39 protein-coding genes and 1 tRNA gene (2 of these 40 only partly in view) are annotated in these 57,671 nt (G+C 68.6%); 19 read left to right on the forward strand and 21 right to left on the reverse strand.

The window, feature by feature from the left end:
- The 3 genes in view from AC07YH_RS03645 to cobA are tightly spaced (at most 3 nt apart) and all read right to left on the reverse strand, a layout consistent with a single transcriptional unit that may run on beyond the window.
- Positions 1–1,394, reverse strand: the 5' portion of a protein-coding gene (locus AC07YH_RS03645) for a nitrite/sulfite reductase (RefSeq protein ID WP_494745651.1). It extends 265 nt beyond the left edge of the window; the window shows 1,394 of its 1,659 coding nt (coding positions 1–1,394); it begins with the start codon at positions 1,392–1,394; the stop codon falls past the left edge of the window.
- A gap of 3 nt (positions 1,395–1,397) precedes the next feature.
- Entirely contained in the window at positions 1,398–1,763 is a 366-nt protein-coding gene (locus AC07YH_RS03650) for a DUF2849 domain-containing protein (protein WP_494745652.1), read from the reverse strand.
- On the reverse strand, positions 1,760–2,602 hold the full coding sequence (gene cobA / locus AC07YH_RS03655) for a uroporphyrinogen-III C-methyltransferase (protein ID WP_494745653.1): 843 nt from the start codon (positions 2,600–2,602) through the stop codon (positions 1,760–1,762). The genes AC07YH_RS03650 and cobA overlap by 4 nt, the downstream gene beginning before the upstream one ends.
- A 186-nt stretch (positions 2,603–2,788) precedes the next feature.
- Here cobA and gcvA point away from each other — a divergent pair, with 186 nt between their 5' ends.
- Together gcvA and AC07YH_RS03665 are read left to right on the forward strand one after the other, a co-directional pair.
- Positions 2,789–3,745 carry a transcriptional regulator GcvA gene (gcvA, locus tag AC07YH_RS03660; protein WP_494745654.1) on the forward strand — a complete coding sequence of 319 codons (957 nt, stop codon included), beginning with the start codon at positions 2,789–2,791 and terminating at the stop codon, positions 3,743–3,745.
- A 48-nt stretch (positions 3,746–3,793) separates the two neighbouring features.
- Positions 3,794–4,123: a chorismate mutase gene (locus AC07YH_RS03665; protein WP_494745655.1), complete on the forward strand. Its 330-nt coding sequence runs from the start codon at positions 3,794–3,796 to the stop codon at positions 4,121–4,123.
- A gap of 34 nt (positions 4,124–4,157) precedes the next feature.
- Here the strand turns inward: AC07YH_RS03665 and AC07YH_RS03670 are convergent, their stop codons facing one another.
- The gene (locus AC07YH_RS03670; RefSeq protein WP_494745656.1) at positions 4,158–4,985 is read right to left on the reverse strand and encodes a TIGR00266 family protein; all 828 of its coding nucleotides are present in this window, start codon (positions 4,983–4,985) and stop codon (positions 4,158–4,160) included.
- 466 nt (positions 4,986–5,451) lie between these two features.
- Here AC07YH_RS03670 and AC07YH_RS03675 point away from each other — a divergent pair, with 466 nt between their 5' ends.
- Positions 5,452–8,547 (forward strand): TonB-dependent receptor, encoded by a 3,096-nt coding sequence (locus AC07YH_RS03675; protein WP_494745657.1) that lies wholly within the window; start codon positions 5,452–5,454, stop codon positions 8,545–8,547.
- 63 nt (positions 8,548–8,610) lie between these two features.
- On the opposite strand, the gene AC07YH_RS03680 is transcribed toward AC07YH_RS03675, so the two are convergent.
- Positions 8,611–8,949: an Hpt domain-containing protein gene (locus AC07YH_RS03680; RefSeq protein ID WP_494621661.1), complete on the reverse strand. Its 339-nt coding sequence runs from the start codon at positions 8,947–8,949 to the stop codon at positions 8,611–8,613.
- Between the two features lie 84 nt (positions 8,950–9,033).
- Between AC07YH_RS03680 and AC07YH_RS03685 the strand changes: the two genes are divergently transcribed.
- A tRNA-Lys gene (locus AC07YH_RS03685) sits at positions 9,034–9,109 on the forward strand.
- A gap of 157 nt (positions 9,110–9,266) precedes the next feature.
- Here the strand turns inward: AC07YH_RS03685 and AC07YH_RS03690 are convergent.
- The 4 genes from AC07YH_RS03690 to AC07YH_RS03705 form a co-directional block, all read right to left on the reverse strand.
- Positions 9,267–9,680 (reverse strand): putative quinol monooxygenase, encoded by a 414-nt coding sequence (locus AC07YH_RS03690; protein WP_494745658.1) that lies wholly within the window; start codon positions 9,678–9,680, stop codon positions 9,267–9,269.
- 23 nt (positions 9,681–9,703) lie between these two features.
- Positions 9,704–10,531, reverse strand: a complete 828-nt coding sequence (locus AC07YH_RS03695; protein ID WP_494745659.1) for a VOC family protein — start codon at positions 10,529–10,531, stop codon at positions 9,704–9,706.
- A 136-nt stretch (positions 10,532–10,667) separates the two neighbouring features.
- Positions 10,668–12,155 carry an ATP-binding protein gene (locus AC07YH_RS03700; RefSeq protein WP_494745660.1) on the reverse strand — a complete coding sequence of 496 codons (1,488 nt, stop codon included), beginning with the start codon at positions 12,153–12,155 and terminating at the stop codon, positions 10,668–10,670.
- Between the two features lie 101 nt (positions 12,156–12,256).
- The gene (locus tag AC07YH_RS03705; protein ID WP_494745661.1) at positions 12,257–12,595 is read right to left on the reverse strand and encodes a hypothetical protein; all 339 of its coding nucleotides are present in this window, start codon (positions 12,593–12,595) and stop codon (positions 12,257–12,259) included.
- A 131-nt stretch (positions 12,596–12,726) separates the two neighbouring features.
- Here AC07YH_RS03705 and AC07YH_RS03710 point away from each other — a divergent pair, with 131 nt between their 5' ends.
- From AC07YH_RS03710 to AC07YH_RS03755, 10 genes are all read left to right on the forward strand, one after another.
- On the forward strand, positions 12,727–15,756 hold the full coding sequence (locus AC07YH_RS03710; protein WP_494745662.1) for a sensor histidine kinase: 3,030 nt from the start codon (positions 12,727–12,729) through the stop codon (positions 15,754–15,756).
- The gene (locus AC07YH_RS03715) at positions 15,753–16,379 is read left to right on the forward strand and encodes a response regulator (protein ID WP_494745663.1); all 627 of its coding nucleotides are present in this window, start codon (positions 15,753–15,755) and stop codon (positions 16,377–16,379) included. The genes AC07YH_RS03710 and AC07YH_RS03715 overlap by 4 nt, the downstream gene beginning before the upstream one ends.
- 78 nt (positions 16,380–16,457) lie before the next feature.
- Complete coding sequence (locus tag AC07YH_RS03720; protein ID WP_494745664.1) at positions 16,458–17,705, forward strand: M24 family metallopeptidase; 1,248 nt, start codon at positions 16,458–16,460, stop codon at positions 17,703–17,705.
- A 212-nt stretch (positions 17,706–17,917) separates the two neighbouring features.
- The gene (locus tag AC07YH_RS03725) at positions 17,918–19,189 is read left to right on the forward strand and encodes an MdtA/MuxA family multidrug efflux RND transporter periplasmic adaptor subunit (protein ID WP_494745665.1); all 1,272 of its coding nucleotides are present in this window, start codon (positions 17,918–17,920) and stop codon (positions 19,187–19,189) included.
- A 14-nt stretch (positions 19,190–19,203) separates the two neighbouring features.
- Positions 19,204–22,335, forward strand: a complete 3,132-nt coding sequence (locus tag AC07YH_RS03730) for a multidrug efflux RND transporter permease subunit (protein ID WP_494745666.1) — start codon at positions 19,204–19,206, stop codon at positions 22,333–22,335.
- Positions 22,332–25,520 (forward strand): efflux RND transporter permease subunit, encoded by a 3,189-nt coding sequence (locus AC07YH_RS03735; protein WP_494745667.1) that lies wholly within the window; start codon positions 22,332–22,334, stop codon positions 25,518–25,520. The genes AC07YH_RS03730 and AC07YH_RS03735 overlap by 4 nt, the downstream gene beginning before the upstream one ends.
- Complete coding sequence (locus AC07YH_RS03740; protein ID WP_494745668.1) at positions 25,517–26,941, forward strand: efflux transporter outer membrane subunit; 1,425 nt, start codon at positions 25,517–25,519, stop codon at positions 26,939–26,941. The genes AC07YH_RS03735 and AC07YH_RS03740 overlap by 4 nt, the downstream gene beginning before the upstream one ends.
- A gap of 68 nt (positions 26,942–27,009) precedes the next feature.
- Complete coding sequence (pcaF, locus tag AC07YH_RS03745; RefSeq protein ID WP_494745669.1) at positions 27,010–28,209, forward strand: 3-oxoadipyl-CoA thiolase; 1,200 nt, start codon at positions 27,010–27,012, stop codon at positions 28,207–28,209.
- Positions 28,209–29,366 (forward strand): acyl-CoA dehydrogenase family protein, encoded by a 1,158-nt coding sequence (locus AC07YH_RS03750; protein WP_494745670.1) that lies wholly within the window; start codon positions 28,209–28,211, stop codon positions 29,364–29,366. Before pcaF ends, AC07YH_RS03750 begins: the two co-directional genes overlap by 1 nt.
- Positions 29,366–30,133 carry an HTD2 family dehydratase gene (locus AC07YH_RS03755; protein WP_494745671.1) on the forward strand — a complete coding sequence of 256 codons (768 nt, stop codon included), beginning with the start codon at positions 29,366–29,368 and terminating at the stop codon, positions 30,131–30,133. The genes AC07YH_RS03750 and AC07YH_RS03755 overlap by 1 nt, the downstream gene beginning before the upstream one ends.
- 6 nt (positions 30,134–30,139) lie before the next feature.
- Here AC07YH_RS03755 and AC07YH_RS03760 read toward each other — a convergent pair whose 3' ends face one another.
- From AC07YH_RS03760 to AC07YH_RS03785, 6 genes are all read right to left on the reverse strand, one after another.
- Positions 30,140–31,981, reverse strand: coding sequence for an FkbM family methyltransferase (locus AC07YH_RS03760; RefSeq protein WP_494745672.1), 1,842 nt, complete (start codon positions 31,979–31,981; stop codon positions 30,140–30,142).
- Positions 31,978–33,993 carry an O-linked N-acetylglucosamine transferase, SPINDLY family protein gene (locus AC07YH_RS03765; RefSeq protein WP_494745673.1) on the reverse strand — a complete coding sequence of 672 codons (2,016 nt, stop codon included), beginning with the start codon at positions 33,991–33,993 and terminating at the stop codon, positions 31,978–31,980. The genes AC07YH_RS03760 and AC07YH_RS03765 overlap by 4 nt, the downstream gene beginning before the upstream one ends.
- 172 nt (positions 33,994–34,165) lie before the next feature.
- Complete coding sequence (locus AC07YH_RS03770; protein WP_494745674.1) at positions 34,166–41,572, reverse strand: ice nucleation protein; 7,407 nt, start codon at positions 41,570–41,572, stop codon at positions 34,166–34,168.
- A gap of 375 nt (positions 41,573–41,947) precedes the next feature.
- Complete coding sequence (gene bglX, locus AC07YH_RS03775; RefSeq protein WP_494745675.1) at positions 41,948–44,251, reverse strand: beta-glucosidase BglX; 2,304 nt, start codon at positions 44,249–44,251, stop codon at positions 41,948–41,950.
- Between the two features lie 71 nt (positions 44,252–44,322).
- Positions 44,323–45,666: a dicarboxylate/amino acid:cation symporter gene (locus AC07YH_RS03780; RefSeq protein ID WP_494745676.1), complete on the reverse strand. Its 1,344-nt coding sequence runs from the start codon at positions 45,664–45,666 to the stop codon at positions 44,323–44,325.
- 96 nt (positions 45,667–45,762) lie between these two features.
- Complete coding sequence (locus AC07YH_RS03785) at positions 45,763–46,557, reverse strand: DUF2306 domain-containing protein (RefSeq protein WP_494745677.1); 795 nt, start codon at positions 46,555–46,557, stop codon at positions 45,763–45,765.
- Between the two features lie 118 nt (positions 46,558–46,675).
- Here AC07YH_RS03785 and AC07YH_RS03790 point away from each other — a divergent pair, with 118 nt between their 5' ends.
- Complete coding sequence (locus tag AC07YH_RS03790) at positions 46,676–47,686, forward strand: AraC family transcriptional regulator (protein WP_494745678.1); 1,011 nt, start codon at positions 46,676–46,678, stop codon at positions 47,684–47,686.
- Here the strand turns inward: AC07YH_RS03790 and AC07YH_RS03795 are convergent.
- Together AC07YH_RS03795 and AC07YH_RS03800 are read right to left on the reverse strand one after the other, a co-directional pair.
- Positions 47,683–48,813 (reverse strand): HlyD family secretion protein, encoded by a 1,131-nt coding sequence (locus AC07YH_RS03795; protein ID WP_494745679.1) that lies wholly within the window; start codon positions 48,811–48,813, stop codon positions 47,683–47,685. The genes AC07YH_RS03790 and AC07YH_RS03795 overlap by 4 nt on opposite strands.
- On the reverse strand, positions 48,810–49,403 hold the full coding sequence (locus AC07YH_RS03800; RefSeq protein WP_494745680.1) for a TetR/AcrR family transcriptional regulator: 594 nt from the start codon (positions 49,401–49,403) through the stop codon (positions 48,810–48,812). Before AC07YH_RS03800 ends, AC07YH_RS03795 begins: the two co-directional genes overlap by 4 nt.
- 64 nt (positions 49,404–49,467) lie before the next feature.
- Here AC07YH_RS03800 and AC07YH_RS03805 point away from each other — a divergent pair, with 64 nt between their 5' ends.
- Entirely contained in the window at positions 49,468–51,057 is a 1,590-nt protein-coding gene (locus tag AC07YH_RS03805) for a DHA2 family efflux MFS transporter permease subunit (protein WP_494745681.1), read from the forward strand.
- Positions 51,058–51,139: 82 nt separating this feature from the next.
- Here the strand turns inward: AC07YH_RS03805 and AC07YH_RS03810 are convergent, their stop codons facing one another.
- Positions 51,140–52,471 (reverse strand): sugar MFS transporter, encoded by a 1,332-nt coding sequence (locus AC07YH_RS03810; RefSeq protein ID WP_494745682.1) that lies wholly within the window; start codon positions 52,469–52,471, stop codon positions 51,140–51,142.
- Positions 52,472–52,647: 176 nt separating this feature from the next.
- Here AC07YH_RS03810 and AC07YH_RS03815 point away from each other — a divergent pair, with 176 nt between their 5' ends.
- Positions 52,648–52,806, forward strand: a complete 159-nt coding sequence (locus AC07YH_RS03815) for a hypothetical protein (protein ID WP_494745683.1) — start codon at positions 52,648–52,650, stop codon at positions 52,804–52,806.
- Here the strand turns inward: AC07YH_RS03815 and AC07YH_RS03820 are convergent.
- Genes AC07YH_RS03820 through AC07YH_RS03830 form a run of 3 tightly spaced genes read right to left on the reverse strand, consistent with a single transcriptional unit; the run spans position 52,776 to position 56,586 of the window.
- Positions 52,776–54,653 carry a hypothetical protein gene (locus tag AC07YH_RS03820; RefSeq protein ID WP_494745684.1) on the reverse strand — a complete coding sequence of 626 codons (1,878 nt, stop codon included), beginning with the start codon at positions 54,651–54,653 and terminating at the stop codon, positions 52,776–52,778. The genes AC07YH_RS03815 and AC07YH_RS03820 overlap by 31 nt on opposite strands.
- Positions 54,650–55,084, reverse strand: coding sequence for a GtrA family protein (locus AC07YH_RS03825; protein ID WP_494745685.1), 435 nt, complete (start codon positions 55,082–55,084; stop codon positions 54,650–54,652). Before AC07YH_RS03825 ends, AC07YH_RS03820 begins: the two co-directional genes overlap by 4 nt.
- Before the next feature lie 2 nt (positions 55,085–55,086).
- Positions 55,087–56,586: an NAD(P)/FAD-dependent oxidoreductase gene (locus AC07YH_RS03830; RefSeq protein WP_494745686.1), complete on the reverse strand. Its 1,500-nt coding sequence runs from the start codon at positions 56,584–56,586 to the stop codon at positions 55,087–55,089.
- Positions 56,587–56,749: 163 nt separating this feature from the next.
- Here AC07YH_RS03830 and AC07YH_RS03835 point away from each other — a divergent pair, with 163 nt between their 5' ends.
- On the forward strand, positions 56,750–56,833 hold the full coding sequence (locus AC07YH_RS03835; protein ID WP_106907040.1) for a hypothetical protein: 84 nt from the start codon (positions 56,750–56,752) through the stop codon (positions 56,831–56,833).
- 98 nt (positions 56,834–56,931) lie between these two features.
- Positions 56,932–57,671, forward strand: partial view of a 3-deoxy-7-phosphoheptulonate synthase gene (locus AC07YH_RS03840; protein ID WP_494745687.1) — the 5' portion only. 352 nt of this gene lie beyond the right edge of the window; the window shows 740 of its 1,092 coding nt (coding positions 1–740); its start codon is at positions 56,932–56,934; its stop codon lies beyond the right edge, outside the window.

Genomic DNA, 57,671 nt, shown 5'->3' on the forward strand with positions numbered 1-57,671 from the left:
TGGTGGCCGCAGGCGTTGATGCAGCCGCTGATCTTGATCTTCAGCTCGCCGACGTTCTCGGCGCGGTCGGGATCGGCGAACTGTCGGGCGATGTCCTGGGCGATCGGGATGGCGCGCGCATTCGCAAGAGCGCAGTAGTCCAGGCCCGGGCAGGCGATGATGTCGCTGATCAGGTCGATGTTCGGCGTGGCCAGGCCCGCCGCTTCCAGCACCGCGAACACGGTCGGCAGGTCGTCCTGCTTGATGTGCGGCAGGACGAGGTTCTGCACGTGTGTGACGCGCAGGTCGTTCTGGCCATAGCGCTCGGCCAGGTCGGCGACGACCTCCAGCTGGTGGGCCGAAGCGTCGCCCGGCGTCTGGTCGGCGGCCTTCAGCGAGACCTCGACGATCGCATAGCCCGGCTGCTTGTGGGCGCGGACGTTGTTGCGCACGAAACGGGCGAAGGCGCTGTCATTGGCCTTGGCGATCTCGAAGGCTTCGGAGCGGGCCGGCAGGGTCTCGAACGTGGTGGTGGCGAAGGCGGCGCGGATGCGGGCGTACTCGGCGGCGGGCAGGTCGGCGCGCTCGGCGTCGATCTTCTCCCACTCCTCCTCCACCTGGCGCGCGAACTCTTCGGTCCCCAACGCGGCGACCAGGATCTTGATGCGGGCCTTGTAGATATTGTCGCGGCGGCCGTGGCGATTGTAGACGCGCAGCACCGCTTCCAGATAGCTCAGCAGCCGGTCGGTCGGCAGGAACTGCTTGATGGTCGGGCCGACATAGGGCGTGCGCCCCTGGCCGCCGCCGACGATCACCTCGAAGCCCAGCTGGCCGTCACGGCCCTGGCGCATCAGCAAGCCGATGTCGTGCACCTTGGCCGCCGTGCGGTCCTTGGCGGCGGCGGTGATGGCGATCTTGAACTTGCGCGGCAGGTACGAGAATTCCGGGTGCAGGGTCGACCACTGGCGGATCACCTCGGCCCAGACGCGCGGGTCGTCGATCTCCTCGGCCGTGGCCCCGGCATAGGGGTCGGACGTGGTGTTGCGGATGCAGTTGCCGCTGGTCTGGATGGCGTGGAGGTCAACCTCGGCCAGCTTGTCCAGGATTTCCGGCGCGTCCTTCAGCTTGATCCAGTTGAACTGGATGTTCTGGCGCGTGGTGAAGTGGCCATAGCCCTTGTCGTAGTCGCGCGCGATCTCGGCCAGGCGGCGAGCCTGGGTCGGGTTCAGCGAACCGTACGGGATGGCGACCCGCAGCATGTAGGCGTGCAGTTGCAGATAGAGGCCGTTCATCAGCCGCAGCGGCTTGAACTGGTCCTCGGTCAGCTCGCCGGACAGGCGGCGGGCGACCTGGCCCCGGAACTCGGCCGAGCGGTCGGCCAGGAATTCCTTATCGATGAGGTCGTACTGGTACATGCCCTACTTCCTGCGGATCAGGTCGACGCGGCCGGTCGAGCGCGCCGCGCCCGAGGCGTGACGCAGGGCCTCGACGACGTCGCCGCCCTCGGCCTGCTTGCCATGCGTGGGTTCGTTGGTGGGCCCGAGCGCCCGGATGCGTTCGCGATAGCTGACCGGGGCCCAGTGGCCTTCGGACGGCGCCAAGTCGATCGGATAGACGTCCACGACCACGGTCGGCTGGCCCTTGCCCGTGGCGACGGCGGCTTCGAGATCGGCCTCGGCGGCCTCGTCGAACAGCTGGGCGTCCCCGAAGTTCTCGACCCACTGGCCGGACTTCCAGAACACGACATCGCCCTCGAGCAGGCGGTTGGCGACGATGGCTTTCATGAACGCGAGCTCCGCTCGAACAGGGCGGGTTGGGAAATCGGATCGATCATCGGGGCGACGTCGGCCATGGCCATCGACTCGCCGACCATCAGCAGCGCCGGGCCTTTGACGCCCTGGGCGGCTTCGGCCAGGCCCGACAGCGTGGTGAGCACGCGACGCTCGTCGGCGCGGCTGGCGTTCTCGACGATCAGGGCGGGGGTCGAACCCTCGCGCCCGGCGGAGGTCAGGCGCTCGGCGATCAGGCCGGCGGTCGTGACGCCCATATAGATGACGACGGTCTGGTTCGGTCGGGCCAGCGAAGCCCAGTCGAGATCCGGCTCGCCATGGGCCGCATGACCCGTGACGAAGGTGACCGCCTGGGCCGCGCCGCGATGGGTCAGGGGCGCGCCGGCGCCGGCCGAGGCGGCCAGGGCGGCGGTGACGCCGGGCACCACATGGCAGTCGACGCCGGCCTCGCGGCAGGCCAGCAGTTCCTCGCCGCCACGGCCGAACAGGAACGGGTCGCCGCCCTTCAGGCGCACCACGTTCAGCCCGTCCAGGGCCAAGGCCACGATCAGCTGGTTGATATCGTCCTGCGGCAGGGTGTGGCGCGACTTGCGCTTGGCGACGTTGATCCGGCGAGCGCGACGCGGCGCCAGGTCCAGGATCTCGTCGGACACCAGGCCGTCATGCACCACCACGTCGGCGGCGCGCAGGGCGTTGAAGGCGCGGAAGGTCAGGAGGTCCGGATCGCCGGGACCGGCGCCGACCAGCCACACCGCGCCGAGCGCGCGATTGGCCCGCGTGCCGCCAACGACGACGAGGCCGGGCTTGCTGTTTCGGGCCGGCTGGCGAGCCATGGGCTTTAGAACCTCTATCAGGCCGCTTGGAATAAAACTCTGGAACGCAAGGCGGGGTCGCCCCTAAGGACAACCCCGCGAGTGCGCGCCGCCGAAAAGGGCCAATCCGGCAGCGAACGCTTGCAAACTCGTCGCGAAGGGCTCAATTCGCAAACAAGGACTTCTGCCGGGGCGTTCAGTAAAACTATGGAAAGACCCAACGAGCGCCGCCGTCTGCCGCCGCTGAACGCGCTGCGCGCCTTCGAGGCCGCCGCTCGCCACCTGAACTTCAGCCGCGCCGCCGACGAGCTGTCGGTGACGCCCGGCGCCGTCAGCCAGCAGATCCAGAACCTCGAGGACTATGTCGGCGCGGCCCTGTTCAAGCGCACGCCCAAGGGCCTGCTGCTGACCGACGCGGCCCAGACCGCCCTGCCCGCCCTGCGCGAGGCCTTCGACCGCCTGGCCGAAGCCGCCTCCCTGCTGACCGCCGCCGTCGACGGCCGCCGCCTGACCCTGACCGCCGCCCCCTCGTTCGCCGCCAAGTGGCTGGTGCCGCGCCTGGGCAAGTTCGAGCAGGCCCACCCGCAGGTCGATGTCTGGCTGTCTGCCGGCATGGAGGTCGTGGACTTCGCCACCGGCGAGGTCGACATGGCCATCCGCTACGGCTCGGGCCGCTATCCCGGCCTGGAGGTCATCCGGCTGATGCACGAGACCGTGGTGCCGGTCGCCAGCCCAGAATTGCTGGAAGCCAACGCCCTGGAACGTCCCGAGGACCTGGCCCACCACATCCTGCTGCATGACGGTTCGCCCGACGCCGACGACAGCTGCCCCGACTGGGCGATGTGGCTGGCGGCGCGCGGCATCCGCGGCGTCGATGGCGCGCGCGGCCCGCGCTTCAACCAGTCCAGCATGGTCATCGAGGCCGCCGCCAACGGTCGCGGCGTGGCCCTGGCCAAGCGCACCCTGGCCCAGGCCGACCTCGACTCCGGCCGCCTGGTCATCCCGTTCGAGGCCTCCACGGCCGTCGACTTCGCCTATTACGTCGTCCACCCCAAGGCCAAGGGCCGCCTGCCGCAGGTGAAGGCCTTCGTGAACTGGCTGACGAGCGAGGCCCAGGCGCACGAGGCGGCGCTGCAAACCCTGGACAACGGCTCGGGGATTTAAGCCCTTACGGTACTGGTTTCCGGCGTCGGAAACGGCTTAAAGGGGCCCATGAAAATCACGACTCTCAACGTCGACGAGCACCTCGCTCCCGCCGACTGTCAGACCATGGCCGACGTGCGCCAGGGCGTGGACGCCCTGGACCGGGCCCTAGTCCAGCTCCTGACCGAACGTCAGGGTTTCATGGACGCCGCGGCCCGCATCAAGGCCGACCGCACCAAGGTGTTCGACCGCGCGCGGATCGAGGACGTGGTCGACAAGGTCAAGGCCGCCGCCCGCGAGTCCGGCCTGTCGGAAGCCATCGCCGAACCCGTCTGGCGCACGCTGATCGACCGCTGCATCGCCTACGAATACGACAGCTGGGACAAGACCAAGGGCTGACGGTCAGCGCCCCCTCGCGGGGGCGCTTCCGCTCTTAGTTCCCGTCGATCATCCGACCCAGGCCGCCCAGGATCGAACCCTCGCCCTGGTTGCCGCCCTGGAATTGCGCCGCCTGCAGCATCCGGCCTGCCAGGCGCGCGAACGGCAGCGACTGGATCCAGACCTTCCCCGGACCGCGCAGGCGGGCGAAGAACAGGCCCTCGCCGCCGAACAGCACGCTCTTCACGCCGCCGGCCATGACGAGATCGAAGTCGACGCCCGGCGTGTAGGCCGCCAGGCAGCCCGTATCGACGTGCAACTCCTCGCCGGCCTTGAGCTCGCGCTCGACCAGCGTGCCGCCCATCTGCACGAACACCCAGCCGTCGCCTTCGAGGCGCTGCATGATGAAGCCTTCACCGCCGAACAGCCCGGTCATCACCCGCTTCTGGAAGTGCAGGCCGATCGACACCCCGCGCGCGGCGGCCAGGAAGCTGTCCTTCTGGCAGATCAGCGTGCCGCCCAGCTGACCCAGATTCAGCGGCAGGATGGTGCCCGGCGTCGGCGAGGCGAAGGCCACCCGGGCCTTGCCCTGGCCCTGATGGGTGAAGACGGTGGTGAACAGGCTCTCGCCGGTGACCAGGCGCTTACCCGCGCCCAGCAGCTTGCCCATGATGCCGCCGCCCTGGTCGGCCGAGCCGTCGCCGAACACGGTGGTCATCTGGACGCTGGCGTCCTTCCAGACGAAGGCGCCGGCCTCGGCCACGGCGCTCTCGCCGGGATCCAGCTCGATCTCGACGAACTGCAGGTCCTCGCCCTTGATCTCGAAGTCGATGTCGTCGGCGACGCTGGCGTTGCGGGTGTGGCTCCAGGGGCTGGGGGGCATGGAAAGAGACTCCTCATCTTGGGGAACACCGTTCTAGCGAGGCCTCGGCCGCCGCGCCAATGAAGCATCCTTCACATGGAAACCACCGGTAGAGCCCGCCGACCGGAATTGGCCAGACGGTAGCGTTGCCTTTTAGCCGCACCTCGACGACTTCGGTTGACGTTCGGTCAAGTCAGAGGTCGTCAGTTGGCCTTACCATTCATCCGATAATTGGTGACCACGCCGGCCGATAGAGCACTCAAATCGGGTTTATTCGGCAATTTTCCCTGATAATTCAATACACAGATCAGCTCTACCCCTGATCGCAAGATCCGCCCTAAGCGACCTATCCGCAGCCTCAGGTTTGGCCTGACCAAGTGGTCGCCACCTTTGCGTAAGTGGCATTACCAATTATTGACATCGCCCAGAACTGGTCGGATAAGTCGTCACAAGGGCGCCATGTCAGTGCGCCGGGGGAGGCAATCTCATGAACCATGCTCGCAACACGTTCGTTTTCCGCGCCGCGCTGCTGGCGTCGTGCGCCGCTCTGGCGGTGGGCTCGACCGCCTACGCTCAAGACGCCGCCGGCGAGAAGAAGGCCGAAGCCGACACCGTTGACGCTGTCGTTGTCACCGGTTTCCGTCAGGCTTACGCCAACGCCATCTCGACCAAGCGCGAGACCCTGGAAATCTCGGACGGCATCTCGTCGGACGGCCTGGGTCGCTTCCCCGACCTGAACGTCGGTGAAGCCATCCAGCGTATCCCGGGCGTGCAGATCAACCGCGAAGCCGACAGCCGTAACGCCACCATCTCGCTGCGTGGCCTGCCCGGCACCTTCGCCCGCACCACCCTGAACGGCGGCGCGTTCGCCGATCCGATCCTGAACGGCTCGACCCCGCTGGGCGCCTTCAACTCGGACATCTTCACCGCCATCAACGTCATCAAGTCGCCGTCGGCGTCCAACCTGGCCGGCGGCCTGTCGGGCAATGTCGACCTGCGCATCAACCCGGCCCTGTCGCGCAAGGACGGCGGCTTCGCCAAGGTCTCGTACGAGTACAACGACCTGGGCAACCTCGGCAGCCCGCTGGCCTCGCTGGGCTACAACAAGCACCTGACCGACGACTTCGCCGTGTTCGGCGTGGTGGCGTGGAAGTCCGAGAAGTTCCGCCGCGACTCGATCACCGTGAACTCGTGGGCCAATCGCCTGGGCGCCATCCAGGTCGGCAACCAGGCCGCCGCTGGCTCCAACCCGGTCTATGACGCCCTGATCACGGCCAATCCGGGCGGCGTCTACTATCCCAGCCAGACCCGTCAGCTGGTGAAGTTCAACCGCGGCACGACCCTGTCGTCGGCCGGCGGCTTCGAATGGCGCATCAACGACGAATGGAAGTTCGGCGCCAACGCCTTCATCACCAAGCGCAAGCTGGATGAGGCGACCAACAACCTGCTCTATATCGACGCCGGTGGCGGCCAAGGCACCAACACGGCTCTCGCCGCGACCTCGGCCGTGGCCAAGATCAGCGACATCGGCACGCCCTATGTCGTGCAGACGCCGAACGGTCCGCGCGCCTACATCAACAAGTTCAAGGCCGAGAACATCAACACGTTCGACTCGATCCGTTCCGAGCCGGCCGAGAACCAGACCTGGGCCATCAACCCGACCCTGGAGTTCAAGAACGACCAGTGGAAGGCCACGGCCAACCTGACCGTGTCGAAGGCCAAGGCTTATGCCAACCAGATCGAGTTCGACGTCGTCCAGAACCCCTATCGCAACCTGGGCTCGGCGGGCCTGAACGGCATCGTCACCACGGTCGATCTGGGCGGCTCGGACCTGTCGAACTACCACGCGACCCTGGTCACGCCGCACGCCACCCACCTGCCGACCACGGGCTTCGTGATCCCCGCGACCAACACCGCCCCGACCCAGGCCGGCGCGCAGATGCCGGGCCAGGCCGCCGGCGTCGCCGCCGACCGCTTCGGCATCACCGGCACCAACGGCGACGCCGACAACGTGCTGAACTCGTTCCAGCTCGACTTCGACCGTTCGCTGGACAGCTCGATCTTCACGAACCTGACGTTCGGCGGCCGCGCCGAGCACAACAAGTTCACCTCGAGCGGCTCGCGCAACACCGCCCTGGGCGCCCAGACCCAGAACATCACGCCGGACATGGCGGCCCAGCTGTCCTATGCCCGCGACTTCTTCGGCAACAAGGCCGACGGCGCGACGACCAACTGGATGAATGTCGACGTCAACAAGATCCTGTCGGCCATCACCCCGGTCAACACGGGACTGCGCACCACGGCCAATCCGAACGGCCTGCCCGACCAGTTCCTGCTCGGCGCGCCGGGCGTGTTCCTGACCCCGTACGGCGTGGTCAACAACTACACCGACGGCAACTACTGGAACAACAATTTCAGCAACGAAAACAACGTCTACTCGGCCTACGTCGCGGCCAAGTTCAAGACCGACCTGTTCAGCATCCCGGTCCGCGGCACGATCGGCACGCGCTACGAGTACACCGAGCAGACGATCAACGCGCTGAACTGTAAGAACTGCACCACGGCCCTGTCGAACCAGGCCGGCGCGATCAACCACTCGCTGTCGACCAAGACCAGCAAGAACCACTTCGACTACTGGCTGCCGTCGGCGATCATCGTGGCCGACCTGCGCGACGACCTGGTGTTCCGCGCCGCCGCCTACCGCACCTACGTCCGTCCGCAACCGCGCGACAACGTGCCGACCACCTTCGTGCAGGTCCCGGTCGACGTGAACCCGCCGACCGACCCGGTCTACACGGTCACGCTGGGCGCCACGGACATCAAGCCCTACACCTCCGACTCGTATGATGCGTCGCTGGAATGGTACAACCGTCCGGGCGGCCTGATCTCGATCGCGGCCTACCGCAAGGAGATCAAGGGCTACATCGGCCCGATCCTCGACCAGGCGGTCCTGTGCCCGACCAGCGGCAAGATCGACGGCATCGACGTCGACCTGGGCACGCTGCGCGTCGACACCTCGGCCGGCTCCCCGCGCTGCCTGAGCTCGAACACCTTCATCGGCGCCGGCGGCGTCGTGAAGAACGCCGAGGTGCGCATCAGCGGCAAGACCAACCAGTCGCCGATGACCGTCACCGGCTTCGAGTTCAACATCCAGCAGAACCTCGACTTCCTGCCGGGCTTCTGGAAGAACTTCGGTGGCGCGTTCAACTACTCGTATACGAAGATCGACGGCAAGGACACGGCGGGCAACAAGATCACCCTGCCCAGCGTCTCGAAGAACAACCTGAACCTGATCGGCTACTACGAGTCGACCAAGTTCGGCGTCCGCCTGGTCTACAACTGGCGTGACAAGTACGACCTGGCCGCCGGCAACTCGTTCGTCGGCGACGCCCGTACCGTCAAGGCGCGCAGCCAGCTGGACGCCTCGGCTTCGTACAACCTGACCGAGGACCTGACGGTCTCGGTCGACGCCTTCAACCTGACCGACGCCACGCGTTCGGAATACGAGAACGACCCGATGCTGCCCCGCCGCATCGACTACGACGGCCGCACCTACCAGGTGACCATGCGCGCCAAGTTCTAGAGCCTACGAACGACCCTCTCTCCTGCGTGGGGCCGAAGCGACGCTTCGGCCCCTTTTTCTTTGTCAGCCCTTCAGCGACCGCAGGGCCTGTTCGTGGGCGTAGGCGGCGATGTCCATCAGGGCGACGTCCAGGGCCGTCCTGACCGCCTCCAGGCTGTCCTGGCCGGCCTCACAGCGTTCGCAGACCTCGCCCAGCTGGAAGGCCCCTACCCCGCGCGCCGCGCCCTTGACGGTGTGGACCGCGTCCTGCCAGCCGGGATGGGTCGGATCCAGCATCGGAGTCCACAGCGCGGCCTGCTCGCGGAACAGCGCCAGCACCTCGTCGACGACCCCGGAATCCCCCGCCGCGAACCCTTCCAGGTAAGCGAAATCAACGGCTCCGCTAATATCTCGTCTGGCCATGAAAAAAGCGCTTGCGCTCCCAAAATCATTGCGTATGTTCCGCGCCTCGCCGCCGGGGCTCGCAAGTGCTTCGGACCGTCGAATGGGTGTATAGCTCAGTTGGTAGAGCAGCTGACTCTTAATCAGCGGGTCGTAGGTTCGAATCCTACTACACCCACCATTCTCCTAAAATTTGAACGGCTTAGAAGCTTCCCCTCCGGGGACCCACGGCTTCGCGCGCGCTGAAAACAGCGCAGCGGCGACCGATGGCCGCCGCTGGAAAAAGCATCCGAATTGTCCGGGTCGCCCCGGTTTGGCGGCGCCCCGAAAGGCCAGCCTCAGGGGCGGCTTCCGAGGATTTCCATCCGGGTCACCTGCACACCGCCGTCGGCCAACTCGGGCAATCTGGCGAACCAGGCCTGGACGTGGGGCGTGGCGTTGTGGGCCTCGAAATCGGCCTGGCTGGCGAAGATTTCGTAGAAGATGAAATGGCCCGGCCTCTCGCGGTCTTCCTGCAGGAAGTAGACGAGGTTGTGCGGCTCGGCGCGGACCTTGGCGATCAGGGGCAGCGTCGCTTCGCGCAGCGCCTGCTCCTTGCCGGGCTTGGCCTGGACGCGGGCGACCACCGCATAGGCCCCGCCGGGAATCTCGGCGTAGTGGACGCCGGTAGAGTTCGGCGCGGCGATAGCGGGGACGACGCTGGCGGAAAGAAGCATGGCGAACAACAACCCCTTGGCTGAGAGCAGGCGCATCACAAATCTCCTGAGATTGGCGGTTACGTCGTGGCGGCGCGGCGGGCGGCCAGGGCGTCGTCGAAGGTCTTCTTGACCGGCCCCAGGGCCTGGACGAACTCCAACTGCTCGCCTTCCGGACCCCGGCAGTAGATCAGCCGCCAGCCGTTGGACTTGCCCTCGGTGATCAGGTTGGAGTTGGCGTCCAGCGGGGCGGCCTTGCGTTCGGCTTCCGTGCCGACGGTCACCACCCGATTGGCGCGGACCTGGGTCATGCCCCGGCGCGCGGCCTCGGCCTCCAGGTCGCGGATGAAGATGTTGAAGTCGGCGTCGTCGCGGATGTGGAAACAGATGTGCATCATCCGCGGGAAGGCCGGGCTCATATGGTCCAGCGGCTCGGCGAAGGCGTTGGGACCGCCCATCGGCTGGTCGGCGTCGCGGTATTGCAGCAGCTCGATCACGACGTTGTCGAACTGGACGAAGCGGACGTCCAGGCGCTGGGCCCCGCCGCGCAGGTCGGGCACGCCCCGGGCGCGCGGGTTCACGTGCCGGTCGCGGGCGTCGATCTCCTCGGCGGTCAACAGGGTGTTGTGAATCCGCTCGCCCTGGAAGTCGCCGTCGCGCAGCACCTCCGTACCGCCCAGCACCTCGGTGTAGAAGGTGAAGGCGCGCTCCATGTTCTGGACCGTCAGCCCGAAATGCTGGACGCCCTGCAGACGCGCGCCCAGCGCGCCGTCGACGATCCGCTTGGCGTGGACGCGGGTCCCGTCCTGGGCGGCCGCCGACGTGGCGGCCCCGCCGAGGGCTACCGCGCCCGCGACGCGGAGGACGTCCCGGCGCTCCAGGCCGGCGGGGTCTTGTTGATCGCTCATCCTAGGCTCCTTTGTCCTGGGTCGCCGGAGGAACCAGCGACGTCGGGAGCCTGCGACTCGGACGGAGACCTGACGAGTTAAGCGAGGTAAAGGCCGGCCTTTACCGGGCTTTACCCAGACGCTGGCGAGGCCTTTCTTAGACCCGCGCCTCGCCCGCATGGCGTAGGCGCCTGGCGGCGTAGTGCCGCTCGGCGTTCAGCATGACATAGGCCAGCCGGCCAGCCACGAAGCGCGTCTGGAGCAGCGACTTGCTGGCCAGGTTGCCGACGCAGCGCGCGATGTCCTCCGGCGACAGGCCCGCATCGCCGGCGGCCACGATCGCCTCCTCGCAGGTGAAGGCGCGGGGGAACACCGAGACCAGCCGGAACACGGCGGCTTCGGCGTCCGAGAGCAGGCGATAGCTCCATTCGATGGCCGTCATCAGTCCTTGCTGTCGCAGCGGCGCGGATCGGGGTCCGTAGGCCAGGACATCGAAGTCCTGAGCCAGACGGGCCAGGATGACCGCCGGCGGGTGCAGGGCCACGTGCAGCGCCGCCAGCTCGATGGCCAGGGCGACGCCGTCCACGCGCCGGCAGACGCCCGCGATGAACGGGATGTCGGCCTCGTCCAGTTCATAGCCCGACGCGGCCCGCGCCCGGTCGACGAACAGCGCGATCGACGGACTGGCCATCGCCGCGTCGAGGTCGATCAGGTTGTCCTCGGGATAGGCCAGGGTCCCCAGGCGGCGAAGATTCTCGGCGCGGTAGCCGAGGGGTTCGCGCGCCGTGCACAGGACCGCGACACCTGGCAGGTGTATGCGGATCTGATCGACGACCAGGCCGATCGCGCTGGACAGGTGCTCGCAATTGTCGAGGACCAGCAGCCGGCCGCCGTGGCTCAGACCCTCCAGGATCGCCGACAGCGGATCGGGCGCGCCGCCGCTCAGGCCGAGGGCGGCGGCGATCAGGGGCGCGACCAGGCGCGGATCGGCCGTCGCGGTGAAGTCGATGAGGGTCGCGCCGTGCTCGTAGCGCCAGGCCAGGCCGCGTGCGACCTCGACGGCCAGGGCGGTCTTCCCTACCCCCGCCGGGCCGGTCAAGGTCAGGGCTCCCGTCGTGACGAGGTCCTGGGTCAGGCTGGTCAGTTCAGCGCTCCGACCGAACAGCCGCCGGGGCGGCGGCAAACCTTGCGTCTTCCGCGCCGGAACCGCCTCGCCGCTCATCGCGTCGGCGTCCGCCTCCCTGCGGACCTTGGCGACGAACCGATAGCCGCGTCCCGGGATCGTGGCGATGTAGGCGGTCGCAGCCTGGTCGCAGCCCAGCACCCCGCGCAGGGCGCTGATGTTGACCTTCAGATTGCTCTCATCGACGAAGGTGTTGGGCCAAGCGAAGCGGATCATCTGCTCCTTGCTGACCATCTCGCCCGCGTGCTCGACCAGGATCAGGAGCAGGTCCAGCGCCCGCGACCCCAGGCGGACCTGCTCGTCGCCGCGCAGCAGCTGCTGACGGCCCGGCACCAGCCGGAAGTCTCCGAAGCGATAGGCCTTGGCGGGCCGGATCGCGGGGCCGTCCTCCGAGCTACGCCGCCGCGCGCCGGACAGCCCGCCAAGGGTCGAGACGCCGCTCATGACTTCCAGTCCGTTCATCGCACCCCTCCAAGCTGTAGGTTCATGATGACGCCCCCCGCCGGCGTGGAAATTTCGGATGGGGCATTCCACGATCCCCCAATCGAGCGGTCGGTCTTCGGCTATCGCGAGGATCGCGACCGGACGTGGACACGTCCCCACACCCGCGCATCGATGGAAAAGGCCCCCGGCCCCGCCAGGGCGACGGCGATCAGGCCGCCGATGATCGGGACCATGGGCGGCCCAAGAACGATCAGCGCCACCGCGCCGACAAGCGCGCTCCATCGCGCCCCGGCTCCCAGGGCCAAGGAAACGCAAAGCACCGCCAGCAGCCATTGGACAAGGCCGCCAGGGCCCAAGGGATGACCGAGGGACAGTGTCGCCCCAACCATCGACAAACGCAGCACCGCCAGGCCCGCGCCGAGCAGTCCGCCAGGATAAACCGGAACCGTCATGTTCATTCGACGGTCTTGGCCCGCCGGCTTTCCCGGGGGAACACCCGATCGAGGGATTCCGCCGTACCCTGATCGGGGATGCCTTTCGCCCCCTCTCAGAACAGTGTTTCATCAATAGAACGACCACGGGGGTGGGCATGGCGTTAGCGCATATTCGAATTTGGCGAGGACTGCTGGCGGCGCTGCTGTGCCTGGCCGGCGCCTTCGAGGTCGCCGCCCAGCCCTACCCTTTGTCCATGGGCCAGCTGAAGCACGAGACCTGGACGCGCGACGACGGCGCGCCCTCGGTGCCGCACGCCATGGCCGAGACCGCCAACGGCATGTTGTGGATCGCCAGCCGCGAGGGCCTGTTCCGCTTCGACGGCCTGTCGTTCGAGCCCATGGACGCGGGCGTCGACCGCGAAAAGTACGGCCAGCCCCGCAAGCTCCAGGTCGGACGCGATGGGACCGTCTGGGCCTGGTACTCCAAGGGCTGGCTGGGCGTGTACCGCCAGGGCCGCCTCCAGTTCGTCGAGGCGCCGGACTACACCGGCGAGGTCATCACCTTCACCCTGACCCGCGACGGCGCGCTGTGGATCGGCATCGCGCAGATCGGCCAGCCGTTCCTGCGGTACCAGAACGGGCAGTGGGATCGGCCCTCGCCGAACCCCGAACGCCAGATGCTGTTCTATACCCTGGAGTCCGCCGACGGGGCGTTCTGGATCAGCTACAACAAGTCGGTGCTGCGCCGGGCGCCCAACGGCGTGAAGTTCGAGCGTGTCGATGTCCCGATCGGCGGCGGCGGCGCGCTGGCCACCGATGCGACCGGCAGCGTCTGGGTGGTCCGCCCGACTGGCGGCGCCCGCCTCACGGGACCTGGCGGTCGCTGGCCCGCGCCCCCTTCCCGGCCATTCCTCTGGAAGAGCGACGACCCCGCCTGGATCGGCGCGGCGTTCGACCGGAACGGCGACCTCTGGACCAAGGGTCGGGATTTCGGGCGGGTCGCGGGACTCGTCCAGGCCGAGCGCGCCGGTGCGCCCGCCCCCTTCTACGAAAGGGGTTCCAGGACCCTGATGTCCTCGCCGCGCCCCTCGCTGATCTTCGTCGATAGACGCGGAACCCTGTGGTACGGCGGCCCGCGCAGCATCGATCACTTCACCACGCCCAGCATTGTCGTCGAGCCGGAGATGACCGCGACCGCCCGCTATGGCGACCAGCTGCTCACCGCCTCCTCCGGGGCCGTCTATATCGCCCAGAGCGACGCGCTCTACCGGGTCGATCCGGGCAAGCCTCCGGTGCGCCTCTTCGCGATCACCGACCCGAAGGCGATCTGCGAGGACCGCGACCAGTCGATCTGGGTCGCGTCCCTGGACAAGATCATCCGGGTCAAAGGCGACCAGAAGACCGAGTTCCCGGCCCCGCTCAGCGAGACCAGCTTCTACGACTGCGGGCCCGATTCCACGGGGCGGTTCTGGCTGCCCGCCTCCACCAACGGCCTCTACTGGCGCGACGGCGCGACCTGGCGCTCGATCCCGATCAAGGACATTTCGGCGGACGCTGACCCGGCCCTGCTGGTCAAGGACCCTCAGGGCCAACTCTGGACGATGACCGATGCCTCGACCCTGACCCGGCTGGACGGCCGGCTCGCCGAGGCGAAATCGCTCGATCCCATCCTGAAGACGACAGACGGGATCACCGCGATGCTCCCGACCGCGCGGGGCATCTTCCTGTCCGGTCGGGACGGCGCCGCGCTGGTGTCCTCCAGCGGAATGGCGAAGACGTCGGCCAAGGCGCTGCGTTATGTGAGCGGGCTGGCCCAGACGCCCGAAGGCGACACCTGGCTGTTCGGCTCGGGCGGACTTTCGCGGATCAGGACCACCGATCTGGACAAGGCCTTCGCCGACCCCGCCTTCGTGATCCCGCAGCGGGCCTTCAGCTACGAGGACGGCCTCCCCAACGGGCCCAACGCCCAGAACTATCGGACCATGACCCGGGGCGGCGACGGTCGCCTGTGGCTGGCCACGATCGACGCGATCGCCTGGATCGATCCCGCCCACCTGCCGTCCAATCCGACCCCGCCCGGCGTGGCGATCACTTCGCTGGTCAGCGGGACGACCACGATCAAGGACCCTGTGAAGGTTGAGCTGAAGGCCGGGTCGGCGGACATCGCCATCGGCTTCTCGGCGATCAACCTGACCATGCCCCGGCGGACCAAGGTGCAGTACCGGCTGGAGGGCCACGACACGCAGTGGGTCGATCCAGGCGCGCGCCGGCAGGCCTTCTATACGAACCTGGCGCCGGGGACCTATCGCTTCCACGTCATCGCGGCCAACGAGGACGGGGTCTGGAACAAGACGGGCGCCGACCTCGAGGTGACGATCCCGCCGACCTTCCTGCAGTCGCTGTGGTTCAAGCTGCTGATCCTGGTGGCGTTGGCGCTGCTGGCCTGGGGGCTCTACAGCCTGCGCCTGCGCCAGGTGGCGGCCGCGCTGGAGACCCGCTTCCAGGTCCGGACCGCCGAACGCGAACGCATCGCGCGAGAGCTGCACGACACCCTGCTGCAGGGCTTCCAGGGCCTGATGCTGCGGTTCCAGGCCGTGTCCAACCGCCTGGCCAGCGACGACCCGTTGCGCAAGGATATCGACCAGGCCCTGGACCGCGCCGACGGCGTCCTGGCCGAAGGCCGGTCCCGGGTTCGCGACCTGCGGAGCGAGGCGGCGCGCGCGGACCTCTCCGAGGGCCTCGTCGACCTCGTCGGCGATTTCGGCGACGGGCCGCCCGTCGACCTAGTCATCGAAGGCAACGCGCGGGCGACTGTTCCGCTGGTCAGCGAGGAGATGCTGCGGATCACCGAGGAGGCGCTCCGCAACGCCGTCGCCCACGCTCAGGCCTCGCGGATTTCCGTCCGGCTGACCTTCGGCCGCGGAAGCCTGGCGCTGTCCATCGCCGACGACGGCGTCGGCTTGCCGGCCAGCGTGCGCGACGCGGGCGAGCGCGAGGGCCACTTCGGCCTCAAGGGAATGCGCGAACGCGCCGAGCGCGCCGGCGGGCGGCTGACCATCGCGACTCGCCCTAAGGGAGGCACCGAGATCGAGATCCAGACGCCGGCCAGCGCGGCCTATGTCGACGGCGCGCGGGCGTGGGGCTGGCTGCGCGATCTTGGCGTCTGGAGTTCGAGGCCCCGATGAGCGACCGCCCTATCCGCGTCCTGTCCGTGGACGACCACGCCGTACTCCGTGAGGGGATCGCGGCCCTGGTCGGACCGCAGGACGACATGATCATCGTCGGCGAGTGCGAGAACGGCGAGCAGGCCGTGGACGCTTTCCGGCGGCTGCGCCCGGACGTGACCCTGATGGACCTGCAGATGCCCGTCATGAGCGGGCTGGACGCCATCGTCGCCATCCGCGAGCTGGCGCCCGAGGCCCGCATCGTCGTGCTGACCACCTACCAAGGCGACGTGCAGGCCGTGCGCGCCCTCAAGGCCGGAGCCAGCGGCTATCTGCTGAAGTCATCCCTGCGGCACGAGCTGCTCGAAACCATCCGCGTGGTCCACTCAGGGCGCCGCTACATCCTGCCGGAGGTGGCGCAGGAGATCGCGGTTCACGCCGCCGAGGAAGCGCTCAGCGCCCGCGAGATCGCGGTGCTTGAATGCATCGCCGCCGGCGGGGCCAACAAGATCATCGCCCACCGATTGTCCCTGTCCGAGGAGACGGTGAAGGCGCACATCCGCAGCATCTTCTCCAAGCTGGACGTCACCGACCGCACCCAGGCCGTGACCACCGCCCTGCGCCGGGGCATCATCGCGCTGTAGCGGATCGAGACCTTGCCAGGCCAAGCTCGGCTGGCCCAAGTAGGGGCCTTTCCGGCTTACAGGGCTTCGAGGAACGACATGACCGCATTTCAGAACCTCGGCCGACGCGGCTTCCTGGCCGGCGCCGCTGCCGGCGCGGCCGCCCTGGGCGCTCCGGCGTGGGCGCAACCGGCCAAGAAGATGACCGACGGCGTCGCCCTGATCGGTCCGGCCGAGCGCCAGTCGAGGCTGGAACGCGCCCAGGCGCTGATGGTGAAGCTGGGCCTGTCGGCGATCGTCACCGAGCCGGGCTCGTCGCTGGACTACTTCACCGGCGTGCAGTGGAGCCGTAGCGAACGCCCCTGCCTGGCGATCATCCCGCGCGAGGGCCAGATCGGCATGGTGGTGCCGAAGTTCGAGGAGCCCTCGATCCGCCAGAGCCTTGGCGTCCCGGCCGAGGTCCGCCCCTGGGAAGAGGACGAGAGCCCCTACGCCATCGCCGCCGGCCTGCTGGCCGACCGCAAGCTGGCCTCGGGCAAGATCGGCACGGAAGAGACGATCCGCACCTTCATCGTCGAGGGCCTGGGCGCCGCCCTGCCCTCGGCCCAGGTCGTGTCGGGCGCGGCGGTGTTCCGCGGTTGCCGGATGATCAAGACGCCGGCCGAGCTGGCCTTGATGCAGGTCGCCGCCGACATCACCGTGGCCGCCCTGCGCCACACCCACGCCAATGTGAAGGCCGGCATGGGGCCCAAGGACATCGGCGCCCTGATGGCCGAATTCACGACCAAGCAAGGCGCGCGGGTCAGCTTCAACCTGATCCTGATCGGCGAAGCGTCGGCCTATCCACACGGCTCGCGCCAACCCCAGGTGCTGGGCGAAGGCCAGGTCGTCTTGATGGACTGCGGCTGCAATGTCGGCGGCTATGAGTCGGACATCTCGCGCACCTTCGTGTTCGGCGAGCCCACCGCCCGCCAGCGCAAGGTCTGGAACGACGTCGCCAAGGGCCAGCAGGTAGCGTTCGAGGCCGCCCAGATCGGCGTGGAGGCTGGCTCGGTCGATCGCGCCGTCCGCGCCTATTACGAGACCCAGGGCTGGGGTCCGCGCTACAAGCTGCCGGGCCTGTCGCACCGCACCGGCCACGGCATCGGCATGGACGGCCACGAGCCGGTGAACTTCGTGATGTCGGAGACCACCAAGCTGGCGGCGGGCATGTGCTTCTCGGACGAGCCGGGCATCTACATCCCCGGCGAATTCGGCGTGCGGCTGGAAGACTGCATCCACATGACCCCGCAGGGGCCGCAGTGGTTCAGCAAGCCGCCGACCTCGCTCGACAAGCCGATGGGCTGATCAGGGCCTCGACGCTCCGCAAATTGTGGCGACAATCCGACGCATAAGCGGAGCCATATCGAGGCTCGATCATTTCAGACCTGCAAACCGGCGCACATGTTCGGCCTCTAGGGGACTCTAGGTCCGTCTGTTCACGACGGCGCGTTCCCTATGGGCGGCCAGTCGCGCCGCCCGCTCACGCCGCGCCGCGCGCGGCCGTTCGAAGGCTGACGATGACTGACTTTCACGCCCCGCGTACGCCCCCGCGCCGCCGGACGCTGATCCTTGGCGGACTGATCGCGATCCTGGCCCTGGCCGGCGTGGTCTGGCTGGCCTGGACTCTCCTGCACGGCGACAAGGGCGAAGGCGGCGGCGCGGGTGGTCCCGGCGGCGGCTTCGGCGGCGGCGGCGGTCGGCGCGGTCCGGCCAGCACGGTGGCGGTGGCCACGGCCAGCGCCACGGACCTGCCGATCGTCATCGAAGCCCTCGGCACCGTGAAGCCCGCCGCGACCGTGACGGTGCGCCCGCAGGTCGGCGGCACGATCACCCAGGTGATGTTCCGTGAAGGCCAGACGGTCCAGCGCGGCCAGGCCCTCGTCCAGATCGATCCCCGCCCCTACCAGATGTCGCTGCTGCAGGCGCAGGGCAACCTGACCCGCGACCAGGCCCAGCTGACCACCGCCAAGCTGACCCTGACCCGCTACCAGACCCTGCTGGCCCAGGACTCGATCGCCCGCCAGGAGGTCGACAACCAGGCCGCCACGGTCAAGCAGCTGGAAGGCACCGTCATGGCCGACCAGGCCGCCGTCGGCACCGCCAAGCTGAACCTGGGCTTCGCCCGCATCGTCGCGCCGGTCTCGGGCCGCGTGGGCCTGCGCATCACCGACGTCGGCAACTATATCGGCGCGGGCGACGCGATGGGCGTGGCGGTGATCACCACCGTCTCGCCGATCGATGTCGAGTTCACCGTCCCGCAGGACGACGTGCCGCGCATCGCCGCTCGCCAGGGCCGCGCCAACGTTCCCGTCACCGCCCTGGACCGCACCCGCAGTCAAACCCTGGACCGCGGGACCTTCTCGACGCTGGACAACCTCGTGGACACCGGCACCGGCACGGTGAAGGCCAAGGCCCGTTTCCCCAACAGCGGCAACACCCTGTTCCCCAGCCAGTTCGTCAATGTCCGCATGGAGCTGGACACCATCAAGGGCGCGATCGTCGTGCCGGCCACGGCCGTGCGCCAGGGCAGCGACGGCTCGTTCGTCTGGCTGCTCAACGACGACCAGACCGTCACCAAGACCACCGTGAAGACCGGCCAGGCTACGGGCGTCCAGGTGCAGATCACGCAAGGCCTGAAGGCCGGCGACAAGGTCATCACCGAGGGCGGCGACCGCCTGCGCGACGGCGGCAAGGTCCAGCTGCCGGGCGCCCGTCCGCAAGGCCAGGGCGCGGGTAAAGGCAAGGGCGACGGCAAGGGTCGTCGCCAGCACAAGCAGCGTCCGGAATAGCCGGACCCGCCCCGATGAACCCCTCGCGTCCCTTCATCCAGCGGCCGGTCGCCACGGCCCTGTTCATGGCGGCCATCGTCCTGGCCGGCCTGGTCGGCTTCCGGCTGCTGCCGCTGTCGGCCCTGCCCCAGGTCGATTACCCCACCATCCAGGTCCAGACCCTCTATCCCGGGGCCAGCCCCGAGGTGATGAGCCAGACCGTCACCGCCCCGCTGGAACGCCAGCTGGGCGAGATGTCGGGGCTGTCGCGGATGAGCTCGGTCAGCACGGCCGGCGCGTCGGTCATCACCCTGCAGTTCACCCTGGGCGAGACGCTGGACGTCGCCGAGCAGGAAGTGCAGGCCGCCATCAACGCCAGCGGCTCGCTGCTGCCGGCCGACCTGCCCGCCCCGCCGGTCTACGCCAAGGTCAATCCGGCCGACGCGCCGGTCCTGACCCTGGCCATCACGTCGGACACCCTGCCGCTGACCGAGGTGCAGAACCTGGTCAACACCCGCCTGGCCCAGAAGATCAGCCAGGTCTCGGGCGTGGGTCTCGTGTCGCTGTCGGGCGGCCAGCGTCCCGCCATGCGCATCCAGGCCGACACGCAAGCCATGGCCAGCTACGGCCTGACCCTGTCGGACGTGCAGACCGCGATCAGCGCCGCCAACGCCAACAGCGCCAAGGGCAGCTTCGACGGCCCGACCCGCAGCTACACGATCAACGCCAACGACCAGCTGCTCAGCGTCGACGACTATCGCTCGCTGATCGTCAGCTACAAGGACGGCGCGCCGATCCGCCTCTCCGACATCGCCCAAGTCGTCGAGAGCGCCGAGAACACCCGCCTGGGCGCCTGGGCCGGCAAGACCCCGGCCATCATCGTCAACGTCCAGCGCCAGCCCGGCGCCAACGTCATCAAGACCGTCGACGCCATCAAGGCCAAGCTGCCGGAGCTGCAAGCCGGCCTGCCCGCCACCCTGGACGTCCAGGTGCTAGCCGACCGCACCACCGGCATCCGCGCCTCGGTGCACCATGTCGAGATGGAGCTGCTGCTGGCCGTGGCGCTGGTGGTGCTGGTGATCTTCTTCTTCCTGCACAGCCTGCGCGCGACGGTGATCGCCAGCCTGGCCGTGCCGATCTCGCTGATCGGCTCGTGCGGGGTGATGTACCTGATGGGCTTCTCGCTCAACAACCTCAGCCTGATGGCCCTGACCATCGCCACCGGCTTCGTCGTCGACGACGCCATCGTGATGATCGAGAACATCACCCGTCACCTCGAGAAGGGTGAGAAGCCCATGGCGGCGGCGCTGAAGGGCGCGCGCGAGATCGGCTTCACGATCATCTCGCTGACCATCTCGCTGATCGCGGTGCTGATCCCGCTGCTGTTCATGGGCGACGTGGTCGGCCGCCTGTTCCGCGAGTTCGCCATCAGCCTGGCCATCACCATCCTGATCTCGGCCGTGGTCTCGCTGACCCTCACCCCCATGCTGTCGGCCCGATGGCTGAAGCCGCACGAGGGCGCGGACGCCAAGGGGCTCAGCAAGAAGGCCCAGGAGCTCTTCGAAAAGGTCGAGGCCCGCTACGAGAAGGCCCTGGAGTGGGTGCTGCGCCACCAGCCCCTGACCCTGCTGGTCGCCGTCGGCACCCTGGTCCTGACAGGCCTGCTCTACATGGTCATCCCCAAGGGCCTGTTCCCGACCCAGGACACCGGCCAGCTGCAAGCCCGCACCGAGATGGCCCAGTCGGTCAGCTACGACCGCATGGCGGCCCTGCAGCAGCAGGCGGCCGAAGCGATCCTGGACGACCCGGCCGTGGAGAACGTCGCCTCGTTCATCGGGGTCGACGGCGCCAACAACGCCATGCTCCACACCGGCCAGATGCAGATCAACCTGAAGGCCGATCGCTCGGGCTCGCAGGAGAAGATCATGCAGCGGCTGCGCGAGCGCGTGGCCAATGTCGCCGGCGTGACGCTGTACCTCCAGCCCACCCAGGACCTGACCATCGACGCCGAGACCGGGCCAACCCAGTATCGCCTGTCGCTGGAAGGCGCCGACACCGCCACGATCAAGGAATGGGCCGGCAAGCTGACCGCAGAACTGGCCAAGGTCAAAGCCGTCCGGAATGTCTATTCCGACGCCTCGGCCACCGGCCAGGCGGCCTATGTCGACATCGACCGCGACACCGCCGCGCGCCTTTCCATCACCGCTTCGGATGTCGACGACGCGCTCTACAGCGCCTTCGGCCAGCGGATCGTCTCGACCATCTTCACCGAGACCAACCAGTACCGCGTGATCCTGGAGGCCAAGCCCGGCGTCCTGACCGACCCGACCACCCTGGGCAATCTGAACCTCAAGACCGGCGGCGGCTCCCCCGCCCCGCTGGCCGCGTTCTCGACGATCAAGACCCAGCAGTCGCCTCTGCAGGTCACCCACGTCGCCCAGTTCCCGGCCACGACCATCGGCTTCGACACCGCCCCAGGCGTATCGCTGGGCCACGCGGTCGACCAGATCCGCAAGGCGATGAAGACGGTCGGCATGCCCGCCTCGGTGACCACCACCTTCCTGGGCGCGGCCGGAGCCTATCAGAACTCGCTGTCCAACCAGCTGTGGCTGATCCTGGCGGCCGTGGTCTGCGTCTACATCGTGCTGGGCGTGCTCTATGAGAGCTACATCCACCCGCTGACCATCCTGTCGACCCTGCCCTCGGCCGGCGTCGGCGCGCTGCTGGCCTTGTGGATCACCGGCAACGACCTGGGCGTCATCGGGATCATCGGCATCATCCTGCTGATCGGCATCGTCAAGAAGAACGCGATCATGATGATCGACTTCGCCATCGACGCCGAGCGCGAGCAGGGCAAGAGCCCGCACGACGCCATCTTCCAGGCGGCCGTGATGCGCTTCCGGCCGATCCTGATGACCACCCTGGCGGCCCTGTTCGCGGCCATCCCGCTGATGCTGGGCTTTGGCGAGGGCGCCGAACTGCGCCGTCCGCTGGGCATCGCCATCTTCGGCGGCCTGCTGCTCAGCCAGCTGCTGACCATCTTCACGACCCCGGTCGTCTACCTGGCCTTCGACCGCCTCGCGCCGACGGCCAAGCACAAGGCGCGTGACGACGGCCCGCATCCCGACCGCATCGATCCGGACCCGATCCCGGGGGCGCCCTCGTGAACCTGTCCGGGCCCTTCATCCGGCGGCCGGTCGCCACCATCCTGCTGACCATCGGCGTGGCCATGGCCGGCATCGCGGCCTTCTTCGTGCTGCCGGTCTCGCCCCTGCCGCAGGTGGACTTCCCGACCATCTCGGTGTCGGCCAGCCTGTCGGGGGCCAGCCCCCAGACCATGGCCTCCAGCGTCGCCACGCCGCTGGAGCGACGCCTGGGCACGATCGCCGGCGTCAACGAGATGACCTCGCAGAGCTCGACGGGCCGCGCGCAGGTCACCCTGCAGTTCGACCTGAACCGCCAGATCGACGGCGCCGCGCGCGAGGTGCAGGCCGCCATCAACGCCGCCCGCGCCGACCTGCCCGCCACGCTGCGCAGCAATCCGACCTACCGCAAGGCCAACCCATCCGACGCGCCGGTGATCATCCTGGCCCTGACCTCGGACAGCAAGACGCCCGGCCAGATCTATGACGCGGTCTCCAACGTCGTCGCCCAGCGCCTGGCCCAGGTGACCGGCGTCGGCGATGTCGAGATCGGCGGCGGCTCGCTGCCGGCCGTGCGCATCTCGGCCAATCCGTTCCTGCTGAACCAGTACGGCGTGGCCATGGAGGACGTCCGCGCGGCGATCCAGTCGGCCAACGCCAACCGCCCTAAGGGCGCGTTGGAGGGCAACGGCCAGCGCTACCAGATCTACACCACCGGCGCGGGTCGCAAGGCCGCCGACTATGCCGGCCTCGTGGTCGCCTGGCGCAACGGCGCGCCGATCCGCCTGTCCGACGTCGCCGAAGTCACCGACAGCGTCGCCGACACCCGCACCCTGGGCCTGTTCAACGGCAAGCCGTCGATCATCGTGCTGATCACCGCCCAGCCGGGCGCCAACATCATCCAGACGGTCGATAGCGTCCGCGCCACCCTGCCCGAGCTGCGCGCCCAGCTGCCCAGCGACATCACGGTCGACGTGGCCAGCGACCGCACCAACTCGATCCGCGCCTCGCTGCACGAGATCGAGGTCACCCTGCTGATCTCGATCCTTTTGGTGGTTGCGGTGGTCAGCGTCTTCCTGCGCAGCGCCCGCGCCACCTTCATCCCGGCGGCGGCGACCATCGTCTCGCTGCTGGGCACGTTCGGGGTGATGTATCTACTGGGCTTTTCCCTCAACAACCTCAGCCTGATGGCAATCACCGTGGCGACCGGCTTCGTGGTCGATGACGCCATCGTCGTGCTGGAGAACACCGCCCGCCATATCGAGAAGGGCATGGACCGCTTCTCGGCCGCTCTGCTGGGCGCGCGCGAGGTGGGCTTCACGGTGCTGTCGATCAGCATCTCGCTGGTCGCCGTCTTCATCCCGCTGCTGTTCATGGGCGGCCAGGTCGGGCGCCTGTTCCGCGAGTTCGCCGTCACCCTGTCGGCGGCCGTGTTGATCTCGCTGGTCATCAGCCTGACCACCACGCCGATGATGTGCGCCTACCTGCTGCGCCCCGAGAAGAAGGAGAAGGAGGGCCGCATCGCCCGCTTCTTCGAGGCGGGGTTCAATCGCGTGCACAAGACCTACGAGCACTCCCTCGATTGGGCCCTGCACGCCAAGCCGTTGGTCATCGCCCTGCTGGTGGCGGTGATCGCCATGACCGCCTGGCTCTACATCGCCGTGCCCAAGGGCTTCTTCCCGCAGCAGGACAGCGGCCAGCTGAACGCCGGCATCCGCGCCGACCAGTCGGTCTCGTCCCAGGCCATGCAGAAGAAGCTGCGCCAGGTGGTCGGCATCATCCACAAGGACCCGGCCGTCGACACCGTGGTCGGCTTCACCGGCGGCGGCCGGGCCGGCGGCGGCTTCCTGTTCGTCAATCTCAAGCCGGTCGGCGAGCGCAAGGAGAAGGGCTCAGAAGTCATCGCCCGCCTGCGTCCCAAGCTGCAGCGCGTGACCGGCCTCAGCGTGTTCCTGAACCCGGTGCAGGACCTGCGCATGGGCGGGCGGCAGAGCAACTCGACCTACCAATACACCCTGACCAGCGACAACAGCGCCGCCCTCAAGGAATGGGCGGGCAAGCTGGCCGAGGCGATGAAGGGCCACGACGACGTGCTGACCGACGTCGATTCCGATCAGCAGGAAAATGGCGTCGAGACCCTGGTGACCATCGACCGCGACAGCGCCTCCCGCATGGGCGTCACGCCCCGCGCCGTCGACAATGCGCTCTACAACGCCTTCGGCCAGCGCCAGGTCGCGACCATCTACGAGGACGTCAACCAGTACGCCGTGATCCTGGAGTGGCAGCAGAAGTTCGCCCAAGGCCCCGAGGCGCTGAACGACGTCCACGTCCCCACGCGCCCTTCCGGCACGACGACTGCCAGCGGCCCCAGCGTCAATCCAGCCCTGCGCGACCAATCGACCGGCTCGGCCCTGAACACCTCCGCCACGGCCATGACGCCGCTGGCCGCCATCGCCAGCGTCGCCCAGAACGCCACCCCGACCTCGGTCAACCATCAGAACGGCGAGCTGGCCACCACCGTCTCGTTCAACCTGGCCGACGGCAAATCCCTTAGCGACGCCCAGGTCGCCGTCGCCCAGGCCGAGGCCGAGATCGGCATGCCGACGACCGTGCGCGGCAGCTTCCAGGGCCAGGCCCGCCAGGCCAACGACCAGATGAAACAGCAGCCGCTGCTGATCCTGGCCGCCATCGTGGCGATCTACATCGTGCTGGGCATTCTCTACGAGAGCTACGTCCACCCGATCACGGTGCTGTCCACCCTGCCCGCCGCCGGCGTCGGGGCGGTCATCGCCCTGCTGATCTTCAAGATGGAGTTCTCGATCATCGCCTTGATCGGGGTCTTCCTGCTGCTGGGCATCGTCAAGAAGAACGCCATCCTGATCATCGACTTCGCCCTCGACGCCCAGCGCAGCCGGGGCCTGTCGGCGCAGGAGGCCGTGCGCGAGGCCAGCCTGCTGCGCTTCCGGCCGATCCTGATGACGACGCTGGCCGCCGCCCTGGGCGCCCTGCCCCTAGCCATCGGCTTCGGCGAAGGCGCCGAGCTGCGCCGGCCGCTGGGCGTGGCCATCATCGGCGGCCTGATCGCCAGCCAGCTGCTGACCCTGATCACCACCCCCGTGGTCTATGTCTATCTCGACCGCCTGCGCGGGAAGACGCGCAAGGACGAGCGGCATCTGGCCCACCACCCGACTTCGCCGGAACCCGCATGATGACCCCTCTCCGCCTCGCCGGCTCCGCCTCGCTGCTCGTCCTGCTGGCCGCCTGCTCGATGACGCCGGCCTATGAGACCCCCGCGCTCAAGACCCCCGCCCCGGCCGCCTACAAGGCCCTGGACGGCTGGAAGACCGCCACGCCGTCCGACCACCTGGATCGCGGCGACTGGTGGACCCTGCTGGGCGATGCGCAGCTGAACACCCTGGCCGAGCGCGTGAAGGTGGACAACCAGACCATCGCCCGCGCCGAGGCCGCCTATCGCCAGGCCAGAGCGCTGGTCCGCGAGCAGCGCGCAAGCCTGTTCCCGTCCGTCGACCTTTCCGGCTCGGCCACCAAGTCGGGCGGCGGCGGCACCAAGACCACGACCTCCGTCGGCGGGGCCACCCGCGCCGGCGACACCCAGCGCTATCAGGTCGGCATCGGCGCCAGCTGGGAGCCGGACGTCTGGGGTCGCATCCGCGCCGGGATCAGCGGCGCCAAGTTCAGCGCCGAGGCCAGCGCCGCCGACCTCGCGGCCGCCCAGCTCTCGGCCCAAGGCGAGCTGGCCACCAGCTACCTCGGCCTGCGCCGCGCCGACGCCGAGATCGCCATGGTCCAGGCCACGGTCGACGGCTACCAGCGCAGCCTGCAGATCACCACCAACCGCTACAACGCCGCCATCGCGCCGAAGTCGGACGTGCTGCAGGCCCAGACCCAGCTGGCCAACGCCCAGTCGACCCTGGAAGGTCTGGTCCAGACCCGCGCCACCTTCGAGAACGCCATCGCCGTCCTGGTCGGCGAGCCGGCCAGCGGCTTCCGCATCGCCGCCGTCAGCGACTGGAAGCCGGTCGTGCCGGAGATCCCGATCGGCGTGCCCTCCACCCTGCTGGAGCGCCGTCCCGACGTCGCCGCCGCCGAGCGCCGCGTGGCCGCCGCCAATACCGACATCGGCGTGGCCCGCGCGGCCTTCTTCCCGACCTTCAGCCTGTCGGCCAATGGCAACTCGACGTCCAGTGTGCTGGGCGATCTCTTCACCACCTCGGCCAACACCTGGTCGCTGGGCCTGTCGGCCGCCCAGACCCTGTTCGACGCCGGGGCCCGCAAGGCCCGTGTCGAGCAGTCGCGCGCCGCGTATGACGCCACCGCCGCCGACTACCGCCAGACGGCGCTGACGGCCTTCGAGGACGTCGAGAACCAGCTGGCCGCCGCCCGTACGCTGGAGCGGCAGTACGCCCTGCAACTGACCGCCTCTCAGGCCGCCGACCAGACCGAGCAGATGCTGCTGAACCAGTACAAGGCCGGACAGGTCGCCTATACCGACGTGGTCACGGCCCAGGCCTCGGCCCTGTCGGCGCGGCGGACGCTGGTGACTACGGCGGTGTCGCGCCAGACCACGGCGGTCGCCCTGGTCCAGGCGCTGGGCGGCGGCTGGCGCTGAAAACTTGTTGAGGCCCCGGCTTCGCGACTCTAACACTTGTTTGAGCGCGTCGATCCGGGAGCCCGAGCATGACCACCGCCTATCTCTGTGACGGCATCCGCACCCCGATCGGCCGCTATGGCGGGGCGCTGTCCAAGGTCCGGGCCGACGACCTGGCCGCCATCCCGCTGAAAGCCCTGGCCGCGCGCAACGCCGGCCTCGATCTGGAAGCCCTCGACGAGGTGGTGCTGGGCTGCGCCAACCAGGCCGGCGAGGACAACCGCAACGTCGCCCGCATGGGCCTGCTGCTGGCCGGCTATCCCGTTTCCGTGCCGGGCGTGACGGTCAACCGCCTCTGCGCCTCGGGCCTTGAGGCCATCGGCTACGCCGCCCGCGCCATCCTGTCGGGCCACAACGACCTCGTCATCGCCGGCGGCGTCGAAAGCATGAGCCGCGCGCCGTTCGTGATGGGCAAGGCCGACAGCGCCTTCTCGCGCAACGCCGAGATCTTCGACACCACGATCGGCTGGCGGTTCGTGAACCCCGCCATGCGCAAGGCCTACGGCGTCGACTCCATGCCCGAGACGGCCGAGAACGTCGCGGCGGATTACGGCGTCTCCCGCAAGGACCAGGACGCCTTCGCCCTGCGCAGCCAGCAGCGGGCTGCCGCCGCCCAGGCCAACGGTTTCCTGGCCGGCGAGATCACCCCCGTCGAGATCCCCGGCAAGGCCGGCCCGACCATCCTCGATCGCGACGAGCATCCGCGCGAGACCACGATCGAAGCCCTGGCCAAGCTGAAGCCCGTCGTCCGCGAGGGCGGCACGGTGACGGCCGGCAACGCCTCCGGCGTCAATGACGGCGCGGTGGCCCTGATCGTCGCCTCCGAGGACGCCGTGAAGCGCCACGGCCTGACACCGCGCGCTCGCATCACCGGCTACGCCACCGCCGGCGTCGCGCCGCGTGTGATGGGCATCGGCCCCGTCCCCGCCGTCCAAAAGCTGCTGGCCAAAACCGGCCTGTCGATCGGCGACTTCGACGCCGTCGAGCTGAACGAGGCCTTCGCGGCTCAAGGCCTGGCGGTGCTGCGCCAACTGGGCCTGCCCGACGACGGCGCCCACGTGAACGCCAATGGCGGCGCCATCGCGCTGGGCCACCCGCTCGGCGCGTCCGGCGCGCGGCTGGTGCTGACGGCCTTGCGACAGCTGGAGGCCACAGGCGGCAAGCGCGGTCTGGCCACCCTCTGCATCGGCGTCGGCCAGGGCGCGGCGCTGGCCTTCGAGCGCGTCTAGTGGCCGACGCCGAACTCATCGAGGCCCTGCGCCAGACGGTGCGGGCTTTGTGCCGTGACTTCCCCCCGCCCTATTGGCGCGCGCTGGATCGCGAGAAGGCCTATCCGACCGACTTCGTGGCCGCCATGACCAAGGCCGGCCTGCTGGGCGTGCTGATCCCCGAGGAATACGGCGGCGGGGGGCTTGGCCTGACGGCCGCGGCGGCGATCCTCGAAGAGGTCCATGCCAGCGGCGGCAACGCGGCCGCCCTGCACGCCCAGATGTACACCATGGGCACGGTCCTGCGGCACGGCTCGACGGCGCAGAAGGAGACTTGGCTGCCCCGGATCGCCGACGGCTCGATCCGCCTGCAGGCCTTCGGCGTCACCGAGCCCACGGCCGGCACCGACACCACCTCGATCTCGACCTTCGCCCGGCGCGAGGGCGACACCTATGTCATCAACGGCCAGAAGGTCTGGACCAGCCGGGCCGAGCACTCCGACCTGATGGTCCTGCTGGCCCGCACCACGCCCAAGGACCAGGTCGCCCGCAAGAGCGACGGCTTGTCGGTCTTCCTGGTCGACATGCGCGAGACCAAGGGCAAGGGCCTGACGATCAAGCCGATCGCCACCATGCTGAACCACGCCACCACCGAGGTGTTCTTCGACAACTTGGTGATCCCGGCCGACAGCTTGATCGGCGAGGAGGGCAAGGGCTTCCGCTACATCCTGGACGGCATGAATGCCGAGCGGATCCTGATCGGGGCCGAGTGCCTGGGCGACGCCGCGTGGCTGATCGGCAAGGCCCGCGACTACGCCAACAGCCGCGTCGTGTTCGGCCGCCCGATCGGCCAGAACCAGGGCGTGCAGTTCCCGATCGCCCGCGCCTACGCCCAGGCCCACGCCGCCCGCCTGACGATCTACGACGCGGCGGCTCGTTATGACGCCGGCCAGCCGTGCGGCGAGCAGGCCAATATCGGCAAGATGCTGGCCTCGGAGGCCTCGTGGGCGGCGGCCGACATGTGCCTGCAGACCCACGGCGGCTTCGGTTTCGCCGAGGAGTACGACATCGAGCGCAAGTTCCGCGAGACGCGCCTCTATCAGGTGGCCCCGATCTCGACGAACCTGATCCTGGCCTATGTCGCCGAGCACGTGCTCGGCCTGCCGCGGTCGTACTGATGCAGCGGCGGCGGACGGCGGTTCTGGCGGCCTCTGACCTGGCGCGGCTGGCGGCGGTGTTGGATCGCCCCGCTCCGGCCGAGGTCCCGCCCGCCTGGCACTGGGCATGCCTGGCCGAGCCCCTCCCCCGCGCCGATCTGGGCCCCGACGGCCACCAGCGGCGTGGCCTATTCTTGCCGGCGATCGAAGCGCCCCGGCGGATGTTCGCGGCGGCGGAGGTGACCTTCGCGGGACCCCTTCTCCCCGGCCTCGAAACTGAACTGGTCGAGACCGTCGCCAGCGTCGAGGAGAAGCCTGGCGCGAGCGGTCCGCTGACCTTCGTCACCGTCGACCGGACCTTCAGCCAGGCCGGTCAGGTCCGCGTCACCGAGCGCCAGACGATCGTCTACACCGCCGCCCCGCCCGCGCCTCGCACGCCCGACGCCGAGCCTCCGCCCGCCGAGTGGTCCCGCGAGACCCCGACCGATCCAGTGCTGCTGTTCGCCTTCTCGGCGGCGACCTCGAACAGCCACCGCATCCACTACGACCTGCCCTACACGACCGACGTCGAAGGCTATCCCGGCCTCGTCGTCCACGGCCCGCTGATCGCTCTGCTGCTGCTGGAAGCCATGCCCGCTCGGCCGCTGACCCGCTTCTCGTTCCGCGCCCTGAAACCCGCCTTCGCCGGCGAGACGATCACGGCCAACGGTCGCCTCATCGACGGCGGCGCGGAGTTGTGGGCGCAGACTGACGGCGCGGTGCTGATGAAGGCCAAGGCGACCTTCTAGGCCGCGCTACTCCTCCAGGGTCGACGTATCGAACCCGTGGTACAGCGACAGGAACCGGAATGGGTGGCCGGCGACATATTCCTTGAACATCACGTTGTTGATGTCGCTCTGGGTGTCGAAGCCGCCGATCCGGGCGCCGGGGACGTGCAGTTCCAGGTGATGGCGAGCCAGGTTCAGGGCGACCTGGTCGATCCAGCGCGTGACCGTCGGGCGCGAGAGCCGTTCGTCCAGATAGGCCCGCAGCCAGCGCAGCAGGACGCCTGTCGCCGCCGTCGGCCGGGCCAGCACCAGGTTGGCGGTGATCCGCGAGCCGGCCTGGTAGTTTTTGTCGTTGAGGTTCAGGACAAGGTCGGCGTCGGCCCACTGCTCCAGCAGGTCGGCGACGCCACGCTGCAGCAGCAGGTCGATGTCCGACACGAACACCGGCCGGCCTAGCAGGTCCAGCAGCCCGCCAAGGCGTTGGAAGCGCACTGACTGGTAATGGGCGACCGGGATATCGATCAGGCCCTTGGGCGGGGCCTCGTAGCATTGAGTCGTCACCGCCGAAGCGTCGAAGTCGTCGCCGACGAACACCACGCGCGGGTCGTCGATCCGCACCGTCGCGGCGGCCTGCGCCAACTTCCCCGCCCCGCCGATCACGTGGATCACCACCAGGAACGGCACGTCGCTGTGCTTGAGCACCGACAGGGCCAGCCAGCGGCCATAGAGCTCGACATAGCGGGCGTCGGCGGCGGCGAAGAACACCACCTTGGCGCCCAAGGCGTCGGCGTGGGCCTTCAGCCCCGCCTCGTCCAAGGTCTGGCCGTCGCCGGTCAGGAAGGTCTGCGGGCCGTCGTCCGGCGCGGCAGGGGTCGGATCCTCCAGATGCGCGCCGGTCAGGGCCTCCATCACCACGCGGTAGTGGTGGACCCAGTCGACCCACTCCGGCCCCGGCGACTCCATGCCCATGGCCGCGCCCTCGGCCAGCAGCAGCTCGAACAGATCGATGCGCTCGCGGGTCAAGGGCTCGCACAGGATCAGGCTGACGGCGTCGTGGTAGAACTTCATCCGCCCCAGCGGGTGCAAACCAGACTGGGTGTCGCGCGCGGTGGCGATGGCCTTGGCCAGCTCGCCGGGGACGTCCAGCGCCGGCTCGACCGGCGGGGCGTCGGCGGGCGGGACCTCGGTCGGCACGCCCTCGAAGAAGCGGCCCAGCAGGTCCAGGGCCTTCTCGCCGGCCGGCAAGGCTCCGTCGCCCAGCAGCACCGCGAAGTTCAGGCCGCCGCGCCAGCCGACCTGAAGCTCGAACCGTTCCGTGGCCTGCGCCCAGACGGCCTCGCCCGGGAAGGTCAGGTGCTCCAGCAGCGGGGTCTTGAGGGCCAGGATCAAGGCGCCGTCGACATGGTCGGCGGCCCAGCGGTGATGGGCGAAGCCGCGATACACTCCCTCGGGCTTGAGGGCCTCCAGATAGCGCGAAGGCGTGGTGATCCAGCCGGCCTCGGCGATCAGCGGCAGGCGCTCCAGCAGCACCGACGGCCGAGCCAGGGTCTGGATCACGTGGGTGACCACCACGCAGTCGAACCGCCCCGCCCGCGCCACATGCGCCAGCACGGCGCGATAGGTTTCCCCATCGGAGAGGTCGCACGGGAAGTCGGCCCCCGCCCCGCCCAGGGTCTTGTCGCGAAGTTCCTTGGGCCAGTTGGGCGGGACGCCGCCGACCAGCAGGATGCGGAAGTCCGGGTCCTGTGCCTTGCAGCGCTGAAGTTGGCCAACCAGGCCAGAGAGATCGTTCAGCCGCGCGAATTCGGCGACCTGGAACGGCCGCGTGGCGCGTCGCGTGAACAGCCCGTCCGGCGCCAGGTCGTTCACGCCGGATGGCCTTCCCACAGCCGGCCGTCGGCGGGCATGGTCTTAACCTGGTCCCGCCGCGCCAGCTCGCGGTGATAGAGGCCGTGCAGGTCGGGCTCTGCCTGCATCTCGCGATCGTCGCGGTCCAAGGACAGGCCGATGGCGAGATAGGTCGGCAGGTTGGCCAAGTTCGGGCGCGGCCGCTGGCCGGCCTGGTGCTCGGCGATCATCTCGCCATAGAGGTCCTCCAGCTTGCCGGCCAGCAGGTCCATGTCGAACAGCACGCAGGTGTCGCGGCCCGCTTCGAGCGTCGCGCGCAGGGCCTGGGCCTTCTCGCGGTCGGAGCCGATCTCGACGGCCTTCTCGACATAGGCCTGCGCGCTGTCGACGACCAGTTCGGGCAGGCCGGCGCTGCGCACCAGGCTGCCGCAGACCCGCGAGGCGAAGCAGCGGCCCGACCAGGTCAGCACCGGCACGGCCATCCAGAGGGCGTCCGAGGCCGTGGTGTGGGCGCCGTACGGCGTGGTGTCCAGGAACAGGTCCGCCAGCGGATAGCGCGCCAGATGGTGGGCGTTCTGGAGCTTCTGGGCGAAGACCAGGCGGGTGCGGTCGACGCCCCGCGCCTCGGCCGCGTCGCGCAGGCGGGCGTTGGTCTCGGGATTGCTGTCCAGCAGCCACAGCACGCTGCCCGACGTGCGCTTGAGGATTTCCATCCAGCGATCGAAGACGTGCGGGGTGATCTTCTGCGGGCCGTTGAAGCAGCAGAAGACGAAGGCGTCGTCGGGCAGACCCGCCTCGGCCCGTGTCGGCGCGACGTCGTGCACCTTCCGGCGGCGGTCGTTGGGCTGGTAGCAGGGAATCCGGCGCACGGCCTCGGAGTAGTAGAGCTCCATCTCCGGCGGGATGATCCACGGGTCGGCGACGATGTAGTGGTGGTAGTCGCTGCCCATCGTGCCCGGATAGCCCAGCCAGTTGACGATGATCGGGGCCGGTCGGTGGGCGAAGACCGAGGTGCGGGCGTCGCGGGTGTGGCCGTTGACGTCGACCAGGATGTCGATGCCGTCGTCGGCGATGCGCTGGGCCGCCTCGTCGTCCGACATCGGACGAATGTCGGTGAAGTGCTCGACGGACGCGCGGATGCGGGTGTTGAGGCCGTCGCTAGACTCCGGCCCGCAGTAATAGGCGAAGACCTCGACCTTCTCGCGATCGTGCACCTCGAACAGCTCGGCCATCAGATAGCCGACGGCATGGTCGCGCAGGTCCGACGAGATGTAGCCGATGCGCGGCCGGCGGCCGGCGATGTCGATGGGGGCGTCACGACGGTCGGCGCGGACCTGCTCGGGCGTGACCTTGGCCTCGCGCTCGATGAACTTGTTGCCGGCGGCCAGCAGCAGCAGCGGGTCGTCGGTATAGGCGCCGACGGACAGCGGGTTGACGCCTTCCAGCAGGGTCTCGCGGCTGAGGCGGTCGGTCGGCTGCAGGGCCGGCCACTTGCACTGCGACAGGCGGGTGGCGACCAGTTGGCCGATCACATCCATGGCGCTGGGGTCCAGCTCGGCGGCGCGCTGCAGGGCCAGTTCGGCGCGGGCCGACTGGTGCATGTCGCCCAGCAGCCTGGCGATCTGCTTGAGGCAGGTGAAGGCGTAGCCGACGCCGGCGCCGGTCGCGATGACCACGCGGTTGGCGCCTGTTTCCCAGGTGGCGATGGCCAGCTCGTTCAGCCCCGCCCGCTCCTGGATGCCGCCCAGGTTCACATAGGCCGGCATGAAATCGGGATTGATCCTGACGGCGTGTTCCAGTGAGGCCGCCGCGCCGGCGTTGTCGCCCAGGGCCGATTGCAGGATCGAGCGGTTGAACAGCGCCACGCACAGCTGCGGATGCTGGTCGTTGAACTTGATCCAGACCTTGTAGGCCTGGTCGGCCAGGGCCGGCTGCCCTGCTCCCAGGTTCGCCGTGAGCGTGATCAGGTCGCCGAGCGAGCAGTTCTCGGCGGTCAGCGTGCTGAGCAGGTTCAGCGTGTCGACGTCGGACATGATCTTCCTGAAACCGATGGGCGGGGGACGCGCGTGCGCTATCGACACGCGCGAGTCAGCGCGTCCCGATCATGGCATGGGGTTGGGAACTCGACCAACGCTAGAGAGCGCGGCAAGGGTCGAAACGAGGTCCGTCGCCCGCGCCTCCAGGAGACGCGGGCCACGGCCAGGATCAGCTCACCGTCAGGTAGGCCGCGACCTGGGCGTCGTTCAGGCTCTGCACCTGGACCGGCGTCAGGGCGTTGGCCTGGGCCGTGGTCAGCGCGGCGATGTTGGTGGTCGACAGGAAGTCCAGCTGCGTCGAGGTCAGGCCGGACAGCTGCGTGGTCTGCAGTTGGCCGATCTGGGTCGTGGTCATCGCGTCGATCACCGTGGTGCCCAAGGCGCCCAGCTGGGTGCTGGTCAGGGCCGCCAGTTGGGTGTCGGCCAGGTCGCCCACGTCGGCCACGCTCAGCCCCTTCAGCTGCGTCGCCGTCAGGCCCTTCATCTGGGTGGTCGTCAGCGCCGCGGTCTGGGTGGCGTCCAGGGCCGAGACGTTGGTCGCCGACAGCGCCGCCAGCTGCAGGATGCTGAGGGCCGCGATCTGGGTGTCGGCGAACTGGCCGATGTCCGTCACGTTCAGGGCCGACATCTGGCTGGGGACGATGCCCTTCACCTGGGCGGTGGTCAGGGCGCCCATCTGCGTGCCGTCCAGGGCCGAGAAGGCCGTGACCGACAGAGCGCCGACCTGGGTCGAGGCCATCAGGGCGATCTGGGTGGTCGAAAGGCGGCTCGCCTGGGTCGTGGCCAGGGCGCCCAGCTGCTGCGGGGTCATGGCCTGGACCTGGGTGTCGGCCAACTCGCCGATGTCGGTGGTCGAGAGGCCCTTCACCTGGTCGAGGGTCAGGCCCTTCACCTGGCTGGTCGTCAGGGCCCCCATCTGCGTGCCACTGAAGGCCGAGATGTTGGCCGCCGAGATCAGGGCCAGTTGGGTGGGCGCCAGGTTCGAGATCTGGGTGGCCGACAGTTCGCCGATGTCGGTGGCGTTCAGCCCCTTCAGCTGGTCGGCCGTCAGACCCTTGATCTGGCTGGCGTTCAACGCGGCCACCTGGGTGTCGGCCAGGGCCGAGAAGGCCGTGGCGGTCATGGCGCCGATCTGGGCCGGCGACAGCGCGCGGATCTGGGTCACGTTGAACTCGCCAACGTCGGTGACCGTCAGGCCCTTCATCTGGACCGCCGTCAGGCCCTTCAGCTGGATGTCGGTCAGCTTGGCCATCTGGGTGGCGTTCAGGCTCGAGAAGCCGTTCGCCGTCAGGCCGCCCAGCTGGGTCGAGCTGAGGGCTTCCACCTGCGTATCGGCCAGGGCGGCGATGTTGGTGGTGTTGAGACCGCCCATCTGGAGCGCCGTCAGGCCCCTGATCTGGGTCCCCGTCAGCGCGGCCAGCTGGGTGTCGGCCAGCAGGGAGACGTTGGTCGGCGAGAGCGCGCCCAGCTGGGCCGCCGTCAGGCCGCCGATCTGGGTGGTGCTCAGCTCCTGCAACTGGGTCGAGGCCAGGGCGCTGACCTGGGCGGCCGCGAGCTGGCCGATCTGGGTCGCCGACAGCTCGTCGATGTCGCCGACCGTCAGGCCCTTCAGCTGTGCCGTGGTCAGGGCCGCGATCTGGGTGTTGGCCAGGGCGGCGACCTGGGTGTCGGCCAGGGCCGAGATGTTGGTCACCGACAGCTGCTTGATCTGATCGGCGGTCAGGGCGGCGATCTGGGTGGTCGCGAACTCGGCGATATCCGTCGTCGTCAGGTTCTGCAGCTGGCTGGCGGCGATGCCCTTGATCTGGGTGGTGTTCAAGGCCGCGATCTGGGTCTGGGTCAGGGCCGAGAAGCCGGTGGTGCTCAGAGCGCCGACCTGCAGGGCCGACAATCCGGCGATCTGGGTGTCGGCGAGCTTGGTCAAGGCGCCGCCAGAAGCGAAGGCCTTCAGCTGGGTGGCGGTCAGGCCCTTCACCTGCGACGACGTGATCGCCGCGAAGTGGGTGTCATCCAGGCTGTTCAGCGCCCCGGCGTCGAAGCCGGCGAGCTGGGTCGCGGCGAGCGAGCCGATGGCCGTTTCGCTCAGCGCGGTGGCGTCGGCGCCCATGCCGCCCAGTTGGATGGCCGTCAGGCCCCTGACTTGGCTGGTGGTGAGGGCGGCGGTCTGGGTGTCGCTCAAGGCCTTCAGGTTGGTCGTCGACAGCGCGCCGATCTGGACCGAGGACAGGGCGGCGAGGTTCGTGTCGCTGAAGGAGCCCAGGATGCCCTGCGGCAGCGCGCCGATCTGGACCGCCGTCAGGCCCGGGATCTGGCTGGCTTCCAGATCGTCATAGAAGGCGCCGGCGAAGCTGCTGACAGACTCCTTCTTGATCGCACCGATCTGGCTGGCGGTCAGCGACTTCACCGCCGTCGCGTCGAGCGAGGTGATGTTGGTCGCATTGATCGCGCCGACCTGGGCGGTCGTCAGGTTCTGCAGCTGCGCGCCGGTCAGCTCGTTCAGCATGTTGCCGGTGACCGCGCCCATCTGGGCCGCCGTCAGCGACTTCAGCTGCGTGGCGGTCAGGGCCTGGGTCTTGGTCGAGTTCAGGCCGTCCAGCATGGTGGACGACAGGGCAGACAGCAGGCCCGTCGAGAGGGCGGCCGTCTGCGTCTCATCGACATAGGCCAGGAAGCTGCCCGACAGGTCCTTGGCCTGCGAGGCCACCAGACCGCCCAGTTGCGTGGTCGTCAGTGAGGCGACCTGGGTCGAGGACAGGGCGTTCAGGGCGGTCGTGGTCAGCGCGCCCAGCTGGCTGGCGGTCAGCTTGGAGACCATCGTCGAGAATTCGATGGTGTTGGCCGAGTCCAGCGCCTTCAGCTGGACGGCCGTGAAGCCCTTGATCTGGGTGTCGTTCAGCGCGCCGATCTGGGTCGCGTCCATCGCCAGGAAGGCGGTGTTGCTGAGCGCGCCCATCTGGCTGGCGGTCAGGCCGCCCAGCTGGGTCGTCGACAGCTCGTGCACCTGGGTGTCGGCCAGGGCGCCGATCTGCAGGGCCGTGAGCTGGCCGACCTGGGTCGAGGACAGCTCGTCGATATCGGTGACCGACAGGCCCTTCAGCTGGGTGGCGTTCAGCGCCGCGATCTGGGTGTTGGCCAGGACGGCGACCTGGGTGTCGGCCAGGGCCGAGACGCCGGCGGCCGACAGCTGGCCGATCTGGACAGCGGTCAGGGCCTTGATCTGGGTCGTGGCCAGCTCACCGATGTCGGTGGCCGTCATGTTCTTGAGCTGGTCGGCCGTCAGGCCCTTGATCTGGCTCTCCGTCAGGGCCGCCATCTGCGTGCCGTCCAGGGCCGAGAAGCCGGTGGGCGTCAGCGAACCGATCTGGGCCGCCGAGAGGGCGTTGATCTGGGTGGTGGCCAGCTCGCCGATGTCGGTGATCGTCAGGTTTTTCAGCTGGACGGTCGACACACCCTTGATCTGGGTCGTGGTGATCGCCGCCATCTGGTCGGCGTCCAGGGCCGAGAAGCCGGTGGTCGACAGCGCGCCCAGCTGGGTCGCCGTCAGGGCCTTGACCTGGGTCGTCGAGAACTCGCCGATGTCGGTGGCGCTGAGCGCCACCAGCTGCGAGGCCGTCAGGCCCTTGATCTGGGTGTCATTCAGCGCGCTGACCTGGGTGGCGTCCCAGGCGGCGAACTTGGTCGCGCCCAGAGCGCCGATCACCGCGCCGCTGAGGCCCGAGATCTGGGTCGTGGTCAGGTCGGCGACGTTCAGCGCCCCGATCTGGCCGCTCGACAGGGCGCCCAGCTGGCTGGCCGACAGCTCGCCGATGTCGGTGGGGTTGAGGCCGGCGATCTGGGTGTTGGTCAGGCCCTTCATCTGACTGGTCGTCAGAGCCGCGGTCTGGGTCGAGTCCAGGGCCGAGAGGTTGGCGGGCGACAGGAACTTGATCTGGTCCGCGCCCAGGGCGCCGACCTGGTCGGCCGACAGCTCCGCCACGTCGGTGGCCGTCAGGCCCGAGATCTGGGTCGACGTCAGGCCCTTCATCTGGCTGGTCGTCAGGACCGCGATCTGGGTGTCGGCCAGAGCCGAGAAGTTGGTCGCCGACAGCGCGCCGATCTGGGCGGCCGACAGGGCCTTCAGCTGGGTCGTGGACAGCTCGCCGACGTCGCCGGCGGTCAGGCCCTTCAGCTGCGTGGCGGTCACGCCCTTGATCTGGTCGGCGCTGATCTGGGCGACCTGGGTCGCGTCCAGCGACGAGAAGCTCGTCGACGACATGGCGCCCAGCTGAGCGGCCGAGAGCGCGCCGATCTGGGTGTCGGCCATGGCCGCCACGTTGGTGACGGTCAGCGCCGCCACCTGCTGGGTGGTCAGGCCCTTGAGTTGCGTCCCGTTCAGCGCCGCCAGCTGGGTGTCGGCCATCAGGCTGAAGTTGGTCGCCGTGATCGCGCCCACCTGGGCGGCGGTGAGCGAGCCCAGCTGCGTGGTGGTCAGTTCCCGCACCTGGGTCGAGGCCAGGGCGGTCAGCTGGCCGGCCGTCAGGGCGCCGACCTGGGCGGCCGACAGCTCGTCGATGTCGGAGACCGACAGGCCCTTCAGCTGCGTGGTGTTCAGCGCCTGGATCTGGGTGTTGGCCAGGACGGCGATCTGGGTGTCGACCAGGGCCGAGATGTTGGCCGCCGAGATGTTCTTGATCTGGTCGGCCGTCAGGGCCTGGACCTGGGCCGTGGACAGCTCGCCGATGTCGGTCGCCGTCAGGTTCTTCATCTGATCGGCGGTCAGGCCCTTGATCTGCGTGGCCGTGACCTGCGCCATCTGGGTGCTGTCCAGCGCCGAGAAGGCGGTCGCCGTCATCATGCCGATCTGGGCGGCCGTCAGGGCGCCGATCTGGGTATCGGCGAAGCCGCCGATGTCGGTGACCGTCAGCGCCTTCAGCTGGACGCTGGTCAGGCCCTTCATCTGGCTGGTCGTCAGAGCCGCCATCTGGTCGGCGTCGAAGGCCACGAAGGCCGTGGCCGACAGGGCGCCGAGCTGGGTCGCGCTCAGGGCGCCGATCTGCGTGGCGGCCATTTCGCCGATGTCAGTGGCCGTCAGGGCCGCCAGCTGCAGGTTGGTCAGGCCCTTGACCTGGTCGGTGGTCAGCGAGCCGACCTGGGTGGCGTCCAGGGCCGCGAAGTTCGTCGCCGTCAGGGCGCCGACCTGGGCGGAGGTGAGCAGGCCGAGCTGCGTGGTCGATAGGCTCTTGACGTTGGTCAGGTTCAGCGAGGTGATCTGCGCGTTCGTCAGCGCCGCGACCTGGGTGTCGGCCAATTCGGCGACGTCCGAGGCGGTCAGGCCCTGCAGTTGGGCCGCGGTCAGGCCCTTGATCTGGCTGGTCGTCAGGACGGCGACCTGGGTGTTGGCCATGGCCGAGAAGGCGCTGACCGACAGCGCGCCGACCTGGGCCGGGTTCAGCGCCTTGACCTGGTCAGTGGTCAGCTCGCCGATGTCCGTGGTCGTCAGGTTCTTCAGTTGGTCGACCGTCAGACCCTTGATCTGGCTCTCGGTCAGCACGCCCATCTGGGTGGCGTTCATGGCCGACAGGTTGGTCGTCGACAGCGAAGCCAGCTGGGCCGGCGTCAGCGACTTGACCTGGGTGGTCGAGAACTCGGCGATGTCGCCGGTCGTCAGGCCCTTGAGCTGATTGACCGTCAGACCCTTGATCTGGGTCTCGTTGATCAGCGAGATCTGGGTCGCGCTCAGCGACGAGAAGCTGCCCGACGCCATCGCGCCCAGCTGCGTCGAGGACAGGGCCCCGATCTGCGTGTCCGCCAGGTTGGCGACGTTGGTGACGGTCAGGGCCGTCATCTGCGCGGCGGTCAGGCCCTTGACCTGCGCCGTGGTCAGCGCGCCCAGCTGGGTGGCGTCCATCAGGGTCAGGTTGGTCGGGGCGATCGCGCCCAGCAGGCTCGAGGTCAGGCCGCCGATCTGCGTGGTCGACAGCTGCAGCACCTGGGTCGACGCCATGACGTTGACCTGGGCCGTGGTCAGGGCCCCGATCTGGCTGGCCGACAGCTCGGCGATGTCGCCGGTCGTCATGCCCTTGACCTGGGTCGCCGAGATGCCGGCGATCTGGCTGCTGGTCAGCGCGGCGACCTGGGTGTCGACCAGGGCCGAGAAGGCCGCCGCCGACAGCGCGCCCACCTGGCTCGGCAGCAGGGCGGTGATCTGGTCGGTGGAGAGGTCGGCGACGTCGGTGGCGGTCAGCCCCTTCATCTGATCGACCGTCAGGGCCTTGATCTGGGTCGTGGTGATCGCCGCCATCTGGGTGGCGTTCAGGTTCGAGATGTTGGTGGCGGTGAGCGACGCCAGCTGGCTGTTGGCCAAGTTCGAGATTTGGTCGGAGGTCAGCTCGCCGATGTCGGTGGCCGTCAGGCTCTTCAGCTGGTTTGCCGTCAGGCCCTTGACCTGACCCGTCGTCAGGGCCGCCATCTGGGTGGCGTTCAGCGCCGAGAGGGCGGTCGTGCTGATCGCGCCGACCTGGGCCGTGCTCAGGGCGCTGATCTGGGTGGTCGCCAGCTCACCGACGTCGGTGGCGGTCAGGGCGGCGACCTGGACGTTGGTCAGGCCCTTCATCTGGTCGGCGCTCAGGGAACCGACTTGAGTAGCGTTCAGGGCCGAGAAGGCGCTGGCGCTCAGGGCGCCGACCTGCGTCGAGGCCATGGCGCTGATCTGGTCGGTCGACAGCTGGGCGGCCTGGGTCGTGGCCAGCGCGCCCAGTTGCGCGGTGCTCAGCGCCTGCAGCTGGGTGGTGGCCAGCTCGCCGATGTCGCTGGTGGTCAGGCCCTTGATCTGATCGACCGTGACGCCCTTCATCTGGGCTTGCGACAGCACCGCCATCTGGGTGTCGCTCAGGGCCGAGAAGCTGGCGGGGGCCAGCGCGCCCACCTGGGCGGCTGACATGACCTGAAGCTGGCTGGTCGCCATCTCGCCGATGTCGGTGACGCTGAGGCCCTTGATCTGGGCGGCGGTCAGGGCGGTGACCTGGGTGGTGGTCAGCGCGCCCATCTGGCTGGCGTCGAGGGCTGAAAGGTTGGTGGCCGTAAGGGCCGCCACGCGATCAGCGCCCAGGGCGCTGATCTGGGTGGTGGCGAACTCGGACATATCGGCCAGGCTCAGGTTCTTGGCCTGGACGACGCTGACGCCCTTCATCTGGTCTTGGCTGAGCGTGGCGATCTGGGTGCCGACCAGGCCCGAGAAGCTGGTCGACGACAGCGCGCCGATCTGGGCCGAGCTCAGGACGGCGATGTGCGAGGTGTCGAGCGAGGCCAGCTGGGTCGAGGTCAGCGCCGAGACCTGGTTGGTCGACAGTTGGGTCAGCTGGGTGACGTCGAAGACCACCGAAGTCGCGAACTTCGGGATCTGGGTGGTGGTGAGCGCCTTGACCTGGGTGCTGCTGAGCGCGGCGACCTGGGTGTCGGCGAGCGCGCCGATGCCCGTCGCGCTGATCGCGGCGATCTGTGAGCCGTTGAGCGACTGGATGTCCGTCGTGGACAGCCCCTGGATCGCGGTGATCGAGAGGTTCGAGATCTGCGCGGCAGAAAGGCTCGAGATCGACATTCATCCATCCTTGCTGGGTGGGCGCCGCCCCTGCGAGCGCCCCTAAGCAGACATGGAGACGCCCCCCAAACTCAAGCGCCCCACAACTCGCCCAACTATGGCTAGTTCGCGCTAACCATATTTCCTTTCCAAGTCCTTTCAACGAGACATGCGGACGCAGCGTTTGACTTGGCAGGCGACCGCCGTGGGCATCCCGTTCCTGGAGCTAATAGAAACGCCTTTAATCCTTTCAAGACAAGGCCCTAGCTTGCACTTGGATCGTCCGAGCCCGTCTTCTTGCCCGACCCGATCATGTTTAGCGGGGAATGAATCGGGACGGGCTGGAAGACCTCACGCGCCACATTCGAGCCCAAATCCCTAACGCCCCGATTCGGCTCATCCCTGCCCGGCGGCCAGCAGCTCGAAGCTGGCGACAAGGCCGTCCACGGACGAATTGGCCAGCCAGACGTCGAACATCCCCGGCTCGGCGATCCAGTAGTCGTTGTCGCCGACGAACATCAGGTTCTCGCGCTTCAGCTCGAACCTAACCTCGCGCTCGGCGCCGGGGGCCAGGGAGACCCGTTGGAAGCCCTTCAGCTCGCGCACCGGCCGGGTGCGGCTGGCCACGCGGTCGCGGATATAGAGCTGCAGGACGTGGTCGCCGTGCAGGTTGCCGCTGTTCTTGACCTTGGCGCTGACATGCAGCGTGTCGGTCCATCCCAGACGGGCGGTGCTGAGCTTCATGTCGGTGACGTCAAAGCGCGTGTAGCTGAGGCCAAAGCCGAACGGATATAGTGCGTCGTTGCGGATCGAGCGCCAGCGGGCCTTGTACTCCTGGCCGTTCGGATCGGCCGGCGCGGGACGCCCCGTCGTACGGCCATTGTAGAAGAACGGCTCCTGGCCGCTGTCGATCGGGAAGCTGACCGGCAGCTTGCCCGAGGGGTTCACGGCGCCGAACAGCACGTCGGCCACGGCGTTGCCCATCTCGCTGCCCAGGAACCAGGTCGCCAGGATCGCCGGAGCGTCGCGGACCACGCCCTCCAGCTGAATGGCCCGGCCGTGGCGCAGCAGGACAATGACCGGCTTGCCCGTGGCGGCGATCGCCTCGGCCAGGCGCATCTGGACGGGCGGGATGCGGATGTCAGTGCGCGACTTGGCCTCGCCGGTCATGTCCTGGCTCTCGCCAATGGCCAACAGGACGATGTCGGCCGCTTGCGCCGCCGCGACGGCGCGCTCGAAGCCGCCGGCGATGGTGGTCTCGACCTCGCAGCCGCGCTCGACGATCAGGCTGTTCGGGTCGGCCAGCTGAGCGCGCAGGCCGGTGGCCAGGTCGACGTTCAGGCGACGGTCGGCGAAGAAGCCGCCCCAGGCGCCCAGCACGTTCTCGCGGTCGTCGGCGAACGGACCGATCAGGGCAAGGCGCTTGCCGGCCTTGGGCAGCGGCAGCAGGGCGCGCTCGTTCTTGAGCAGCACGATCGAGCGTGCGCCGGACTCGCGGCTCAGGGCGCGCATGGCCGGCGTGGCGGTGCGCGTCGCCTCGGCCTGCGGGTCCAGTGAGCGGTAGGGATTGTCGAAGAGGCCGATCGCCTCCTTCAGGGCCAGCACCCGCCGCACGGCCGTGTCGACCGTGGCCATCGGCACCGCGCCCGAGGCGACCAGTTCCGGCAGGTAGCGGTTGTAGAGGCCGCTCTGCATGCTCATGTCGACCCCGGCCAGGATGGCCAGGCGCGCGGCGTCGCGATCGTCGGCGGCGAAGCCGTGGGCCACCAGCTCCTGATCGGCCGTGTAGTCCGAGACCACCACGCCCTTGAAGCCCCATTCCCCGCGCAGGATGTCGGTCAGCAGCATCTTGTTGGCGGTGGCCGGCACGCCGTTGACGTCGTTGAAGGCCGACATGGTGGTCAGGGCGCCGGCCGCGAAGGCGGCCTGGAACGGCGGCAGGTGGACCTCGCGCAGGGTGGCGTCCGACAGCTCGACGGAGTTGTACTCCAGACCCGCCGTCACCGCGCCATAAGCCGCGAAGTGCTTGGGTGTGGCCAGCATGCTGTCGTCGGCCTTCAGGTCCTTGCCATGGAATCCGCGCACGCGGGCGGCGGCCATCATCTCGCCCAGGAAGACGTCCTCGCCCGAGCCCTCGGCCACCCGGCCCCAGCGCTGATCGCGGGCCACGTCGACCATCGGCGCGAAGGTCCAGTGCAGGCCAGAAGCCGTGGCCTCCAGCGCCGTGGCGCGGGCGGTGCGCTCGGCCAGGTGCGGGTCGAAGCTGGCGGTCTCGCCCAGCGGGATCGGGAACACGGTGCGGAAGCCGTGGATCACGTCGGCGGCGAACAGCAGCGGGATCTTCAGGCGCGAGCCCTCGATCGCGGCCTTCTGGGTATCGCGAGCCGCCTGAGCGCCGACGCCGTTGAACAGCGCGCCGATCCGGCCGGCCTTGACCTCGGCCAGCAGGGTCTGGGCGTTGCGGATATTGACCAGCGGGTTCATGTCGCCGATCGGCGGCCGGATCATGTCGGCGAAGCACGACAGCTGACCGGCCTTCTCCTCGATGGTCATCTGGGCCAACAGGCTTTCGACGCGATCGGAAGCGCGGGCGAAGGCGCGGGGGGCGGTGACGGCCAGGCCCGCCAGGGCCATGGCGCCTGACAGGAAGGCGCGTCGGCTCGCCCCGGCGGGGCCGCCGTTCGTCGTCTTCAAAGCCATGGAATCCCCCGGGGACGCTTCAACAGGCCGGCAAAATTGCCGCTAAAGCGTCCCGGCGCAACCGCCCTCGCCTATTCGGCGGGATGCAGCACCGCCTCGGCCGGAACGCGAGCGGCGTTGAAGACTTCCAGGTCCAGGATCCCTTCGCGCTTGGCCACGATGGTGGGGATGAGGGCCTGGCCGGCGACGTTCACGGCGGTGCGGCCCATGTCCAGAATGGGGTCGATGGCCAGCAGCAGGCCCGCGCCTTCCAGCGGCAGGCCCAGGGTCGACAGGGTCAGGGTCAGCATCACGGTGGCGCCGGTCAGGCCCGCCGTGGCGGCCGAGCCGATCACCGAGACGAAGACGATCAGGAAGTAGTCCGACCAGACCAGGTGCACGCCGAAGAACTGGGCCACGAAGATCGCCGCGATCGCCGGATAGATGGCCGCGCAGCCGTCCATCTTGGTGGTCGCGCCGAATGGCACTGCGAAGGCGGCGTAGGCGCGCGGCACGCCCAGGCTGGTCTCGGTCACGGCCTCGGTCACCGGCAGGGTGCCGATCGACGAGCGCGAGACGAAGCCCAGCTGGATCGCCGGCCAGGCGCCCTGGAAGAACTTGATCGGGTTGAGGCCGTTCAGCGCCAGGATGGTCGGGTAGACGACCAGCAGCACCAAGGCGAGGCCGATATAGATCGCGCCGGTGAAGGCGCCGAGCTGGCCAAGGGTGGTCCAGCCGTACTGGGCCACGGCGTTGCCGAACAGGCCGACCGTGCCGATCGGGGTCAGGCGGATCACCCACCACAGCACCTTGCGCACGATCGCCAGGGCCGAGGCGTTGAACTTCAGGAAGGCCTCGCCCGCCTCGCCGACCTTCAGCGCGGCCAGACCGGTGACCAGCGAGATGACCACGATCTGCAGCACGTTGAACGACAGGCCGGTGGTGGCCGCGCCGTCGGTGATCTTGGTCGAGGCGGCCAGGCCCAGGATGTTGCTGGGCACCAGGCCGGTCAGGAAGTCCAGCCACGAGCCGTGGGTCTTGGGCGCCTTGGCGGCGGCCGCGGCGACGCTGGTGTGCAGGCCGGGCTGCAGGATCAGGCCCAGCGCGATGCCGATCAGCACCGCGATCAGGGCGGTGACCGCGAACCAGAACAGCGTCCGCCAGACCAGGCGGGCGGCGTTCTGCAGCTGGGCGATATTGGCGATGCTCGCGACGATCGCCGTGAACACCAGCGGCGGCACCAGCACGCGCAGCAACTGGATGAAGATCGCGCCGACCTGATGCAGCGCCTCGGCCAGGGCGTAGCCCGCCTGCCCCTCGGCCGGGCCGAGGTTCCGGGCCAACAGGCCCAGACCCAGGCCCAGGGCCATGGCGACCAGGACCTGGACTCCGAACCCGCTGATGAAACGGCTGCTCTTCGGCTGGGCGACGGCCATGCGCGATCCTCGGACAAGTGAGGCATTTAATGTCGTGCTTGGCGGTGGGATTTACGACCGCGCTTTTTCAGAAGCCGGATTCAGGAAAACTGTTGCTCAAAGACGCGGCAACCACAGGCCCATGATGGCGAAAAGCCCGCCGGCCGCCGTCGCCAGCGTGACCACCGCCATGCCGCCGGCCATGGCCAGCTTGGCCCCTGCCCTGCCCCGATCCCGGGCCAGCAGGTACAGCTCCAGGATCGCCAGCGGCCCCAGCACATGGGCGAAGGCCAGGAAGATGTCGAACGGCCCGTCGAAGGCGTCGGTGTGGCCGACCGGCGCCTGGTTGGCGACGAACCACAGCATCATGCCCAGGCGATAGAAGAACACCCCCAGCATCAGCACGAAGCCCCGTAGCGCCCAGCGCCGGTGGACGTCGAACCGCCGCTGGATCGCAAACCGCAGCGCCTGGCCGGCGCACAGCATCAGCAGCACCGCGTTCAGCGTGTTGCCGATCGCCATGTAGGTCCCGGCCACCGCCCCACGCGTGAAGGCGATGAACAGCCCCGACAGCGCGATGGCGAAGGCCACGGCGATGAACGCCCGCCCGTTCCAGCGGTGGAACCTCGGCGCTCTGGTCCGGATCGCCGGGACCAGCTGCAGCGAGCCGGCGAAGGTCACGAACACCGCCATCAGCAGATGCACACCCAGCGCCAGATTCCCGGCCGTGTCGCCGCGATTATAGCCGTGCCCCGTGGGCAGCACGGTGTTCCAGCGCTCCCAGTTCCCCGTCACCGCGCCGACGCCATAAAGCCCGACGATATAGACCCCGAACGCCCACAGCCCCGCGACCAGGGCGACGTACCACGCGGTCGCCGAGGCGCTCAGCGCCCGGCCAGCCAACTTCTCCATGTGTGCGATCTCACCAACGCATCCCTCGCTCGCAGGCTTAAGCAGCAAGGCGAACCGGAGCCATGACGCGGGGCGCCACGAACTTGACCCACGCGATCACCCTGCTACCGCTCGGACCATGGTCAGCGTGGTTCAGGCAACGGTTTCGGGCGGATTCTTCAAGGGCCTGCTGGAGTTCGCCGTGTCGCTGGGCGCGGACCGCGCGGCGCTGCTGGCCGCCACCGGCGTGACGGAAACCGACTTCGCCGACCAGGACGCCCGCATCCCGCTGGAGCACTACAAGGCCCTCTACCGCGCCGGCGAGACCATGACCGGCGAGCCCGCCCTGCCCCTGAAGTTCCCTGAAGCCACCCGCTTCGAGCAGATTTCGATCGTTGGTCTGATCTGCCAGGCGGCCGACACTATGGGCGGGGCGCTGAAGCAGCTGAACCGCTTCTCGCGGCTGGTGGTCGAGGTCGAAGGCGTCTCGGACGGCCCGCGCTTCCAGCTCACCCCGCGCGAGGACGGCCTGTGGCTGCAGGATCGCTGCGCGGTCGAGGATTTCCCCGAACTGGTCGAGGCGGCGCTGGCCCGCTTCACCTGCGAGATGGCGCGGCACTATCCGGACTTCGTGTTCGTGCTGGCCGTCCACCTGACCCGTCCGCGTCCCGCCCACGCGGCCGAGTACGAGCCGATCCTGCGCGCGCCGGTGACCTTCGGCGCGGCCTGGAACGCGCTGAAGATCGAGCCCTCGTGGCTGAATCTCGAGATCCACCGGCCCAACCGCTACGCCTTCGGCATGTTCAACGGCCACGCCGACGCGCTGCTGAAGAGCCTGGAGGACTCCAAGACCACCCGAGGCCGGGTCGAAGCCCTGTTGATCCCTCTGCTGCACACTGGAGAACTGGCCATGGACGCGGTCGCCCAGGCGCTGGGCCTCAGCCGCCAGACCCTCTACCGCCGCTTGAAGGCCGAAGGCGTCAGCTTCGACCAGGTGTTGGACGACCTGCGCCGCCGAATGGCCGAGACCTATCTCGAAAAGCTGTCGGTCAACGAGACCGCCTATCTGGTCGGCTTCTCGGAGACGAGCGCCTTCTCGCGGGCCTTCAAGCGCTGGACCGGAAGCAGTCCGCGCAGCCGCAAGGCCTAGCTCTTCAGCCGCACCTTCACCGTCGTCGACAGACCCGGCCGCAAGCGCGCGACATCGGCCTGGTTCGGGTCAAGTCGGATGCGCACCGGCACGCGCTGGACGATCTTGGTGAAGTTGCCCGTGCCCGGCTCGAACGGCAGCAGCGAGAACTGCGAGCCCGAACCCGGCGCGAAGCTCTCGACATGGCCCTTCAGCGCCTTGCCGCCCAGGGCGTCGACCTTGATCGTCGCCTCCTGGCCGGGAAGCATCCGCTCGACCTGGGTCTCCTTGAAGTTGGCGACCACGTAGAGCGCCTTAATCGGCACGATGGTCATCAGGCGCGTGCCGGGCTGGACGTAGTCGCCGGGCTCGGCCTGGCGGTCGCCGACCACGCCGTCGATCGGCGAGACGATGACCGTATGGCTCTGGTCCTGGCGGGCGAGGATCAGGGCGGCCTTGGCGCGGGCCACGGCGGCCTCGGCCTGGGCGAGATTGGCGGTCAGGGTGGCGCGCTTGGCGGCGGTGACGGCGGCCTGGTCCTGGCTGACCGAGAGCTGGGCGCGGCTGCGGTCGGCGTCCGACTGGGCCCCGACGGCGGCGGCGCGGAAGCGCTCGACGTCGCGGCGGGCCACCGCGCCGCTGTCGGCGAGGTCTTCGTAGCGCTTGCGGTCGGCCTGGGCGCGGACGTTCTCGGCGTCGGCGGCGGCGATGGAAGTCTGAGCGGCGCGGATGTTGGAGCCGGCCAGGCGCTGCTCGGCGTCCAGAGAGATCAGGGCGGCGCGGGCGCTGGCGGCGGCGGCCTCGGCGTTGCCGACATCGGCCTCGGCCGAGGCGACGCGGGCGTCGAACTCTTCGGGATCGATGCGCAGCAAGGCGTCGCCGCGATGGACCGTCTGGTTGTGGCCGACCAGGACCTGGGAAACGAGACCCCGGACCTTCGGCGCGACGGCCGAGCTGTCGGCCTGGATATAGGCCGCGTCGGTCGAGACCGAGCCCTTTGGCGCGGCGATCAGCAGGCCGCCACCAACCGCGACGACCAGCGCCGTGCCGACCGCCAGCACGGTCTTGCGCGAGAACGGGGCCTTCTTGACCTTGGCTTGGACGGCGGGGGCTTCGACGAGCCCGTCTTTAAAGGTGGCGTCGGTCATTGGGCGGCCTCCAGGCCAAGGCGGCGTTTCAGGTGCGCGCGCGAGCGTTCGAGAATGGCGTCTGAGCGGTCGGGATCGGCCTCGGCCCGGGCCAGCGTCACGGCCCCGACCAGTTCGGACAGGACCGAGCTGGCCTCGTCCTCGGCGTGGTCGCGGCCCAGCGCCGTCAGGTGGGTGGCGACCATCCCGGTCAGCCGGGCCACACCGCGGGTGTAGCGCTCGCGCGAGGCCTCCGAGAGGCGCGGCGCATCCACCGCCAGATACGGCAGCGGACAGCCGCCGGACCGTGAGTCGCGGTGGCGGGCCGAAAGGTAGAAGTCGATGTAGCCGGTCAGGGCTTCGCGCGGCGGCAGCTCCTTGACCTTCTCCAGCATCATCGTCGGCCCGCCTTCGAACATGTGGGCGATGGCCTCGGCGACGAACGCCTCCTTCGACGGGAAGTGGGCGTAGAAGCCGCCATGCGTCAGGCCCGCGCGGGCCATGACCCCGGCCACGCCCAGGCGGTGGGGACCTTCCTCGCGGATGGCCTTGGCGGCCTCGTCCAATACCCGCTGGCGAGTCTTCTGCTTGTGTTCGGCGTCGTAGCGCATCTTGCGGCCTCGATTACATGACGCATATAATATTATAGCCATCATACTTTCAAGAGGCGCTCCCGTGAGCTCATCCGCCGCCAAGCCGCCGATCGATCCGGGCGCCCTGCCCACCCGGACGAAGTTCCTGATCTTCGGCGTGATGGCGTTCGGCCAGTTCATGGCCCTGATCGACATACAGATCGTCGCCGCCTCGCTGAACGACGTGCAGGCGGGCCTCTCCGCCGGGCCGGACGAGATCAGCTGGGTGCAGACCGGCTACCTGATGGCCGAGCTGGTGATGATCCCGTTCGCCGCGTTCCTGGCGCAGAGCCTGTCGACCCGGTGGCTGTTCGCCCTGTCGGCCGGCCTCTTCACGATCTCCTCGGCCCTGTGCGGCATGGCCTGGGACATCGACTCGATGATCCTGTTCCGCGTGCTGCAGGGCTTCACCGGCGGGGCCATGGTGCCAACCGTCTTCGCCACGGGCTTTGCGATGTTCTCCGGACCGCAGCGGGCGATGATCCCGGCGATCCTGGGCATGGTCTCGGTGCTGGCCCCGACCCTGGGCCCGACCGTCGGCGGCTGGCTGACCGAAGCGGTCGGCTGGCGCTCGATCTTCTACATCAACATCGTGCCGGGCGCCCTGGTGACGATCCTGGCCATCAACGTCATCAAGGTCGATCGCCCCAACCTGTCGATGCTGAAGACCATCGACTATTCGCACCTGGCCGCCATGGCCGTGTTCCTGGGCGGGCTAGAATATGTGCTGGAGGAAGGCCCCCGCAAGCAGTGGTTCGAGGACACTGGCATCGCTCTGACCGCCTGGGTGACGGTGGTCGCGCTGGGCCTGTTCATCGAGCGCTCGCTGCGGTCGGGCGGACCGGTCGTCAAGCTGTCGCCCTTCCGCAAGCCGACCTTCGCCTTTGCCTGCCTGTTCAACCTGGTGATCGGCTTCGGGCTCTATTCGTCGACCTATCTGATCCCGGTCTTCCTGGGCCGGGTGCGCGGCTATGACAGTCTGGAGATCGGCACGACCGTCTTCGTCACCGGCATCGCCCAGATCCTGTCGACGGTGATCGCCGCGCGGCTGTCGACGAAGCTTGATCCGCGCATCACCGTCAGCGTCGGCCTGACCCTGTTCGCCGCGGCCCTGTGGCTGACCTCGCACATGACCAGCGAGTGGGGCTTCTGGGCGTTGCTGGCCCCGCAGGCGCTGCGGGGCTTTGCGATCATGCTGTGCATCGTGCCCAGCGTGACCCTGGCCCTGGGCGGGTTCGAGATGGCCGAGCTGCGCTACGCCTCTGGCCTGTTCAACCTGATGCGCAACCTGGGCGGCGCCATCGGCATCGCTGTCGTCAACACCTGGCTGGGCGACAACGCCCGCATCCACGTGGCCCGTTTCGGCGAGGCGCTGGGCGAGGCCGGCCGCTCGGGCAACGCCGCTCTCTCGAACCTGGCCGCCCGCATCGCCGAGCGCACGCCCGACGCCGCCCAGGCCGCGCTGCTGGTGCAAGGCGAACTGGCCAAGGTGGTCGGCCGCGAAGCCCTGACCCTGGCCTTCAACGACGTGTTCCGGGTGATGGCGGGCCTGTTCCTGTTGGCCCTGGTCATGGCCCCGTTCTGCAAACCCCCGCCCCTGGCCGGCGCCAAGCCGCCGCCGGACGCGCACTGAGGTCAAAAAAATCCCAGGCCAAAAAAATCCCCGGGAGGACGAGCCTCCCGGGGTGCGCTTGCAGAGAGTTGGGTTGAACCGGTTAGTGCATCGCGCCCGCCGGGGCGGCTTCGAGCGCCTCGGACGGATCGATGGCCTCAGCCGGCTTGCGGGCCGACCAGCCGAACACGGCGATGATCAGGTAGCAGATGGCCGGGACGAAGAAGGCCAGGCCCAGGCTGCCGATGTGGTCGGCGACGAAGCCGGTCAGCGGCGGGATCACCGCGCCGCCGACGATGCCCATGCACAGCAGGCCCGAGGCGGCCGGGGTCTTCTTGCCCATGCCCTCGATGCCCAGCGTGAAGATGGTCGGGAACATGATCGAGTTGAACAGGCCGATCGCCAGCAGGCTGTAGCCGGCTGTCGTCCCGGACGTGAAGGCCGAGGTGGCGATCAGGGCAACCACGACCAGGGCGCAGGCGGTCAGGACCTTGCCCGGCGAGACGCGGGCCAGCACGAAGGCGCCGATGAAGCGGCCGACCATGGCGCCGCCCCAGTACCAGGACAGCATGGCCCCGGCCTTGGACAGCGGCAGGCCCAGGGTGCTCGGTTGAGCCAGGTAGTTGGTCATGAAGGTGCCGATGGCCACCTCGGCGCCGACATAGACGAAGATGCACAGCACGGCGAAGGCCAGGCGCTTGTGCTTCATCATGCCCAGCATTTCGCCGAGGCCCGTGGCGGCCTCGGCCTGCGGGGCCTTGTCGTTGTTGCGCAGGAACCAGAACAGCAGGGCCAGCACCAGCAGGCCGCCGGCGATGATCATGTACGGCGCTTGCACGGCGTGGGCTTGCGTGTGGCGCAGGGCCTCCAGCGCGGCCGGGGTCAGGGTCGCCGGATCGGGCGCCTTCTCGATGTGCTTGAGGATCAGGGCCGAACCCACGAACGGCGCCAGATAGGTGCCGAACGAGTTCAGGAACTGGGCGAAGGTCAGGCGGCTGGAGGCCGTCTCGCTCTTGCCCAGCAGGGCGACCAGCGGGTTGGCGGCGACCTGCAGCAGGGTGATGCCCGAGGCCAGGATGAACAGCGCGCCCAGGAAGCCGTAATAGACGCCGGTGTTGGCGGCCGGGGCGAACAGCAGGCAGCCGATCATCATGACGACCAGGCCCACCACGACGGCGCGCAGATAGCCCAGGCGGCTCAGCACCCAGCTGGACGGCAGCGACATCAGGAAATAGGCGCCGAAGAAGCAGGTCTGGGTCAGGGCGGTCTGGAAGTTGTTCAGCTTGAACAGCGACTTCAGCGCCGGCGCCACCAGGTCGACCAAGCAGGTCGAGAAGCCCCAGGCGAAGAACAGCAGAATCACGAAGGGCAGCAGCACGCCGCCCGCTTTGCCGGTTCCGCCCGAAGGCGCGACACCGCCACCCATACCCGCCATGCCCTGAAGCTCCCTAGTGACGCTTAAGTTTGTGAATCCGTCTTTGCGCGGACGCGACATTCACAGGAAGCCTGACAACGTTGTCAACAGGGCTCGGGATTTTTCGCTATTTGATAGCGCTACCAGGGGAACCGCACCGCGCGCCAGTCGCTTGAAGTTGAAACGGGAGTTTCTTCATGTCGGCTCTGATGGTGCTTCTGATTTCCAGCTTCTTCGTGCTGGCGGCGATGGTCGGGCTGGCCGACGCGCTGGTGCACTTCGTGATCTGGAGCATCGGCCGGCTGAGAGCGCCGCGCGAGGCGATTCAGCCGCCGGCGCAGGGAATCATGGCGTAGCTTTTCGCGGTGAACCAGCGGCCGCTGAACTCGGTGGCGAACGGGGCTTTCGGCGTCCAGTCACGGGCGTCGAGGCCCAGCGGCAGTTTCTGATCCTCCCATCGTGGCGAGACGATCCAGGCCGGTGCGTCCGATGCGGCGCAGAAGGCGCGGACCTTGTCCGGGCTCGGCGGCGCAGGACGTAACGGCGCCAGGGTCATCGGCCGCATCAGGTCACGACCGGCCAGACCCGCCTGCTCCATTTGCTCAGCACGCCGAGAGAGCTCCAGCGCCAGGGGCCGGGAGAACACCACACCCGCGCCCTGCACCGTGCTGGCCCAGCTGGGGCGGCCCACCAGCACCCACGGCTCGACATCGCCGCCCAGCCACAGGACGTCGCCGGGCTTCGAGGCGGTCATGGCGACCAGTGCGGAGTCCCTGCCCTGGTCGCGCTCACGGACGAAGGCCGGACGGTCGTCCCACAGCAGGATGGTCAGCAGGGCGATGACGACGGCGCCAACGATGCGAACCGTCTCGGGCGGCGCCCTCCAGCCCCGCGCCAGCCAGACGCCGAGCACCAGAGCAATGATCAGGCCCGGAAAGTCGGTGAACCAGACGATCGTCTGGCTGTAGTCCCCTGCCCTGGCCAGCTTGTGCGCCAAGCCCGAGCCCGTCAGCCAGGCGCAGCCGACCGCCGCGATCGCCAGCAGACTCACGGCCGCGGCCGAGATCAGGTCCGGTCGGCTGAAGCGGACCCTGTCGCCCATGGCCACGAGCACCAGACCCGCCGGCGCGGCGATCAGGCCCAGCGCGCCGACGTCGCGGAACATCCAGGCCACGGCGATCAGGACCAGACCCAGCAGCCCGGCTGGTCCACGCTTGGGCCCCTCGACGCTCAGCAGGGCCAGGCACGCCAGGGCCAGCACGGCCAGCGGCTGCAGGGTCCGCCAGCTTTGGACCTGCAGGAACAGCAGCAGCGAGAACCTGTCGCCGAGCACGGCGACGATGGCGACGCCGACCAAGCCGGCGATCAGCGCGCCCAGGGCCAGGCGATGCGATGCGCCTTGCAGCACGAAGGCCGCCGCCGCGACCGTGCAGGCTTGTGCGGCCAGGCGGCTCCAGGTCTCGACCGGCCACAGGGATGGGAACAGAAGCGGGCTGCGCGTCTCGACCACCGCGCGCCAGGCTGGGTCCATGACCGTGACCAGGCGGTCGGCGACCGGCAGGTGCAGCAGGCCCGCGACGGTGATCGCGACGACGCCCGCCAGACCCGCCCACAGCCAGCGACGATCCTCGAAGCACAGGGCGATGCCGATTGCGGCGGCCGAGCACAAGCCCATGATCGGATGGAACAGCATCCCGACGACGCACAGGCCCAAGCCCAGCCAGCGCCGCCCGGACAGATAGGCCGCCATGCCGGCCAGGCCCGCGGCCTCGACCAGGCCACGCGGCGTGGCGTAGGGCTCGCCGAAGCCGATGATGTTCAGGGGGCCGTACAGCGCCGGCAGTACGGCCACGAAGACCAGCGCGCACCAGCGCACGGCTGGCGATCGATCGGCCAGCAGGCGCTCGACCAGCAGCACGGCGGCGGCGAACCACAGCACGAGGGTGACGGCCACGACCGCCAGGGTCGCGCCCGACGGTCCCAACAGCACGATCAGTCGGGCCAGCATCGGCGTGTAGAGGCTGAACCCGAACTGCCCGTCGTGGACGAACATCAGGTCGCGCCCGACCCCGCCCGGATCGAGCTTGGCGAGCGCGTCGGCCACATAGAGCCGGCCGTCATGATGGATGCCCAGATAGGGCCGGCTCAGCAGGAACAGCCCGAAGGCGGCCAGCCAGCCAACGATCTTGTCTCGCCGGCTCACGGCTGGGCGGTGACGCGGGGAGCCTTGAACAGCAGCGCCCGGCGGACGGTGAAGTTGAATACGAAGACGATCCCGGCGGTCGGGATCTTGGCCACGCCCGGATGCAGGTGCAGCGCCCCGACCCACAGCGCCATCAGGCCCTGGGTCAGGACCAGGCCGGCCAAGCCGACGCCGACGAAGCCGAAGACCTCGCGTCGGCGATCGACGACCGCGCGGTGGCGGAACACCAGAGCGACCGACAGCCAATAGGTGATCGCCATCCCACTGACGAAGCCCGTCGCCGAGGCGACCAGATAGTTCACGCCCAGCGCCGTCAGCGCCAGCAGCAGGCCCCAGTCGAGACCCAGCGCCAAGGCGCTGGCGAAACCGTAGAGCGTCAGCTCGCGCAGCCCCTCGGGCAGACGCCGCCAGAGCTGCACGAGCAAAGTCATGATCAGGCGGCGACCTTGGTCGGGACCAGACGCTCGCTGCGCAGGGCCTGGCGGGCGCCGGAGACGCCGGCCTCGCCGTACTCGGCGTCCTCGTTGACTTCCCAGACGTCGTGCACGGTCTCGCCGGCGATGATGTTCTCGGCCGTCAGCAGGCCCGTCATCATGGCGTGGTCCTGGTTGTTGTACTTGTGCATGCCGTTGCGGCCCACCAGGTGCAGGCCCGGGAAGTGCATCTTCAGATCCAGGCGGATCATCTTGATGTGCTCGGCATAGGCGTCGTCATAGACCGGATAGGCCTTGTGCTGGCGCACCACGCAGGCGTCGTAGACGTCCGAGGGATCCATCAGGCCGATCTTGCCGATCTCGCGCTTGGCCTGGGCGACCAGGTCCTCGTCCGAGGTGACCCACAGGCCGTCGCCCTCGAAGCAGAAATATTCCAGGCCCAGGCACGTCGAGACGCCGTCCGGGATCATCTCCGGCGACCACGAGCGGAAGTTCTGCACGCGGCCGACCTTCACCGACGGATCGTGGATGTAGATCCAGTTGTCCGGCAGCTCCTTCTGCGGCTTGCCGATCAGCACCACGGTGATGAAGTCGCGGTACATCAGTTCGCCGGCATGGAAGACGCTGATCGGAGTCGGCGAGACCGCCTGCATCAACTCGCGGATCGGCGCGGACGAGACGACATCGTCGGCCGTGTAGATCTCCTTCTTGCCGTCGGCGCACGAGACGCTGACGGTCCAGATCTTGGCGATCTTGTCGTAGTGCAGCCCGTCGACCTTGCGGCCCATGCGGACCTGACCGCCCAGGGCGGTGATCTTGTCGCGGCAGGCTTCCCACATCATGCCGGGGCCCTTGCGGGGATAGCGGAAGCTCTCGATCAGGGTCTTGGGCGAGCCCTCGCCACCCTTGGCCTTCACGCCCAGCGAGCGCTTGACGCCGTCGATGATGGCGGCGGCCAGGTCCAGGCCCTTGATGCGCTGGCTGGCCCAGTCGGCCGAAATCTCGTCGCAGCTCATGCCCCACACCTTCTCGGTGTAGGTCTTGAAGAAGATCGAGAACAGCTTCTCGCCGAACTGGTTGCGGACCCACTGGTGGAAGGTCGTCGGGTTCTCGATCGGATTGACCTTGGCCCAGCCGAACGAGGCCATGCACTTGGCGGCCGTCCAGACGCCCAGGTTCGCCAGCGCCTCGAAGGCCTTCAGCGGATAGGCGTAGAACTTCTCGCGGTAATAGATGCGTGACAGGCGCGGCCGGTCGATGAAGTCGTCGGGCAGGATCTCGTTCCAAAGGTCGACGATCTCCTGGCTCTTCGAGAAGAACCGGTGGCCGCCGATGTCGAACTTGAAGCCCTTGTAGTCCACGGTCCGGCTGATGCCGCCGACATAGGCCTCGTCCATCTCCAGCACGGTCACGCCGCGGCCGGCCTTGGCCAGGGTGTAGGCGGTCGTCAGCCCGGCCGGGCCGGCGCCGATCACCAGGGTCTCCACGTGCTGGCCCATGCGGCCGTCTCCTAATCCCGTTTCAGTACAGGATGGGGCGGGATGGTTAAGGCGAGGTCCCCAGGCTTGGTGAATCCAGATTAATCGTGAATCCGGGACGATCGGCCGCGGCTGTACTTATCGGGGGTGACAGGCGCGAAAGGCGACGCTACGTTCCCCGCCGATGACCCTCGCCGCCAGCCACACGCTGTTTTGGTATTTTAGCTATCCGACGCCTCTGGCGCCGGGAGGGTTTCGTTCGGCCTGACATCAGGGCCACAAAGAACACCTTCACCAGCCGCCAGGGGTCCCCCGGGCGGCTTTTTTAATGGCCGCCGGACCTCACCAGGATTTCCGGAGTACGCCATGCCTTCCACCGCCAACCTCGTCTCGCTGCCCGTCCCCACCGACGACCTGCGCATCGAGAAACTCCAGACCCTCAGCCCGCCCGCCCAGGTGATCGGCGAGGCCCCGGCCAGCTCGTCGGTCGCCGAGGTCGTGGGTAACGCCCGCGCCGCGGTCCACGAGATCCTGCACGGCCGCGACGACCGCCTGGTGGTGGTGATCGGCCCCTGCTCGATCCACGACCCGAAGGCCGCCCTCGACTACGCCCAGCGCCTGGCCGCCGAGCGCGAGCGCCACGCTGGCGAGCTGGAGGTGATCATGCGCGTCTATTTCGAGAAGCCGCGCACGACCGTCGGCTGGAAGGGCCTGATCAACGACCCGGACCTGGACGGCGGCTTCCGCATCAATGAGGGCCTGCGCCTGGCGCGTCGGGTGCTGCTGGACGTCAGCGCCCAGGGCCTGCCGACCGCCTGCGAGTTCCTGGACGTCACCACCCCGCAATATATCGCCGACCTGGTGGCCTGGGGCGCGATCGGCGCGCGCACGACCGAGAGCCAGATCCACCGCGAGATGGCCTCAGGCCTCTCCTGCCCCGTCGGCTTCAAGAACGGCACCAATGGCGACGTGAAGGTGGCGGTGGACGCGGTGATGGCCGCCAGCCAGCCGCACCATTTCCTGGCCGTGACCAAGGAAGGCCGCGCCGCCATCGCCACCACGACCGGCAACGGCGACTGCCATGTCGTGCTGCGCGGCGGCAAGAC

It is taken from the genome of Caulobacter sp. GW456-12-1-14-TSB4, assembly GCF_059424195.1.

Excerpts from the sequence above, each read along its gene's own strand:
- AC07YH_RS03650 (WP_494745652.1), bottom strand. The coding sequence starts at position 1,763 with ATGAAAGCCATCGTCGCCAACCGCCTGCTCGAGGGCGATGTCGTGTTC.
- cobA (WP_494745653.1), bottom strand. The coding sequence starts at position 2,602 with ATGGCTCGCCAGCCGGCCCGAAACAGCAAGCCCGGCCTCGTCGTCGTT.
- gcvA (WP_494745654.1), top strand. The coding sequence starts at position 2,789 with ATGGAAAGACCCAACGAGCGCCGCCGTCTGCCGCCGCTGAACGCGCTG.
- AC07YH_RS03665 (WP_494745655.1), top strand. The coding sequence starts at position 3,794 with ATGAAAATCACGACTCTCAACGTCGACGAGCACCTCGCTCCCGCCGAC.
- AC07YH_RS03670 (WP_494745656.1), bottom strand. The coding sequence starts at position 4,985 with ATGCCCCCCAGCCCCTGGAGCCACACCCGCAACGCCAGCGTCGCCGAC.
- AC07YH_RS03675 (WP_494745657.1), top strand. The coding sequence starts at position 5,452 with ATGAACCATGCTCGCAACACGTTCGTTTTCCGCGCCGCGCTGCTGGCG.
- AC07YH_RS03680 (WP_494621661.1), bottom strand. The coding sequence starts at position 8,949 with ATGGCCAGACGAGATATTAGCGGAGCCGTTGATTTCGCTTACCTGGAA.
- AC07YH_RS03690 (WP_494745658.1), bottom strand. The coding sequence starts at position 9,680 with ATGCGCCTGCTCTCAGCCAAGGGGTTGTTGTTCGCCATGCTTCTTTCC.
- AC07YH_RS03695 (WP_494745659.1), bottom strand. The coding sequence starts at position 10,531 with ATGAGCGATCAACAAGACCCCGCCGGCCTGGAGCGCCGGGACGTCCTC.
- AC07YH_RS03700 (WP_494745660.1), bottom strand. The coding sequence starts at position 12,155 with ATGAACGGACTGGAAGTCATGAGCGGCGTCTCGACCCTTGGCGGGCTG.
- AC07YH_RS03705 (WP_494745661.1), bottom strand. The coding sequence starts at position 12,595 with ATGAACATGACGGTTCCGGTTTATCCTGGCGGACTGCTCGGCGCGGGC.
- AC07YH_RS03710 (WP_494745662.1), top strand. The coding sequence starts at position 12,727 with ATGGCGTTAGCGCATATTCGAATTTGGCGAGGACTGCTGGCGGCGCTG.
- AC07YH_RS03715 (WP_494745663.1), top strand. The coding sequence starts at position 15,753 with ATGAGCGACCGCCCTATCCGCGTCCTGTCCGTGGACGACCACGCCGTA.
- AC07YH_RS03720 (WP_494745664.1), top strand. The coding sequence starts at position 16,458 with ATGACCGCATTTCAGAACCTCGGCCGACGCGGCTTCCTGGCCGGCGCC.
- AC07YH_RS03725 (WP_494745665.1), top strand. The coding sequence starts at position 17,918 with ATGACTGACTTTCACGCCCCGCGTACGCCCCCGCGCCGCCGGACGCTG.
- AC07YH_RS03730 (WP_494745666.1), top strand. The coding sequence starts at position 19,204 with ATGAACCCCTCGCGTCCCTTCATCCAGCGGCCGGTCGCCACGGCCCTG.
- AC07YH_RS03740 (WP_494745668.1), top strand. The coding sequence starts at position 25,517 with ATGATGACCCCTCTCCGCCTCGCCGGCTCCGCCTCGCTGCTCGTCCTG.
- pcaF (WP_494745669.1), top strand. The coding sequence starts at position 27,010 with ATGACCACCGCCTATCTCTGTGACGGCATCCGCACCCCGATCGGCCGC.
- AC07YH_RS03755 (WP_494745671.1), top strand. The coding sequence starts at position 29,366 with ATGCAGCGGCGGCGGACGGCGGTTCTGGCGGCCTCTGACCTGGCGCGG.
- AC07YH_RS03765 (WP_494745673.1), bottom strand. The coding sequence starts at position 33,993 with ATGTCCGACGTCGACACGCTGAACCTGCTCAGCACGCTGACCGCCGAG.
- AC07YH_RS03770 (WP_494745674.1), bottom strand. The coding sequence starts at position 41,572 with ATGTCGATCTCGAGCCTTTCTGCCGCGCAGATCTCGAACCTCTCGATC.
- bglX (WP_494745675.1), bottom strand. The coding sequence starts at position 44,251 with ATGGCTTTGAAGACGACGAACGGCGGCCCCGCCGGGGCGAGCCGACGC.
- AC07YH_RS03780 (WP_494745676.1), bottom strand. The coding sequence starts at position 45,666 with ATGGCCGTCGCCCAGCCGAAGAGCAGCCGTTTCATCAGCGGGTTCGGA.
- AC07YH_RS03785 (WP_494745677.1), bottom strand. The coding sequence starts at position 46,557 with ATGGAGAAGTTGGCTGGCCGGGCGCTGAGCGCCTCGGCGACCGCGTGG.
- AC07YH_RS03790 (WP_494745678.1), top strand. The coding sequence starts at position 46,676 with ATGGTCAGCGTGGTTCAGGCAACGGTTTCGGGCGGATTCTTCAAGGGC.
- AC07YH_RS03795 (WP_494745679.1), bottom strand. The coding sequence starts at position 48,813 with ATGACCGACGCCACCTTTAAAGACGGGCTCGTCGAAGCCCCCGCCGTC.
- AC07YH_RS03800 (WP_494745680.1), bottom strand. The coding sequence starts at position 49,403 with ATGCGCTACGACGCCGAACACAAGCAGAAGACTCGCCAGCGGGTATTG.
- AC07YH_RS03810 (WP_494745682.1), bottom strand. The coding sequence starts at position 52,471 with ATGGCGGGTATGGGTGGCGGTGTCGCGCCTTCGGGCGGAACCGGCAAA.
- AC07YH_RS03815 (WP_494745683.1), top strand. The coding sequence starts at position 52,648 with ATGTCGGCTCTGATGGTGCTTCTGATTTCCAGCTTCTTCGTGCTGGCG.
- AC07YH_RS03825 (WP_494745685.1), bottom strand. The coding sequence starts at position 55,084 with ATGACTTTGCTCGTGCAGCTCTGGCGGCGTCTGCCCGAGGGGCTGCGC.
- AC07YH_RS03830 (WP_494745686.1), bottom strand. The coding sequence starts at position 56,586 with ATGGGCCAGCACGTGGAGACCCTGGTGATCGGCGCCGGCCCGGCCGGG.
- AC07YH_RS03835 (WP_106907040.1), top strand. The coding sequence starts at position 56,750 with ATGACCCTCGCCGCCAGCCACACGCTGTTTTGGTATTTTAGCTATCCG.